The sequence below is a fragment of the Paraferrimonas sedimenticola genome, from assembly GCF_002282855.1.
Lineage (GTDB): Bacteria > Pseudomonadota > Gammaproteobacteria > Enterobacterales > Shewanellaceae > Paraferrimonas > Paraferrimonas sedimenticola.
On sequence record NZ_NRIR01000007.1, the window covers coordinates 1 to 57,671 of the forward strand.

53 protein-coding genes and 2 tRNA genes (1 of these 55 running past the window's edge) are annotated in these 57,671 nt (G+C 51.6%); 27 read left to right on the forward strand and 28 right to left on the reverse strand.

Going from position 1 to position 57,671, the window contains the following annotated elements:
• The 3 genes from CLC93_RS12515 to orn all read right to left on the reverse strand — a co-directional run bounded on the left by CLC93_RS12515 (position 1) and on the right by orn (position 833).
• Positions 1–76: transfer RNA gene (locus CLC93_RS12515), tRNA-Gly, on the reverse strand.
• A 27-nt stretch (positions 77–103) separates the two neighbouring features.
• Positions 104–179, reverse strand: a tRNA-Gly gene (locus tag CLC93_RS12520).
• 108 nt (positions 180–287) lie between these two features.
• Entirely contained in the window at positions 288–833 is a 546-nt protein-coding gene (gene orn / locus CLC93_RS12525) for an oligoribonuclease (protein ID WP_095506320.1), read from the reverse strand.
• 91 nt (positions 834–924) lie between these two features.
• On the opposite strand from orn, the gene rsgA reads away from it, so the two are divergent.
• The 7 genes from rsgA (at position 925) to CLC93_RS17745 (ending at position 9,129) form a co-directional block, all read left to right on the forward strand.
• Positions 925–1,965 carry a small ribosomal subunit biogenesis GTPase RsgA gene (gene rsgA, locus CLC93_RS12530; RefSeq protein WP_095506321.1) on the forward strand — a complete coding sequence of 347 codons (1,041 nt, stop codon included), beginning with the start codon at positions 925–927 and terminating at the stop codon, positions 1,963–1,965.
• Positions 1,966–1,983: 18 nt separating this feature from the next.
• A complete protein-coding gene (gene asd / locus CLC93_RS12535; RefSeq protein WP_095506322.1) occupies positions 1,984–2,892 on the forward strand; it encodes an archaetidylserine decarboxylase in 909 nt (302 codons plus the stop codon).
• Positions 2,870–3,742: a DMT family transporter gene (locus CLC93_RS12540; RefSeq protein WP_095506323.1), complete on the forward strand. Its 873-nt coding sequence runs from the start codon at positions 2,870–2,872 to the stop codon at positions 3,740–3,742. Before asd ends, CLC93_RS12540 begins: the two co-directional genes overlap by 23 nt.
• 112 nt (positions 3,743–3,854) lie before the next feature.
• Positions 3,855–7,052: a mechanosensitive ion channel domain-containing protein gene (locus CLC93_RS12545; protein ID WP_141237397.1), complete on the forward strand. Its 3,198-nt coding sequence runs from the start codon at positions 3,855–3,857 to the stop codon at positions 7,050–7,052.
• Positions 7,053–7,073: 21 nt separating this feature from the next.
• Complete coding sequence (locus CLC93_RS12550) at positions 7,074–7,799, forward strand: glycerophosphodiester phosphodiesterase (protein ID WP_095506325.1); 726 nt, start codon at positions 7,074–7,076, stop codon at positions 7,797–7,799.
• 75 nt (positions 7,800–7,874) lie between these two features.
• A complete protein-coding gene (locus tag CLC93_RS12555) occupies positions 7,875–8,801 on the forward strand; it encodes a D-2-hydroxyacid dehydrogenase (RefSeq protein WP_095506326.1) in 927 nt (308 codons plus the stop codon).
• Positions 8,802–8,955: 154 nt separating this feature from the next.
• Positions 8,956–9,129 carry a hypothetical protein gene (locus CLC93_RS17745; protein ID WP_169903008.1) on the forward strand — a complete coding sequence of 58 codons (174 nt, stop codon included), beginning with the start codon at positions 8,956–8,958 and terminating at the stop codon, positions 9,127–9,129.
• A 244-nt stretch (positions 9,130–9,373) separates the two neighbouring features.
• On the opposite strand, the gene groL is transcribed toward CLC93_RS17745, so the two are convergent.
• A complete protein-coding gene (groL, locus tag CLC93_RS12560) occupies positions 9,374–11,026 on the reverse strand; it encodes a chaperonin GroEL (protein ID WP_095506327.1) in 1,653 nt (550 codons plus the stop codon).
• A 32-nt stretch (positions 11,027–11,058) separates the two neighbouring features.
• The gene (locus tag CLC93_RS12565; protein WP_095506328.1) at positions 11,059–11,349 is read right to left on the reverse strand and encodes a co-chaperone GroES; all 291 of its coding nucleotides are present in this window, start codon (positions 11,347–11,349) and stop codon (positions 11,059–11,061) included.
• A gap of 195 nt (positions 11,350–11,544) precedes the next feature.
• Here CLC93_RS12565 and CLC93_RS12570 point away from each other — a divergent pair, with 195 nt between their 5' ends.
• On the forward strand, positions 11,545–12,870 hold the full coding sequence (locus tag CLC93_RS12570) for an MATE family efflux transporter (protein ID WP_095506329.1): 1,326 nt from the start codon (positions 11,545–11,547) through the stop codon (positions 12,868–12,870).
• On the opposite strand, the gene CLC93_RS12575 is transcribed toward CLC93_RS12570, so the two are convergent.
• Positions 12,867–13,385: an FxsA family protein gene (locus CLC93_RS12575; RefSeq protein ID WP_095506330.1), complete on the reverse strand. Its 519-nt coding sequence runs from the start codon at positions 13,383–13,385 to the stop codon at positions 12,867–12,869. The genes CLC93_RS12570 and CLC93_RS12575 overlap by 4 nt on opposite strands.
• Before the next feature lie 153 nt (positions 13,386–13,538).
• Here CLC93_RS12575 and cutA point away from each other — a divergent pair, with 153 nt between their 5' ends.
• A complete protein-coding gene (gene cutA / locus CLC93_RS12580) occupies positions 13,539–13,862 on the forward strand; it encodes a divalent-cation tolerance protein CutA (protein ID WP_245837159.1) in 324 nt (107 codons plus the stop codon).
• Positions 13,859–15,670, forward strand: a complete 1,812-nt coding sequence (locus tag CLC93_RS12585) for a protein-disulfide reductase DsbD (RefSeq protein ID WP_095506332.1) — start codon at positions 13,859–13,861, stop codon at positions 15,668–15,670. Before cutA ends, CLC93_RS12585 begins: the two co-directional genes overlap by 4 nt.
• Positions 15,671–15,720: 50 nt before the next feature.
• Here CLC93_RS12585 and CLC93_RS12590 read toward each other — a convergent pair whose 3' ends face one another.
• Both CLC93_RS12590 and CLC93_RS12595 read right to left on the reverse strand, forming a co-directional pair.
• Positions 15,721–16,380, reverse strand: a complete 660-nt coding sequence (locus CLC93_RS12590) for a DedA family protein (RefSeq protein ID WP_095506333.1) — start codon at positions 16,378–16,380, stop codon at positions 15,721–15,723.
• A gap of 144 nt (positions 16,381–16,524) precedes the next feature.
• The gene (locus CLC93_RS12595) at positions 16,525–17,892 is read right to left on the reverse strand and encodes a YjiH family protein (protein WP_095506334.1); all 1,368 of its coding nucleotides are present in this window, start codon (positions 17,890–17,892) and stop codon (positions 16,525–16,527) included.
• A gap of 380 nt (positions 17,893–18,272) precedes the next feature.
• On the opposite strand from CLC93_RS12595, the gene CLC93_RS12600 reads away from it, so the two are divergent.
• The gene (locus CLC93_RS12600) at positions 18,273–19,934 is read left to right on the forward strand and encodes a cation:proton antiporter family protein (RefSeq protein WP_095506335.1); all 1,662 of its coding nucleotides are present in this window, start codon (positions 18,273–18,275) and stop codon (positions 19,932–19,934) included.
• Positions 19,935–20,002: 68 nt separating this feature from the next.
• Positions 20,003–21,157, forward strand: a complete 1,155-nt coding sequence (gene galK, locus CLC93_RS12605; RefSeq protein WP_095506336.1) for a galactokinase — start codon at positions 20,003–20,005, stop codon at positions 21,155–21,157.
• A 3-nt stretch (positions 21,158–21,160) separates the two neighbouring features.
• Here galK and CLC93_RS12610 read toward each other — a convergent pair whose 3' ends face one another.
• Together CLC93_RS12610 and CLC93_RS12615 are read right to left on the reverse strand one after the other, a co-directional pair.
• On the reverse strand, positions 21,161–21,730 hold the full coding sequence (locus tag CLC93_RS12610; RefSeq protein ID WP_169903010.1) for an LON peptidase substrate-binding domain-containing protein: 570 nt from the start codon (positions 21,728–21,730) through the stop codon (positions 21,161–21,163).
• Between the two features lie 85 nt (positions 21,731–21,815).
• Positions 21,816–22,862 (reverse strand): patatin-like phospholipase domain-containing protein, encoded by a 1,047-nt coding sequence (locus CLC93_RS12615; RefSeq protein ID WP_095506338.1) that lies wholly within the window; start codon positions 22,860–22,862, stop codon positions 21,816–21,818.
• Between the two features lie 91 nt (positions 22,863–22,953).
• Between CLC93_RS12615 and folE the strand changes: the two genes are divergently transcribed.
• Complete coding sequence (gene folE, locus CLC93_RS12620) at positions 22,954–23,508, forward strand: GTP cyclohydrolase I FolE (RefSeq protein WP_095506339.1); 555 nt, start codon at positions 22,954–22,956, stop codon at positions 23,506–23,508.
• Positions 23,509–23,638: 130 nt separating this feature from the next.
• Positions 23,639–25,237: an ABC-F family ATPase gene (locus tag CLC93_RS12625; protein WP_095506340.1), complete on the forward strand. Its 1,599-nt coding sequence runs from the start codon at positions 23,639–23,641 to the stop codon at positions 25,235–25,237.
• Positions 25,238–25,327: 90 nt separating this feature from the next.
• Here the strand turns inward: CLC93_RS12625 and CLC93_RS12630 are convergent, their stop codons facing one another.
• The gene (locus CLC93_RS12630; protein WP_095506341.1) at positions 25,328–28,186 is read right to left on the reverse strand and encodes a TonB-dependent receptor domain-containing protein; all 2,859 of its coding nucleotides are present in this window, start codon (positions 28,184–28,186) and stop codon (positions 25,328–25,330) included.
• Positions 28,187–28,795: 609 nt separating this feature from the next.
• Positions 28,796–30,184 carry an ammonia-forming nitrite reductase cytochrome c552 subunit gene (gene nrfA / locus CLC93_RS12635; RefSeq protein WP_095506342.1) on the reverse strand — a complete coding sequence of 463 codons (1,389 nt, stop codon included), beginning with the start codon at positions 30,182–30,184 and terminating at the stop codon, positions 28,796–28,798.
• A 254-nt stretch (positions 30,185–30,438) separates the two neighbouring features.
• Here nrfA and narQ point away from each other — a divergent pair, with 254 nt between their 5' ends.
• Together narQ and CLC93_RS12645 are read left to right on the forward strand one after the other, a co-directional pair.
• Positions 30,439–32,142: a nitrate/nitrite two-component system sensor histidine kinase NarQ gene (narQ, locus tag CLC93_RS12640; protein ID WP_169903012.1), complete on the forward strand. Its 1,704-nt coding sequence runs from the start codon at positions 30,439–30,441 to the stop codon at positions 32,140–32,142.
• Positions 32,139–32,768 (forward strand): response regulator, encoded by a 630-nt coding sequence (locus CLC93_RS12645; protein ID WP_095506344.1) that lies wholly within the window; start codon positions 32,139–32,141, stop codon positions 32,766–32,768. The genes narQ and CLC93_RS12645 overlap by 4 nt, the downstream gene beginning before the upstream one ends.
• On the opposite strand, the gene CLC93_RS12650 is transcribed toward CLC93_RS12645, so the two are convergent.
• Both CLC93_RS12650 and fkpA read right to left on the reverse strand, forming a co-directional pair.
• Positions 32,762–33,133, reverse strand: a complete 372-nt coding sequence (locus CLC93_RS12650; protein ID WP_169903014.1) for a YacL family protein — start codon at positions 33,131–33,133, stop codon at positions 32,762–32,764. The two genes, CLC93_RS12645 and CLC93_RS12650, sit on opposite strands and share 7 nt — an antisense overlap.
• 110 nt (positions 33,134–33,243) lie before the next feature.
• Entirely contained in the window at positions 33,244–33,996 is a 753-nt protein-coding gene (fkpA, locus tag CLC93_RS12655; protein WP_095506346.1) for an FKBP-type peptidyl-prolyl cis-trans isomerase, read from the reverse strand.
• 187 nt (positions 33,997–34,183) lie between these two features.
• Here fkpA and CLC93_RS12660 point away from each other — a divergent pair, with 187 nt between their 5' ends.
• From CLC93_RS12660 to lpoB, 3 genes are all read left to right on the forward strand, one after another.
• On the forward strand, positions 34,184–34,402 hold the full coding sequence (locus CLC93_RS12660; protein WP_095506347.1) for a SlyX family protein: 219 nt from the start codon (positions 34,184–34,186) through the stop codon (positions 34,400–34,402).
• Positions 34,403–34,485: 83 nt separating this feature from the next.
• Complete coding sequence (locus CLC93_RS12665; protein ID WP_245837160.1) at positions 34,486–35,760, forward strand: COG3014 family protein; 1,275 nt, start codon at positions 34,486–34,488, stop codon at positions 35,758–35,760.
• Between the two features lie 16 nt (positions 35,761–35,776).
• Positions 35,777–36,370, forward strand: coding sequence for a penicillin-binding protein activator LpoB (gene lpoB / locus CLC93_RS12670; protein ID WP_095506349.1), 594 nt, complete (start codon positions 35,777–35,779; stop codon positions 36,368–36,370).
• A 63-nt stretch (positions 36,371–36,433) separates the two neighbouring features.
• Here the strand turns inward: lpoB and CLC93_RS12675 are convergent, their stop codons facing one another.
• Positions 36,434–36,631 (reverse strand): YheV family putative zinc ribbon protein, encoded by a 198-nt coding sequence (locus CLC93_RS12675; RefSeq protein WP_095506350.1) that lies wholly within the window; start codon positions 36,629–36,631, stop codon positions 36,434–36,436.
• Positions 36,632–36,693: 62 nt separating this feature from the next.
• On the opposite strand from CLC93_RS12675, the gene CLC93_RS12680 reads away from it, so the two are divergent.
• Together CLC93_RS12680 and CLC93_RS12685 are read left to right on the forward strand one after the other, a co-directional pair.
• Positions 36,694–38,586, forward strand: a complete 1,893-nt coding sequence (locus CLC93_RS12680) for an ABC transporter ATP-binding protein (protein WP_095506351.1) — start codon at positions 36,694–36,696, stop codon at positions 38,584–38,586.
• A complete protein-coding gene (locus tag CLC93_RS12685; protein ID WP_095506352.1) occupies positions 38,543–39,049 on the forward strand; it encodes a DUF2390 domain-containing protein in 507 nt (168 codons plus the stop codon). Before CLC93_RS12680 ends, CLC93_RS12685 begins: the two co-directional genes overlap by 44 nt.
• Here the strand turns inward: CLC93_RS12685 and CLC93_RS12690 are convergent.
• The gene (locus CLC93_RS12690) at positions 38,951–40,570 is read right to left on the reverse strand and encodes a GMC family oxidoreductase (RefSeq protein WP_095506353.1); all 1,620 of its coding nucleotides are present in this window, start codon (positions 40,568–40,570) and stop codon (positions 38,951–38,953) included. The genes CLC93_RS12685 and CLC93_RS12690 overlap by 99 nt on opposite strands.
• Positions 40,567–41,079, reverse strand: a complete 513-nt coding sequence (locus tag CLC93_RS12695; RefSeq protein ID WP_095506354.1) for a TAT leader-containing periplasmic protein — start codon at positions 41,077–41,079, stop codon at positions 40,567–40,569. Before CLC93_RS12695 ends, CLC93_RS12690 begins: the two co-directional genes overlap by 4 nt.
• A gap of 126 nt (positions 41,080–41,205) precedes the next feature.
• Between CLC93_RS12695 and CLC93_RS12700 the strand changes: the two genes are divergently transcribed.
• The 5 genes from CLC93_RS12700 to CLC93_RS12720 are packed head-to-tail and all read left to right on the forward strand — an operon-like array spanning position 41,206 to position 43,955.
• A complete protein-coding gene (locus CLC93_RS12700; protein ID WP_095506355.1) occupies positions 41,206–42,180 on the forward strand; it encodes a hydrolase in 975 nt (324 codons plus the stop codon).
• Positions 42,174–42,413 carry a YheU family protein gene (locus tag CLC93_RS12705; RefSeq protein ID WP_095506356.1) on the forward strand — a complete coding sequence of 80 codons (240 nt, stop codon included), beginning with the start codon at positions 42,174–42,176 and terminating at the stop codon, positions 42,411–42,413. Before CLC93_RS12700 ends, CLC93_RS12705 begins: the two co-directional genes overlap by 7 nt.
• A gap of 56 nt (positions 42,414–42,469) precedes the next feature.
• On the forward strand, positions 42,470–43,363 hold the full coding sequence (locus CLC93_RS12710) for a phosphoribulokinase (RefSeq protein ID WP_095506357.1): 894 nt from the start codon (positions 42,470–42,472) through the stop codon (positions 43,361–43,363).
• Positions 43,363–43,584, forward strand: coding sequence for a DUF4177 domain-containing protein (locus CLC93_RS12715; RefSeq protein ID WP_095506358.1), 222 nt, complete (start codon positions 43,363–43,365; stop codon positions 43,582–43,584). Before CLC93_RS12710 ends, CLC93_RS12715 begins: the two co-directional genes overlap by 1 nt.
• On the forward strand, positions 43,584–43,955 hold the full coding sequence (locus CLC93_RS12720) for a TM2 domain-containing protein (RefSeq protein ID WP_095506359.1): 372 nt from the start codon (positions 43,584–43,586) through the stop codon (positions 43,953–43,955). The genes CLC93_RS12715 and CLC93_RS12720 overlap by 1 nt, the downstream gene beginning before the upstream one ends.
• Here the strand turns inward: CLC93_RS12720 and CLC93_RS12725 are convergent.
• Positions 43,952–44,695, reverse strand: a complete 744-nt coding sequence (locus CLC93_RS12725) for a tetratricopeptide repeat protein (RefSeq protein WP_169903016.1) — start codon at positions 44,693–44,695, stop codon at positions 43,952–43,954. The two genes, CLC93_RS12720 and CLC93_RS12725, sit on opposite strands and share 4 nt — an antisense overlap.
• Positions 44,696–45,120: 425 nt before the next feature.
• Between CLC93_RS12725 and crp the strand changes: the two genes are divergently transcribed.
• Positions 45,121–45,756 carry a cAMP-activated global transcriptional regulator CRP gene (crp, locus tag CLC93_RS12730; protein WP_095497088.1) on the forward strand — a complete coding sequence of 212 codons (636 nt, stop codon included), beginning with the start codon at positions 45,121–45,123 and terminating at the stop codon, positions 45,754–45,756.
• A 78-nt stretch (positions 45,757–45,834) separates the two neighbouring features.
• On the opposite strand, the gene CLC93_RS12735 is transcribed toward crp, so the two are convergent.
• The 10 genes from CLC93_RS12735 to CLC93_RS12780 all read right to left on the reverse strand — a co-directional run.
• Positions 45,835–46,632, reverse strand: coding sequence for a DUF1338 domain-containing protein (locus CLC93_RS12735; protein WP_095506361.1), 798 nt, complete (start codon positions 46,630–46,632; stop codon positions 45,835–45,837).
• Between the two features lie 10 nt (positions 46,633–46,642).
• Positions 46,643–48,103: a succinylglutamate-semialdehyde dehydrogenase gene (gene astD, locus CLC93_RS12740; protein WP_095506362.1), complete on the reverse strand. Its 1,461-nt coding sequence runs from the start codon at positions 48,101–48,103 to the stop codon at positions 46,643–46,645.
• A 30-nt stretch (positions 48,104–48,133) separates the two neighbouring features.
• On the reverse strand, positions 48,134–49,153 hold the full coding sequence (gene astA / locus CLC93_RS12745; RefSeq protein WP_095506562.1) for an arginine N-succinyltransferase: 1,020 nt from the start codon (positions 49,151–49,153) through the stop codon (positions 48,134–48,136).
• Positions 49,154–49,165: 12 nt separating this feature from the next.
• Positions 49,166–50,383 (reverse strand): aspartate aminotransferase family protein, encoded by a 1,218-nt coding sequence (locus tag CLC93_RS12750; RefSeq protein WP_095506363.1) that lies wholly within the window; start codon positions 50,381–50,383, stop codon positions 49,166–49,168.
• Positions 50,384–50,704: 321 nt separating this feature from the next.
• Complete coding sequence (locus CLC93_RS12755) at positions 50,705–51,622, reverse strand: alpha/beta hydrolase (protein WP_095506364.1); 918 nt, start codon at positions 51,620–51,622, stop codon at positions 50,705–50,707.
• A gap of 3 nt (positions 51,623–51,625) precedes the next feature.
• Positions 51,626–52,771, reverse strand: a complete 1,146-nt coding sequence (locus CLC93_RS12760) for a hypothetical protein (protein ID WP_095506365.1) — start codon at positions 52,769–52,771, stop codon at positions 51,626–51,628.
• A gap of 12 nt (positions 52,772–52,783) precedes the next feature.
• Entirely contained in the window at positions 52,784–55,264 is a 2,481-nt protein-coding gene (locus CLC93_RS12765) for a S9 family peptidase (RefSeq protein WP_095506366.1), read from the reverse strand.
• A gap of 90 nt (positions 55,265–55,354) precedes the next feature.
• Positions 55,355–55,927, reverse strand: a complete 573-nt coding sequence (locus CLC93_RS12770) for an anthranilate synthase component II (protein ID WP_095506367.1) — start codon at positions 55,925–55,927, stop codon at positions 55,355–55,357.
• A 95-nt stretch (positions 55,928–56,022) separates the two neighbouring features.
• The gene (locus CLC93_RS12775) at positions 56,023–57,528 is read right to left on the reverse strand and encodes a S10 family peptidase (RefSeq protein ID WP_245837161.1); all 1,506 of its coding nucleotides are present in this window, start codon (positions 57,526–57,528) and stop codon (positions 56,023–56,025) included.
• Between the two features lie 81 nt (positions 57,529–57,609).
• Positions 57,610–57,671 carry the 3' end of a M3 family metallopeptidase gene (locus tag CLC93_RS12780; RefSeq protein ID WP_095506369.1) on the reverse strand. 2,104 nt of this gene lie beyond the right edge of the window, so only the last 62 of its 2,166 coding nucleotides appear in the window; its start codon lies off the right edge, out of view; its stop codon occupies positions 57,610–57,612.

Sequence of the window (57,671 nt, forward strand, 5' to 3'; positions counted from 1 at the left end):
TGGAGCGAGTAACGAGGTTCGAACTCGTGACCTCGACCTTGGCAAGGTCGCGCTCTACCAGCTGAGCTATACTCGCATCTCTAATTTTTACCGGTAAGTTGATTGGAGCGAGTAACGAGGTTCGAACTCGTGACCTCGACCTTGGCAAGGTCGCGCTCTACCAGCTGAGCTATACTCGCATCAACTTACTGCTATGGGTGACTCGGTCGCCATCCCTTAGCGAGAGCCGCATTATAGGCAATTTTAGTGACCATGCAACCCCCGATCGCGAATTTTAAATCGTTTGCTCAAATTTTGAATACATGCTCGCGATAGAATTTGAGCTCTTCCACCGACTCTCGAATATCATCCAGCGCCTGGTGAGTATTCTTCTTCTTAAAGTTTTTAAGCACTTGCGGTGCCCAGCGGCGAGTAATCTCTTTTACTGAGCTCACGTCTAGGTTGCGGTAGTGGAAAAAATCTTCCAGCTCCGGCATGTAGGCATTTAGAAAGCGTCGGTCTTGGCCAATGGAGTTGCCACACATGGGCGACTGCCCTTTGGGCACGTATTGCTCCAAGAAGTCGATGGTTTGGCGTATGGCTTTCTCTTCGTCGATATCGCTGGCTTTTACTCGCTCAACCAAGCCCGATTGACCATGGTGCTTTTGATTCCACTCGTCCATCAATGCCAGTTGCTCATCGCTTTGATGAATGGCCAACACAGGCCCCTCGGCAATTAAGGTGAGGTCTTTGTCAGTAACCAAAGTGGCGATTTCAATAATCTTGTCCACCTTTGGGTCCAATCCGGTCATTTCCAGATCCACCCAAATCAGATTTTGCGCGTCTTGCGTCATGTGCGACGGCGCTCCCTTTCTTAGTAACTTGAAACAGAAAGTAGTATGATACGCCCTTGATTTTGAGACAAGCCATCAACGAGCCCCATTTGTGACCAAGCGTAAGAAGTTGAGCAAAGGCCAGCTACGCCGTATTAAAGCCAATCGCTCCAAAAAGCTGCAAGCCCGCGAAGATGCGCCCCTAGTGGACGACGCCAGCTTAGGGCCTGAGCAAGACGCTGTTGTGATTAGCCGCTTTGGTCAGCACGCCGAAGTCGAAACTCAAGACGGTCATAGGGTCAAAGCGCAAATTCGCCGCACCGTGGACTCGTTAGTCAGTGGTGACCAGGTGTTGTTTCGCGCTTCAAAAACCGATGACGGTGGTGTGATTGAAGCGGTTCATCCGCGCCGTAGCATGCTGACTCGCCCAGACTATTACGACGGCGTCAAAGTGGTAGCAGCGAATATTGACCATATTTTTGTGGTGTCCAGTCCACTGCCGGCCTTCTCTAGTCAGATTATCGACCGCTACTTAATTGCCGCCGAAGACACAGGCATTGAAGTCAGTATTGTGCTCAATAAAACCGACTTAATGACTGATGAACTTCGAGACGAACTCGACCAGGCCTTGGAAATCTATCGCCAATTAGGTTATCGAGTGATCCTCGCCAGTGCCAAATCTGCCGAGGGCGTGGCTGAACTTGGCGAGTGCATGGCGGACCAGGTCAACATTCTGGTAGGGCAATCGGGTGTGGGCAAATCCTCGTTAGTAAACGCGCTTTTACCTCAGGCTGAGTTGCTCGAAGGTGCCGTGTCCGATAACTCGGGATTGGGCCAGCACACCACCACAGCCGCTAAATTACTCAAGTTGGACAAAGGCGGCGCCTTAATCGACTCGCCGGGCGTTCGCGAGTTTGGCTTGTGGCACATGGATCCGGAGCGAGTGACTTGGTGCTATCGAGAATTTCGAGACTTAATAGGGACTTGTAAATTTCGCGACTGTAAACATAATGATGACCCGGGCTGCGCAATTACCGAAGCGCTGGCAAATGGAGACATCGACGAAATGCGCTACTTCAACTATTTGCGCATTATAGAAAGCATGGCCGAGCAAAAGGACTCGCGTCATATCAAACAAAAGCCGCTGGATTAGCCAGCTAGGAAACATACATTGGACAAGTTTTTCATCTTTCTACAATACGTCATGCCTAAGCATGCCCTGTCGCGCTTGGTAGGTTGGCTGGCGGCTAAGCCTCGTGGCATTGTGACTCGAACCTTCATCAACTGGTTTGCCGATAAGTATCGGGTCAACATGGACGAAGCGGCTGAGCCAGATACCTCTAAGTACGCCAGCTTCAACGACTTTTTCACTCGAGCTCTGAAAGACGGTGCTCGCCCGATTGTGGCCGATGACAAGGTGCTAGCGCACCCGGTAGATGGCGCGGTCAGCCAGTGTGGTCCCATCGAGTCTGGCCGAATTTTTCAGGCCAAAGGTCATGACTTTACCGCCCAAGAACTGCTTGGCGGTGATAGCCGTGACTCCGACGTGTATAACAATGGTCAGTTCGCCACCATCTATCTGTCACCGCGCGACTACCACAGAATCCATATGCCAATTAAAGGCACCCTGCGCAAGATGACCTATGTGCCGGGCGATTTGTTTTCAGTAAACCCGCTAACCGCGCAAAATGTGCCGCGCCTGTTCGCTCGCAACGAGCGCGTCGTAGCGATTTTTGACACGGAAATTGGCCCTATGGCCATGGTGCTCGTAGGTGCCACCATTGTGGCGAGCATCGAAACTGTATGGGCTGGTACCGTCACTCCACCAGCGGGTAAACAGGTCTTTAGTTGGGATTACGACCAGCTCGCCGAGCCTATTGTGTTGGACAAGGGCGAAGAAATGGGCCGCTTCAAGCTGGGTAGCACTGTGGTCTTGTTGTTTGGCGAAAACGCCATTGAGTCGTTTGCTGAGGGTGTTGAGCCACAAGCGCCAACCGTCATGGGGACTCCGTTTGCGCACATTGCCAATGGCGATGTTGAGCAAAATGTCGAACAAGATGCTGAGCAGACTGAGCAATAGCCCCCTCACCCAATTACACACAGCGGTGCTGCTTTTTGGCGGCACCGCCCTTTTCTCTAAGCTAGTCCCCCTACCTGCACTCGATATCACCTTCTGGCGCTGCGCCATGGCGGCTATTGCCATCGCTTTGATCATTCGCCTCTCGGGTCAAAAACTTCGACTGCAAGCTACCAAGGATTACGGCTGGGCGTTTGTGCTGGGCACCCTAGTCTGTTTGCACTGGGTGACCTATTTCGCCTCCATGCAAATGTCCACCGTCGCCATTGGGGTTATTGCCTTCTTCAGCTATCCGGTGATGGTGGTGCTGATGGAACCCTACTTCACAGGCAACAAACTGGCACCGGTGGACTTACTGGCAGCCATTTTAGTGTTCAGCGGTATCGCCTTGATGATGCCGGACTTTGATTTGAGCAATGAGATCACTCAGGGCGTACTGCTTGGGGTATTGTCGGCGGCCTTGTTTAGCGTTCGCAACCTGCTCTACAAGAGGCACTTTTCTCAGTACTCAGGCCAGCAGGCGATGATGTACCAAAGCCTGGTGGCAGTTCTAATATTGGCGCCTTTTGTGGGCGAGCAGCATCTTGAGATGGCATTTGACGACTGGGGGTTGTTGGCCATGCTAGCCCTGCTATTTACCGCTTTGCCACACTCCATGTTCAACGCCGCATTGTCCCAACTACCCGCCAAAACCGTAGGCTTGATCAATTGCCTACAGCCTTTGTACGCCACCGCTCTCGCCCTGATAGTTTTGGCCGAAGTGCCAAGCGTGACTACGCTGCTAGGCGGCGCACTTGTAGTAAGCACCGCCATGTACGAAACTCAAAAGACCCGTAAAACTCGCAGAAAATAAATGGCTTGCTGGACAATTGCTATATTAGGCAGATAATGGGCGCCTGCGCTCTTTTGCTTTGAGCATCGTAATATTGGTTAATCGTTTCATTTTCATTTTGTGCGTGTTGTGCATGACTTTGGTCAGCTCGGCAGCGCTCGCTAACAATCCTTTCTCTCCACAACGCATGGGGTTGGGTAACAGCGCCCTAAGCGCCAGCGCCAAAGACGTAGACGCTCAAATTTCCGAGCTCAACTTAGCCATAGAGCAAATCAAGCAACGGGAAGCCGAACTTCGCCAGCAAGTCAGCAATTACTCCGAGCGGGAAAAGGGCCTGCAGCACCAAATTGAGCAAGCCAAACAGCACCTATACCCCAATCAGCAAGCGCTAACCAATCAATTGGAAAACGCGCATCGTCGTTTAACTCAACTCAAGCAAGCCGAAGCCCAACTGGCCTTGGAGCTCAGCCAATACGGCCAGCGTCAGCGCGAACTTCCCAGCCTGATTCGACAGGCCAAGCAAGCGCTTGCACAGCAAATTGAAAGTCAAGACGAAGCACCACAAGACGCCAAACTGGCTCGCCTGCAACGGCTACGAGAAACCTATTTGCGTCATTCCTTGCAAGTATTAGAAGCTGAACAGGAATTGGCCTCACCGCTGCAAACCCTCAAACAGTTGCGACTGGAGCACAAACGCGCCCAGATCATTACTCAAGACGATCTGTTAGAGCAGCTCAATTTAATGAGCCAGCAGGCACGCAGCACCAACGCCGAACGCGCGCTGGAACTAACCCAAGGTCAGCTCGAACAGGTCAAGAACCCGTTATTGCGCCCCATTCTCGAGCAAAACTTGACCTTGGCCAATGCCTTACAAGAATTGGCGGAAGCCACCGACGCGGCGCAATTAGAGCAGCAACAACTTGAAGTCTTGTATCAAAAACAGTCGCTGCAACTGTCTCAGCTCAACCAACAGCTGCAATTGATGGAAATCAGCGCGGCCTATGGCGACAACTTACTCCAGCATCTATGGCAGCTCAAAGCGCCACCATCGGCCAGTCAGCTGGAGTCCAAGCTAAACGATGCGCGCTTGTATCAATTCCAATACCAACAGCAACAAGGGCAACTGCAACGACAGCTTCCACAAGATCGCGCCCCAAAAAACGAACGCGAACAACTCTTGTTGTTCCAATTGCAGTTGCTCGATGAGTTAGTGGAGCAGTTTGGCGAGCATGTGACCGAACTGACTCGATTACGGGTGGTATACGAGCAATTGTCTCAGCAATACTCCAGTATCGAGGGACTGCTGAACGAACACTTGTTTTGGGTGCCCAATGCGGTGCCAATTAACAGCTTTTGGCTGGGTAATCTGGGCAACTCGCTGATATGGATGCTGGGCAGTAGCGAGTGGCAAAGCTTGTACGACGCCAACGAAGAGCTGTCCCATCTTTGGGCTTGGTGGCTAATCCTGCTGGTATTGTTTTTGGTGGTGCACGACATTGTCAGCCGACCTTACCAAACCCTGCTGAAAGAACAGGTGCAGTACGTTGGTAAAGTAACCCAAGATGGCTTTAGCCACACCCTGACCATTTTGGCAGCCTCTATTGGCTATGCTGCCTTGCTGGCCATTCCAGTGATTTTGGCGGGCTTTATCTACCTGGCCAGTGACGTTACTTTTGTGCGCGCGGTTGGGGTGGGGATTGCTTCGGTGGGCAGCCTGTTTTTCTTGTACCGGCTAGCGGTGCAGCTGGCCCATCCACACGGTGTACTGATAGGTCACTTCCGCCGTAAACCCGAAATGGTCAACGACGCGCTCAAGCTATTCTTTCGCTTCAGTTTAATCAGCCTGCCCTTGGTCGGCTTACTGGGCTTTAGTGAGTTTCTGGACAACTCACTGTTTCGCAACAGCATTGGCCGTGGCGTGTTCATTCTTTTCGCCTTGGTGCTTTGGTATTTCTACCTGCGTCTCAACCGCCTATTGCGCGGTTATCGCATGCTAAAAAACCCCGACAAGAACCAGCAGTTGCTAGAGCGCGGCCTGTGGTTGGTGTTGCTGATATTCCCATTGGCTTGCGCGGGTTTGGCAATTAAGGGCTATTTCTACACAGCTTCGCAATTGCTGACCCAATTGCAGCTGTCGGTGCTGCTGGGGTTGACCTTCCAGTTGGCCTACATGATGGTCAAGCGCTGGATGCTGATCGAGCAGCGACGCATCGCGTTTGAGCGCGCTAAGGCTCGCCGCGCCGAGCAGTTAGCCCAGCGTGAAAGCTCCAGTGAGCCAAGCCAAGATCCCATTGTCGAGGCAATAGCCGAAAACGCCGATGACCAGATGCTCGACCTGGACACGATTCAGACCCAGTCCTTGGGACTAATGCGAACTCTGTTTATTCTGGGCTTTCTGTTAAGTTTGGTTGGCCTTTGGACGCAAACCCAAACCGCCTTCCTGTCGATGCTCGATGGGGTGACCCTGTGGAACACCATCAGTCAGGTTAATGGCATTGAGCAAGCGGTTCCCATTACGCTTAAATCTGTGTTGGCGGCGGTGATTATCGTCGGTGTGGCCTGGGTGATTGCCTCAAATCTACCCGGTTTGTTAGAGCTGGTGATCTTGCAACGACTCGAGCTCACCCCGGGCACAGGCTTTGCAATTGCCACTGTCAGTCGCTACCTAGTGGTTATGCTCGGTCTGTTCATCGCCTTTGGCTCAATCGGGGTCGAGTGGTCCAAATTACAATGGTTAATCGCCGCACTATCGGTTGGTTTAGGCTTTGGTCTGCAAGAGATTTTCGCCAACTTTATCTCAGGTCTTATCATTCTCATGGAAAAACCGGTTCGGATTGGCGATACGGTCACCATTCGCGACCTGACCGGCACCGTGTCCAAGATTCAAATTCGGGCCACCACCATCATGGATTGGGACCGCAAAGAAATCATTGTGCCCAACAAGGCCTTCATTACCGAGCAGCTGATCAACTGGTCGCTATCAGACCCAATCACGCGAGTCATCATCAAAGTCAGCGTGGCGCGAGATTCTGACCCCAGTTTGGTAGAAGCGCTGCTGCACCAATCGGTGAAAGAATCAGAGTTTGCGCTGGATTTACCTGAGCCAGAGGTTTGGTTCGCTGGATTTGGCCAGCACACTCAAGATTACGAAGTGCGCGCTTACGCCAAAGAGATGGCCGCTCGCTGGCCACTGAAGCACGACTTGCACAAGAAAATCAGCGCTCGCCTGAAGGACAATGGCGTGGACTTGGCTTATCCGCAGCTTGAGATCCACATGTCCGGGAAAGGGGGGACAAACCTCGGTGACGGTGGCAGTATACTCAAGTCCTAACAGCTAAGTGGTTGCAGAGCCATGAAAATCATTGCCCATCGCGGCGCCAGCGGACTGGCCCCAGAAAACACGTTAAAGGCCGTGGACCAGGCCTTAAAGAGCGAAGCTTGTGCCATTGAAGTGGACGTTTATCGCAGCGGCGATCGCTTAATGGTGATTCACGACCGCTGGCTGCATCGACGTACCAATGGCACCGGACAAATCACTCGTACTTCGCTGCAACAACTCGAAGCCCTGGATGCCGGCGAGGGCGAGAAGATCCCCTCGTTGCGACAAGTGCTAGAACGAGTGGCTGGGCGCTGTGACATCAATGTCGAGCTTAAGGGGGACGACACCCTTGAATTGGCCCACCAAGTGATTGACTACGCTTGCGAGCACTATGGCTTTAGCACCGACCAATTCTTATTGTCTTCATTTAATCATCACCTATTGGCCCAAAGTCGCCAGCTCAGGCCAGACCTGAAGCTAGGGGCCCTCACCGCTTGCCTGCCTGTGGATTTGGCCGCTTTTGCTCAGCAGCTGGGCGCATACTCAATCAACTGCGACGTGGACTTTACCAATCAAGCACTGGTCGAAGACGCGCATCAACGCGGACTAAAGGTGTTTGTCTACACGGTCGATGAGGAAGAAGACATAGAAATGTTGAGCCAGTGGAAAGTGGATGGCATTTTTAGCAATTTCCCATGCCGAGCCCGAGCAAAAACTGGCTCTAAGGTCAGCGCAGCGAAACAAGTCTGGGCAGATTAGCCGAATCCTAATCCTTTGACTACACTAGTGAAAACAGACAAGAAACCAACTCGGCGCTGCCGCTAAAGAGACACCATGAGCCACAAACTGCTGGTATTAACCCGCGATAACCAAGCCTATTATGACGCCCTGGCTAAGCACGACTTACCACAGTTGACAGTGCTCGATGACAGCCCCAATTCGGTTTTCGAAGCAAACATCTGGTTGGCTGAACCCAAATTAGCCGCGCCATTGCTGGCTCACGCCAGCAAGTTGGTGTGGATGCAGTCAACCTTCGCTGGCGTTGACGCTCTGATGAACCACAGACGCCACACAGGTTACCAACTCACCAATATCAAGAACTTGTTTGGCCCTATGATGAGTGAGTACGTGTTTGGGCACGTATTGGCTTTGTATCGCCACCACACTAAGTACTCGCAGTTGCAGCGCAACAGTCATTGGCAGGCTCTGCCGCTCAACCAGTTGCGTGGTAAGCGCTTGGTGCTCTTGGGTACCGGCGACATCGGCCAGCACCTGTGCAACACCGCTCATCAGTTCGGCGTAGAAGTGGTCGGGGTTAATCGAACCGGCCGAGCGCAAGCGCCATTTGACGTCACTCTGTCGATTGAACAATTGGATACAGTGTTACCCAGTGCCGACCTGGTGGTATGCGTGTTGCCATCCACTGATGAAACGGTCAATTTGTTCAACAAACACCGTCTGCAACTACTCAAACCCGGTGCCATCTTTGTTAATGTCGGTCGCGGTGATTTGGTTGACGAGCAGGCTTTGATTTTACATTTATCACTCAATCCCACCAGCCATGCGATATTGGATGTATTCAAGCAAGAGCCACTGCCAGAGGATAACCCACTGTGGAAGTGCCAAAACGCCATTCTGACACCGCACGTGGCGGCGCCGAGTACCACCGAAGATGTGGTGCAGCAATTTGTTGATAACTATCACAGATTTATCTCTGAACAGCCATTGAGCAATCGCGTATCCTTTGCGCTTGGCTACTAAAAAACAGGGCTTTCTGCAGGGTGTCTCACAGTTTGAAAGCTGAATTGAGGCTCCCTTAACGCTCGTTCAGCTTAGGTTCATTTGTTCCGGTCTAATCTTGTTCGCATAAACAAAAAACAGACCAGGCGTTAACACGCCGAAGGACAATAATCGAATGTACTCAGATAATTTCCATAAGTGGACCTACCGCCTAGGTACTTTGATCATGCTATCTCTATTGGCTTTCGCTTTGTTCTCTAGTCCATCACAAGCGCCCTTAGCGCCATCACTAGATCTTAATTTTATTGAAGGCTGCGCTGCCGAGCTGCTACCGACGCCTTGCCACTAAGGCCTCAATTGCTCTGCGAAACCGACGCCAAACTCGCTTGAGACAAGCCGTCGGCGCTAATCGCCGTGGTCAGCATCACTGACACAAGGGCAATACCCCATTGGCATTTGAATCCAGACGGTTGCCGAGCAAATACTGCGCCGCCAAAGCGCGCAATCGAATATCAAACAATAAAAAACCCGGGAGCCTGTGGCTTCCGGGTTTTTTGTGGACTTTGCTGAAATCGCAAAGGCGTTGAGCAAGCTTACATCATGCCGCCCATACCGCCCATGCCACCCATACCGCCCATGCCACCCATGTCTGGGCCTGCAGCAGGTGCTTCAACAGGGATTTCAGTCACCATGGCTTCGGTGGTGATCATAAGACCAGCGACAGAAGCGGCGAACTGCAGGGCAGAGCGAGTCACTTTAGTCGGATCCAAAATACCCATTTCTAGCATGTCACCGTAGGTGTCATTGCCCGCGTTGTAACCGTAGTGACCAGTGCCTTGCTTAACGCTGTTAGCAACCACAGAGGCTTCTTCACCGGCGTTGGTGGCGATTTGACGCAGTGGCGCTTCCATCGCACGCAGGGCGATTTTCACACCGTGGGCTTGGTCTTCGTTGATGGTTTCAACGTCTAGTTTGGCAGCTGCGCGAACAAGAGCGACACCACCACCAGCAACTACACCTTCTTCAACCGCAGCGCGAGTCGCGTGTAGCGCATCTTCAACGCGGTCTTTCTTCTCTTTCATTTCAACTTCGGTAGCAGCACCGACTTTGATAACCGCAACACCGCCGGCTAGCTTGGCCATGCGCTCTTGCAGCTTCTCACGGTCATAATCAGAAGAAGTTTCAGCAATCTGCTGTTTAATCTGAGTCACACGACCTTCAATGTTGGCCGCTTCGCCAACGCCATCGATGATGGTGCTGTTGTCTTTGGTGATGATAACGCGCTTAGCAGAACCCAGGTTCTCTAAGGTCGCTTTCTCAAGCTCAAGACCAATCTCTTCAGAGATAACGTCACCACCGGTCAAAATCGCGATGTCCTGCAGCATAGCTTTGCGACGGTCGCCAAAACCAGGCGCTTTCACTGCGGCTACTTTTACGATTCCGCGCATATTGTTAACCACCAAGGTGGCCAAGGCTTCGCCTTCAACGTCTTCAGCTACGATGAACAGCGGCTTACCGGTTTTCGCCAAACCTTCAAGGATAGGCAGAAGCTCGCGGATGTTAGAGATCTTCTTGTCAACCAACAGGATGAAGGGGTTTTCTAGTTCAACGCTGCCGTTGTCTTGGTTGTTGATGAAGTAAGGAGACAGGTAACCGCGGTCAAACTGCATACCTTCAACCACGTCTAGCTCGTTTTCTAGCGCCTGGCCTTCTTCAACTGTGATTACACCTTCTTTGCCAACGCGATCCATAGCGGTGGCAATAATCTCACCCACTGACTCGTCAGAGTTAGCAGAAATAGTACCTACCTGAGCAATAGCTTTGCTGTCATCGCATGGTTGAGACAGAGACTTAAGCTCGCTCACCGCAGCAGTTACGGCTTTGTCGATACCGCGCTTAAGGTCCATTGGGTTCATGCCCGCAGCTACCGCTTTTAGGCCTTCGGTCACAATCGCTTGTGCCAAAACTGTTGCGGTTGTAGTACCGTCACCGGCGGCGTCGTTGGCTTTAGAGGCAACCTCTTTCACCATTTGCGCGCCCATGTTCTCAAAGTTGTCTTCTAGTTCGATTTCTTTAGCAACTGACACACCGTCTTTGGTGATGACAGGAGCGCCAAAGCTCTTGTCCAGAACCACGTTACGGCCTTTAGGGCCAAGAGTGGTTTTAACGGCGTTTGCCAAAACGTTCACGCCCGCTAGCATTTTTACACGTGCGTCATTACCAAATTTTACTTCTTTTGCAGCCATCTGCGTTTTCCTTCTAAAAGCGTTTCGTCAACTTATTCCACAACAGCCATGATGTCGGCTTCAGACATGATTAGGTACTCATCGCCGTCAATCTTTTCAGATTTAACGCCGTAGCCTTCGTTAAAGATAACCGTATCGCCAACTTTAACGTCCAATGCCATAACTGAGCCGTTTTCCATAATGCGACCCTTGCCGACGGCAACCACTTCACCACGGGTAGACTTTTCCGCAGCCGAACCGGTCAAAACGATGCCGCCCGCTGAGGTTGATTCAACTTCAGTGCGCTTAACAATAACGCGGTCATGAAGAGGACGAATGTTCATTTAAGAATCTCCTTTAGATGCTTACGCAAAATCAATCACATAATAGTGTAGCCGGTTTGAAACCGACCCATGTCTCTAAATATGGGGGCACTCGATTCGGTTTAAAGGGCTAATTCAAATTTTTTTTAATTTTTTCTCGGGGCGAAAGGCATGCCTGTTAGTATGTTGGTATAAATAGAAAGAACTAAGCGCCACATGCTACAGACTCGGGCCCTTACTCAAGCCCCCATCATTAAAACTCTCACCCTCACCAGTTTGCCCAATATTGTCGGGCTACTGGCGCTTATCGGTTCGGCGCTAATCGACACCTTATTTGTCAGTTGGATCTCGACTCAGGCGCTTACCGCTGTCAGCTATACCTTTGTGCTGGTGCTTTTCGTAGGAGCGATAGCCAAAGGGCTTGGTACTGCATTATCCGCCCATTACGGCCGCGCCATCGGCAAGCAAAACACAACCCAAGCGCGACGTTTGTTTGATAATGCGATTTTAATGACTTGGCTGATAAGCTCATTGGTCGCAGTCGCTGGTTTGTGGAGCATTGCGCCGCTGTTTGGTTTTCTTGGAGCCTCTAGCGATGTGCTGCCGCTGATTCGAGACTACATGATGTATTGGTACCTGGGCGTGCCGCTACTGATGTTAATCATGGTGGGCAACAAGGGCCTGAGGTGCTTGGGCGATGCCAAAACGCCGGCAAAAGTCATGCTTGCCGCCGCTGCCATCAACACCATACTTGACCCTATCTTAATTTTTGGACTCGGCCCGGCGCCTGAACTGGGTATCGCCGGCGCGTCGATTGCCACTACAATCAGTTGGGCGGCTGCCTTGGCTTGGTCAGCTATCCACTGGCGCAAAGACGCTCAATGGCTTGAACCCTGCAATAACTCATGGCGCAAGCTGTGCCTAGACTGGCGTCGATTCATTGCCATTGCTCAGCCGTCGAGCCTAACGGCCTTATTACAGCCAGCGGTGAACACTGGCATCATCGCGGTACTGGCACGTTTAGATGAGAGTGCGGTGGCCGCGTTTGGCGTGGCAGTGCGCATCGAGTCTTTCTTGCTAATTGGTGTCAATGGACTCGCTACAGCGTTAGCGCCATTTATTGCCGCCAATTTGGGCGCAGGACAAAAACTGCGAGCCCACAGTGCTTTGATGCAAAGTCTATTTGGTTGCTTGGCGATTCAGGCTTTGGTGGTGTTGCCTGTGGTGCTGTTTGCCACTCCAATCGCTCGCGTCTTTAGCGATGACCCACAAGTGGTGCATTGGCTGAGTTTTTACCTAAAACTGGTGCCTTTAGCCTATGGATTTTTGGGGGTGGTGATCCTGTTTGCTCAGGCGTTAAACGCCTACCGCAAGCCCTTACAGGCATTGACGCTGAACTTGAGCCGCACTTTGCTGATCATGATTCCGCTGATGATCATAGGACAATCGATGTACGGCGTAGCAGGGCTGTTGCTGGCGTTACCGCTGGCCAATGCGCTGGCTGGCGGGGTTAGCCTATTTCTCGCTTGGCGAATGCGCTAGTCCTTGCGCTGATACTCGCCTTCAAACGTATCGCCATTGGATTTCGGCGTTTGCTGTTGAAAGCCACTGTTTTGCTCGAAGCCTCGGGGCTGCTCAAAACCGCCGTTCTGGCCGAAATCGTTAGGTTGTCGAGCAAAACCGTGCACAGAGGCGCTGACTTGTCCCTGCATTCGAGTAAGCAGTCGATTGGCTAGCGCTTGTCGAAGCGCAGGAACTAAAATCAAGAAACCGGCGATATCGGTAACAAATCCCGGCGTCACCAAAAGTACACCGGTGACCGCTAACAACACCCCTTCAACGAGTTGAGTGCCTGGAAGCTCTCCTTGCGCCATACGGCTTTGCAAATTAAACAGTGTGCGCAAGCCTTGTTCTCGCACCAAAGCAGCACCTATGATGGCGGTAATCACCATGATGGCAATCGTGGTTAGCGCGCCGAGAAAGCTCCCGACCTGAATGATGACGGCAATTTCAATAATAGGAATAAAAATAAAGGCCAAAACTAAAGCGGGAAACATAGCTACCTCGAATCGATGCTGATATCTGAGATATAAGGACGAGCAAACGGCTTTTCAAGCCTAGCTCAAGGTATTGAACGACAAATGCTGCGTTGGGCTGACAAACAAGCTAGAGTAACTCAATTATAGTTAGCCTTAGTTGCGAGGGTGGTTGTGAACCCCTATCCAGTGATGGTGCTGTGCGCCTGTCCTGATGCGAAGACAGCCAACGACTTGGCAGAAGCACTGGTGCAAGCCAAGCTTGTCGCTTGCGCGCAGGTGTTACCCAGCATGACATCCACTTACCTTTGGCAAGGTGAGCTGTGTCAGGAAAACGAAGTTCAGCTGCAACTAAAATCGCTCAACTCGGGTCTTACCCAAATAGAAACCTTGATTACTCAGATGCACCCTTACCAAGTGCCTGAAATTATTAGCTTTAAGATGGAATCTTGTAACCCAGCCTATCTAGAATGGCTGAGGTCCAATGTAACACTATGAAACGATTGATGTTCGCCTTGTTGGCGATTAGCCTGAGCTTTAGTGGCGCAAGCCAAGCAGAAGGCCTGTTTTCGGGCAAAAAGTTTGGTTTTTTGCAATCCGAACCTGAGTTAATGCCGGTTCACGAAGCCTTTGTCCACGATTTTGTTCAACAAGACGGTCGCTTAGCGGTTCGTTTTAGTATTGCCGATGGCTACTACTTGTATCGCGACAAATTGGTCTTTGACGGAGTGGATGCCGAGTTAGGACAGCCTTTGTTGCCTCAAGGCAAAGACCATTTTGATGAGTACTTTGGCGAGCAGGTGGTTTACTACAATCAAGCCGAGCTGCTGATTCCGATTCAACAAGCCGGCGACGCCGCTGAGTTGGCACTGACTTTCATGGGATGCGCCGAAGGTAAACTGTGCTTTCCACCCACCAAAATCGACATTCCTCTAAGCCCAGTAAGCGTCGAGCAAGGCATTGCCACCATTAGCGATTCTGCCGCGCCCAGCGTGGGCGAGGTCAAAACCCAGCAAGCCGGTCTAGCGGCTATGCTCGAAGGCGATAGCTTGTGGTTGACCCTACTGGTGTTCTTTGGCCTAGGTATCGGCTTAGCGCTGACGCCCTGCGTATTTCCTATGTACCCGATTCTATCTGGGATTATCGTTGGCCAAGGCAAGCAATTGTCGATGGGCCGAGCCTTCGCCCTGTCAATGGCTTACGTGCAGGGTATGGCGGTTACCTACTCGCTATTGGGCCTGATAGTTGCCAGTGCTGGCATGAAGTACCAAGCCGCGTTACAACACCCAGCGGTACTGGTCACCATCGCCGCCTTCTTCGTATTGTTGAGCTTGTCCATGTTTGGCTTGTACGAGCTGCAATTGCCAAGCAAATGGCAAGAAAAGCTCAACGGTATCAGCAATCGGCAAAAAGGCGGCACCATGTTGGGTGTGGTGATGATGGGCGTGCTTTCGGGTTTGGTGGCCTCTCCTTGTACCACGGCTCCCTTGTCAGGCGCGCTGATCTATGTGGCTCAAAGTGGCGACTTGGGGCTGGGCTTTTTGGCCTTGTACGCCCTGAGTATGGGTATGGGTGTACCTCTGCTGATCATGGGCACCACAGGCGGTAAATTGCTGCCTCGCGCTGGCGCTTGGATGAACGTGATTAAAACCGTGTTTGGCTTCCTGCTCATCGCCGTGGCGATCATTATGCTTGAGCGCGTATGGCCAGGATTGTGGATGGAGTTGTTGTGGTCGGTTTGGGGCGTCGCCTTCGTTGGCTACCTGCTGCACCAAAACAAGTTGACCCAGTTGAGCTGGCAGCAAAGCGCCCGCTCTGTGGTGTTGTTTATCATGCTAATGGCCAGCTTCTCTTACGGTATGCATCACGTAATGGCGGAGTTGAAACCCGCGCCAGTGGTTGCTCAGACCGGTGAGCAAACACAAGCTCACAGCAACCAGTTCATCAAGGTGAAATCTGTGGCTGACATCGAGCAAGCCGTAGCTGACGCCGCTGCCCAGGGCAAACCTGTGATGCTAGACCTCTACGCCGACTGGTGTGTGGCCTGTAAGGAGTTTGAACACAAGACCTTTGTGGCGAGCGAAGTTCAGGCTCGTTTAGGCCAAATGGTCATGCTGCAAGCCGACGTTACCGCCGGTGATGACTTGGACAATGAGTTATTGGATCACTTTGGCGTATTAGGACTGCCGACCATTCTGTTCTTTGACGCTCAGGGGCAACTGCAAGAGCCGCTGACCATCACAGGATTTATGGCCGCGGGTCCCTTTGCCCAACACTTGGACAACCTGTTGCCACCTTCGGCATAAGCTCAAGTGTGACCCATCAAAAAAGCGCCTGATCTAGGCGCTTTTTTTGGTTAGGCGGGCGTTTTCTCCTGCGTCTGATTGTCAGCCCGCGCTCGTTTGTAGTCGAGCCCCAAGGCCACCACTAGCCATACTAGAATGAGCCCCAGCAGCATGTAAGTGTTCTCCGCCAAGCGTCCGACCTGTTCGCTCATTAAACTGGTGGCGGCTATCAGTGCCAAGTAGTAAGGCAAATTAAGTAGACCTGCTAACAACACCACTTTGGGGTTGGCGCGATTGACACCGCGATTGAGCATGAAAAACGCTAGCGCGTTAATGTGGATCATGGCCAACAACAGATGTCTTAGCTTGGTCTGAGGCTGTTCGGGACTCGATGCACGGCCCAACCGATAGCCGATGCCGTAGTTGATGCATGAGCCTATGGTGGCCGCCGCGACCATTGCTAAGGTCAGCGCAGCCACTCCGCCAGCACCGGGCTGCATTGCAATCACCAGCAGAACTGCGAAGAACTGTCCCGGAAAGTAAAAGCCCACATAAACAATGCTCTCAAGCAAAATGATCAGAAAAGCGAACCAGTAGAGATACGAGCCCATACCCTGCTGCGCTGTTTGCAGTAGCTGGTCGGCAGGTGGCAACCACCCAAAGTAGATGGCCGCTTGAATTGAGCAGAAAGCCACAAGGGCGGTAAGCGGTAAAGTGCTGGCACGTTGCATGGGAAACTCCTTGTATTAGATAAGATTACGCAGCGCGACTGTGTGCCGATCAATTGGCCAAGAGTTTCCAAGCTAAAGCATAGTGACACCCAAAAGCAAAAAACGGGACCTAAGGTCCCGTTTTTGTTGACTAAACACTGAAGATTAAAACAGCATATGCGCCATCAGTACGATCACAGGTAAAGTCACCAAAGTGCGCAGCAGGAATACCACTAGCAGCTGCCAGAAGGTCACTGGGATCTTAGAGCCCAACAACAAGGCACCCACTTCCGACATGAAGATCAACTGGGTCACCGACAAGGTCGCCACAATAAAGCGAGTCATGTCCGATTCGATGCTCGCGGCTAGAATCGACGGTACAAACATATCGGTAAAGCCAACCACCATGGTTTTTGAAGCGGCTACCGCTTCAGGCACTTGCATCAGCTCAAGTAGTGGCACAAACGGCGCGCCCAACCAGTTGAAGATAGGCGTGTACTCGGCCACCATGGTCGCCAAAGTACCTACTGCCATCACCACAGGCACAATCGCAAACACCATCTCTACTGCGTTCTTAAGGCCATCTTTGAGCAAGTTAAGCGCGGATGGTGCTTTGGCTGCACGGCCCATCGCCGCATCTAGACCGTGGCCCAACAGAGACTTACCAGCCGGAATACTCTCCACATCCTGAGTCGGCTCAGTGCCATCGATGTAGGTGTTTGGAATATTGCGCAGCGGTGGCAAGCGAGGAACGATAATCGCCGCCACAATACCAGCGATACACACTGTCAGATAAAAGGCAGCAAACATGTGCTCTAGGCGAACCTGAGAGATGATCACCAGGGTGAAGGTAATCGACACTAAAGAGAAGTTGGTACCAATGATGGCCGCTTCGCGCTTGGTGAAGATTTTGTCTTCGTATTGTTTGCTGGTCATTAGAATACCGACGCTGCCATCGCCCAACCAAGAGGCAATGCTGCTCACTGCACTGCGGCCCGGCAAGTTAAACAATGGACGCATGACCTTGGTTAGCATCACGCCAATGAACTCCAGCAGGCCAAAGTTCAATAGCAAAGGCATCAGCAAGCCCGCCAGAATGAATACCGCAAACAAGGTGGGTAGCAAGTCAAAGAATACCAAACCGCCGGTGGCCTCACCCCAAGCTTGTTCTGGGCCAAACTGGTAAAAGGCCATAGTGGCAAACACTGCACCCAGCACACGAGTAATGAACCAACCTGGAGTCACTAGTAGCAACTCGCTTAAAAATTTGGAATCTTCCACCATTTGCGGGCGAATCACTTTGGCGAGAATAGTCAGTAGCGCTGTCAGCCAGGTCACTGCCAGAATAATAGAGAAGATATTGTCGCCAAGGGTGCTTTTAATCAGCCCCGCCATCGCAGCAACGGGAATGGTCATGCCATCGCCCACGGCGATAGGCGTCATGAAAAGCAATACGCCAACCAGTGAAGGCAGTAAGAACATCAGAAATAGCTTGATGTTAAATGGCTTACTTGGGTTCGATTGAGTTTGCATAAGGGTCCTATGTAGTTCGAGTTCTTAGCGCCGCCAATAGGCTGTTTTGACGCCTCAAGTGCAAGCTTTACGGTTGATTTGAGCGCCAGACTACTCTGTTTAGACAAACAAGTAAATTAGCGAATCGGAGCTCGATCACAATATAACCATTCAATTCTCGTGAATATCTATTCACTTAAGGCTAAGCCACTGATTTACTCTGATTTGTACAATTATTGTTCCTTAAACAACCGGTGAACTATGCTAGGACGAATGTAACCTAGGTTTTACTAAGTTTTAATATTCGTTTTAAGTTTGCCTAAATACCCACATCAAGATAAAGTCTGCGACAAACTTAAGCGTCTATAAAACCTTACCTTTTTGGCTTGAATTGGAAATCTATGGAACCGAGTATCCTAGTCATCGCCCTAGTTTGTGGCTTTTTGTGCAGTCGAGTAGGACTACCTTCTCTGATTGGTTATTTGGCGGCGGGCTTCGCTTTATATGCATTGGGCTTTGCCGATAGCCAGTTACCGCTGTTAAAACAGCTTTCCGACTTAGGCGTCCTCTTACTGCTATTTGCCATCGGTCTAAAACTCGACCTTAGAAGCCTAGCCAAAGCTCAGGTTTGGGGTGGTGCTAGCGCGCACTTGCTCATTAGCTTGCTGGTATTCGTGCCCTTTCTAAAGATCCTTGGCTATCTAGGTTTATCCCAGCTCGCAGCGTTAGAGACATGGCAAATGCTACTACTAGCCTTTGCGCTCGGATTTTCAAGTACGGTATTCGCGGTCAAGATTCTGGAAGACAAAGGCGAAATGGGCTCTTTGTACGGCCAAATCGCCATTGGTGTTTTGGTGATGCAAGACGTATTTGCCGTGGTGTTCATGACGATTTCGAAAGGCGAATGGCCTTCGGTATGGGCCCTAGCGCTATTCTTGATTCCACTGTGTAAGCCTTTGATATACCGCTTACTGGATCACATGGAGCGCGGTGACCTACTCGTACTATTCGGGTTGGTGATGGCGCTGGTGTTAGGCGCTAATCTGTTCGAGGCTGTTGGCATCAAACCCGACTTAGGCGCTCTACTAATGGGAGTTTTGCTAGCCAACCACCCGCGCTCATCCGAGCTAGCCAAGTCTCTGTTTGAGCTCAAAGAATTGTTGTTAGTAGCCTTTTTCCTAACCGTTGGCCTCAACGGCCTGCCGAGTTCGCAAGATTTGACCTTGTCTGTACTGCTGTTGTTGCTGCTGCCGTTTAAAACCCTGCTGTTTTTCTGGCTGTTTACCCGCTTTAAGCTGCGCGCACGAACGTCGTTATTGGCTTCACTAAGTCTTACCAATTTCAGTGAATTCGGTTTGATTGTCGCCTCAGTCGCTACCTACAAAGGCTGGTTACCGCCCGAGTTTGTGGTGGTGTTGGCAATAGCCCTATCGATGAGCTTTTTAATTGCCGCGCCTTTGAATCGTTATTCGGAAGTCATGTATCAAGTATGGCAGCCGATTTGGCATCGCTGGCAGTCCAGCGAATTGTCGCGCGACGACCAGCCTATCGACTTAGGCAAACCTAAATTCATCATCTTGGGGATGGGCCGCATCGGTGGCGGTGCATACGACGAGTTGGTGCAAAGGTACGGCGAGTGCGTAGTGGGCATCGACCACAAACCCGAGTTAGTACAAATGCACCGCGACTTGGGCCGCAACGTCATTCAAGGGGACGCGGTAGACACCGACTTCTGGCACAAGATTACTCCTCACAGTGCTACCGAGTTAGTGTTATTGGCGATGCCACATCACCATGGTAATCTCACCGCATTGGATCAGCTCAAGCAAAGCAGTTACACAGGTAAAGTCGCCGCCATTGTGCAGTACGAAAGCGAGGTAGAGCCGCTAAAGGAGCAAGGTGTCGAAGCGATTTACAACGTCTTCGAGGCCGCTGGTGCGGGTTTTGCCGAACACGTTGCCTACGAGCTAATGCCTGAACACAGAACTCAAGACTATGTTTGCCCAAGCCAGACCAATTTGTGCGACGATTCAAACGACAAAGTTGAAAGCGCCAAAAGTTAACTCCCGAGTGCGCTTGTGGTAGTTTAGCTAGAGTTAACGCCTACTATAACGGCACATGGAGTATTAGCATGCCGACCACCGCTCAGGCGGCCAAAACGCTGTTTAAAGACACCTTTGGGGAAGCGCCGAGTGCGCTCTTCCAGGCCCCCGGTCGCGTCAACCTTATTGGTGGACACACAGATTATAACGAAGGCTTAGTACTGCCTGCAGCAATCAACTTTCATACTGTGATTGCTGTAAGTCCAGCAGAGGACGATTGCATACACGCCGTCAGCGCTCGCTTTAACGACAAATTGCAGTCCTGGCCAATCGGCACTGACGACTCTAGCTGTAGCGATTGGTTTCACTACCTGACCGGCGTTTGCCGCTCGTTTAGCCAAAGCGGCCTAACCTTTAAAGGCATGAAAATCGCCATTGCCTCAAATGTGCCTATCAACACAGGCCTGGCTTCGTCAGCAGCGCTTGAGATTGCCTTTGCAATGGCTCTCAATGAACTCAATCAGTTAAGTCTATCTCCGTTAGCCCTGGCTCAATTGGCTCAACGCGGCGAGTATCAGTACGTCGGCTTTGAGTGCGGACTGATGGACCACGTTACCTCAGCCTGCGCTCAAGATGGCCACGCGCTTTTGATCGATTGTATGGACATGGACCCAGAGCCGGTGGCCATCCCAGACAATTTAAGCCTGATGATTATCAAGCCAAATCAGGCGCTTAAACGTTCCTCCGCGGAATACAGCCAGCGCCGGCAACAATGCCAGCAAGCCGCAGAGTACTTCGGTCTTGCAAGCCTTCGCGAGTTGTTGTTAGAAGAACTCGAAGCCGCTAAAGGCGATATGCCAGTGGTATTGTACAAACGTGCCTTACATGTGCTCAAAGAAAACGACCGCGTCTATCAAGCCAGTAAAGCACTGAATCGCGGCCAATTAGCTAAGTTCAGCCAAATCATGGCCGAGTCCCACGCCTCTATGCGAGATTTATTTGAGTTAAGCGTACCGGAAATCGATGTGCTGGTTGAAACCATGCAACAAGCCTTAGGTGAGCACGGTGGCGTTCGCATCACAGGCGGTGGTGTTGGCGGTTGTGTGGTGGCCTTGGTGGATCACGATTACACCGACGCGGTGTTTGACGCCATTGAAACCCAATTTAGTCCGATTACTGGCGTCGATGTAACTACCTATCTGTGTCACCCATCGGCAGGGGCACACCCGCTGGCGCTGGACTAGGGCTTACTGGATCTGCTGCTCAATGATCATTTTGAGCACAAAACTCATTGCTTCTGAGCAGTCCGGCTGGTTAACTAAGTGCAACTTATCTTGGTCTATGATGGGAAGCACTTCGAGCCAGCGCTGACTGACCCAATTGGCGTCTTCCAAGTGAACATGGCTGTATAACTCGGAAATGTCTGGGTTGGTCTGGTAAAAATACTCTAACGCCCGCGACAGTACTTTGAATTCCTTCTCTAGGCCTTGCTCAGGCCAGTCGGGCAGGCGTCGAACTTTTGCCTGCCACAAGCTCTCAGACACAGGATGGGTCTCGCAAACTTTTAGTCGTTGTACTCCTTCAAACACGAACGACAAGCTCTCGTCATCCAGTTGAAAAAAGTCGACGACTTGCACGTCAACCGCATGGCGCATGCAAGGCAAAAAGCTACCTTCAGAGCTTTGTACCCCTAAGGCGATTCGCTCTCCGTGTTTGAAATGACGGGCAATTAGTTGCAACACTTCGGTCTGAGTAATGCGCAGCTCTAGCCGCCCCTTGGGGAGCAGCCAGTTCTCTAGAATGATCAAATTTGTCATCTCGGTACGCATGATTTGGTCTCACTATCGACACCTGCTTTCAGTGTAGCAGCTATCTATTGAGACCGAGTCCAAGCTGTTAAAATTACACCAGTTTGACCACGGGAGTGCGCTTTCCCTCAACCAGTTCACGCCACTCCAAAGCCAGTGCAGTACTGGCTTCAACCGCCTGCTGCCAACGCTTTCGACGCTCGTCATTAGACAATCGGGCAAAGTCGTTGCGGTCGGGAATTTTGTGGCCAGGCAATGCTGCAACAAAAGAGTCGGAGGGGACCAACATCAAGGTGCGGCTGAAGTTTTGCGGGCGCTTGCGTCGTTTAAAGAATTTGTCAAACCAACCGGCGTAAGCGCCGTCCAAAAAGTGAGGGAACAAAGTAAAGCCGTCGCCACTAACACTCTGGTCAAAGTGATAGTCGGAAATGCCACCGTCGAAGTAATGGCCCGCGGGTATTTCAGCCATTGCCGTGACCGGTGCCGACAATAGTGGAATCGAACCGGTTGCTAGCAGCACCTCTTCTAGGTTGTCCAGAGTCAACGGCGCCTGCTCTGTGGGCATGTCGCTCAAGCCTCCCCAAGGGCTATTGGCTTCGGGGCTCACCACCACTCGTCGAAAATGCCAGTCTAAACTGCGTCGAGCGAAGGCATTGGTTAGCATCGCCGCCGCCAAGCCAAGACCCACTCTGGTCTTGTTGCCACTCGCCGACAGCGCCCTGGCGCGCGACACTACCACACTTAAATGCCAGTCTAAACCGCGGCACAACTTGTCTCTTTGATTGCTGTCCAGAGCTTTGCTAAGCAGAGCGCGAATTTGCGCTTCAATATCAGCATAGCTAGGACGCTGATTGGCAGTGAAACCGATATAGGCGTTTTGCAGGCGCTCGTGTGCCTTGTCGCCTCCGCTGGCCAGCGCCGACATTCGCCACGCCCCGCTAGAAGACCCAACCGCTGACATTGGCAGGCACCCGGCTGCGTGCCATTGCCGCCAAATCTCACGATCAAGCTCAGCTATCGCCAGCCATTTCGGGCCACCAGAGGCCGCTTGGATCCGAGTAAACATCGCCATCGACAAACCGTATTGGTCGATGTGCGCTTTTGCTTCGAACCCAGCGATTAGTTGCAAATTTGCCTGCATTGGCCGACTAAAACCTCGATTGTTATCTGCTTGATATTTATTAACCAATTAATCACACTTAAAGCGACTAACTGATAAGAACGAGATAGCTTTGAATACAAAACTGACTGAATTATATCAACAAATCCTGCTGGATATCGGTGAAGATCCCCAGCGCAACGGTTTGTTGGACACCCCTCAGCGCGCCGCTAAGGCGATGCGATTCTTAACCCAAGGCTATGAGCAGCAATTGGACGATATCGTCAATGACGCTGTGTTCGACTCAGACACCGACGAGATGGTGATAGTGCAGAATATTGAGCTGTACTCCATGTGCGAGCACCATATGCTGCCCTTTATCGGTCAGTGCCACATCGCCTATCTGCCTCGCGGCAAAGTGCTAGGGCTATCTAAGTTCGCTCGTATTGTTGATATGTACGCACGCCGACTGCAGATTCAAGAAAACCTCACCAAACAAATCGCCGAAGCGGTGCAGCAAGTCACAGGCGCTGCAGGGGTGGCAGTTATCGTAGAGGCTAAGCACATGTGCATGATGATGCGCGGTGTCGAAAAGCAAAACTCGAAAATGAAATCGTCAGTGATGCTGGGTACCTTCCGCAAAGACGTCAAAACGCGCAACGAGTTTTTGATGCTGTTAGGGCGCTAATCCCTATTACTTGCTAAAAAAGCACAAATAAAGTGCAAAATACCCTCGCTCACTAGCCACTATTTCCCTATAGTGGCTGGCTTTATTTGTAAGGCCATTGTCGAGCCTTAGCCCAGTGAGAGAGTAAACCATGATTACTGCTGCCAGTGTCACCATGCAATTTGGTGCCAAACCCCTGTTTGAAAACATATCCGTCAAGTTTGGAAACGGCAATCGCTATGGCCTTATCGGCGCTAATGGCTGCGGTAAATCGACTTTCATGAAAATCCTCGACGGCTCTTTGGCACCAAGCGCAGGCTCTGTGTCGATTACCCCTAACGAGCGCGTGGGCAAGCTTCACCAAGACCAGTTCGCCTTTGAAGAGTACACAGTGGTGGATACTGTGATCATGGGCCACAAAGAGCTATGGGAAGTGAAGCAAGAGCGCGATCGCATCTATTCGCTACCAGAAATGAGCGAAGAAGAAGGCATGCGCGTCGCCGACCTTGAGGTTCAATTTGCCGAGATGGACGGCTACAGCGCCGAGTCTCGCGCTGGCGAAATCCTATTAGCTGCCGGTATCGAAGAGTCTTATCACTTTGGCCTGATGAGCGAAGTGGCACCAGGTTGGAAATTAAGGGTGTTGCTAGCGCAAGCCTTGTTCTCAGACCCAGATATTTTGTTGCTGGACGAGCCAACCAACAACTTGGACATCGACACCATTCGCTGGCTGGAAGAAGTGCTTAACACTCGCCGAAGCACCATGATTATCATCTCGCACGACCGTCACTTCTTAAACTCAGTGTGCACTCATATGGCCGACATTGATTACGGCGAGCTCAGAGTGTACCCAGGTAACTACGACGACTTTATGTTTGCCTCGACTCAAGCGCGCGAGCGTCTACAGGCCGAAAACGCTAAAAAGTCCGCCCAGATTGCCGAGTTGCAACAGTTCGTTAGTCGCTTCTCAGCCAACGCGTCTAAGGCCAAGCAGGCCACCAGTCGCGCCAAGCAAATCGAAAAAATTAAGCTAGACGACATTAAGGCTTCAAGCCGTGTTAGCCCCTTCATTCGCTTTAACCAAGAGAAGAAGCTACACCGCAACGCCCTAGTACTTGAAAACATCGGCCACGGCTTTGATGGCGAGAGTCTGTTTAGCGACGGTGAGCTCATTCTAGAAGCCGGCACTCGACTGGCTGTGCTAGGCGAAAACGGTGTTGGTAAAACCACGCTTTTACGCTGTTTGATGGGCGAACTCACGCCAAATCAGGGCGAGATCCAATGGTCAGAAAACGCCAGTATTGGTTATTGCCCACAGGACACCAATGCTGAATTCCAACAGGACTTGAACCTGTTTGACTGGATGAGCCAATGGCGCAAAGAAGGCCACGACGACCAAATCGTGCGCAGCACTCTGGGTCGTATGTTGTTCTCCGCCCACGACTTTACTAAGAAGGTCGCTGTGTGCTCTGGAGGTGAGAAAAACCGCTTGTTGTTTGGCAAGCTGATCATGCAATCACCTAACGTACTGATTCTTGATGAGCCTACTAACCACTTGGACATGGAATCCATTGAGGCCCTTAACCTAGCGCTGGAAAACTACGAAGGGACTCTGATTTTCGTCAGTCACGACCGTGAATTCGTGTCTTCATTGGCTACTCGAATCGTGGAAATCAAAGGCGAGAAGCTCGTGGACTTCCAAGGCACTTATGAAGAGTTGCTAGCTAAGCAGCTATCCGAAAGCGCATAAGCCTTAATAAAAGACGACCAAAACAAAAGGCCCGGTGCAATGCACCGGGCCTGTTTTTATCTGATATGTATCAGACTGAGTAACGTTAACTTAGAAAGTCAAAGTTACGCGAGCGTGTAGGAAACGACCCAAAGTGTCGTAGAAGCTCGCAACGGCGTTTGCGTTAGTCGATAGAGTGTTACCAACCAGTGGCGGCTCTTTATCGAATAGGTTGTTAACACCAAGTTGGAAGGTCACGTTTTCACCAGCGTAGAACTGACCGACTAAGTCAAAGTAGTTCTGCGCTTTGATGCCACCCTCTGCCAATTTATCGGTTCCACCTTCGTAATTAACTTTACCGTAGTGACGCCACTTACCAGTAACGGCCCACCAGCTATCGCGGTCGTAGCTAACTTGCAAAGTGTGACGCCATTTAGGCTGAGCAAAACAGCTCTCGCTGATCTTACCTGAACAGTCGTAGTTGAACTCAGGTAGGTCAGAGATTGGCTCGTACTCTTTCTTCATATTAGTTACGCCGTTAAGCGCTGCAGAAATAGTACCACCGCCAACTTCAACGCTGTAGTTAGCGCTGATATCTACACCACGCCAGTGACGGCCACCTAGGTTGTCGGTCAAGTTAATAACGTAGCCTTCTTCACCAATCCACAATGAACCAGCGGCGTTGCGGTTTACGTTACCACAGAAAGACGCGTTACCAGACTTGGCACAGTTCTCAAGAATCAGCGACGAGCCGGCGGTGCCGATCACGTTGCTCATCTGAATGTCCCAGTAGTCAACTGCGAAGTTGAAACCTTCGAACGGGTTAGCAACCAAACCAACAGTCAGGGTGTCCGCTTTCTCAGGTTGTAGGTTTAGGTTACCACCAGATAGCTGGTTGTACTGACCTGCAGGCGAGGCAGATACTTTGCCGTACTGTTCAGCTGTCATACCAGTGTTGGCACACTGTGCTTGAGTGGCAATTGGCTCAGCACCGGCACATGGATCGGTACCAGACCACAGACCAATGTTCTGAGAGGTAAACAACTCGGTTACGTTTGGCGCACGGCTGGCGCGGTTGTAACTAGCACGTAGCATCCAGTTTTCGATTGGCGCCCACTCAACACCAACTTTGTAAGTTGGATCTGAACCTGTGGTGTTGTAGTCAGAGTAACGACCACCCAAGTCCAACAATAGAGAGTGTGCAGCAACAGCGTCATTGATTAGTGGTACTTGCAATTCGGCAAATACTTCATTGACGTTGTAGCCACCGCTGATGCTTGGAGTCGCACCACCTTGACCTAGCAACAGACCTTTTTCGAATACTTCGTCTGAAATTGCAGTGTATTGCAGTTCACGACGCTCGAAACCCAATACCGCAGCAACATTGCTTGAAGCTGATGGGATTGCCCAGTCGAATTCACCGCTAACAAAGCCGTTGTAGACTTTCTGAGTAGTCAGACCCGCACGAATACCAACACCAGTTAGGTTACTAGCCATTTCTGGAGTAACGCCTTGGTACTTGAATACTTCGTATGGAATACAGTCAGCGCCACAACCGTTACCGTTCTTGTCAAATACTGCATCTTGAATCTTTGGACTAAAGAAGTCATTGATGTAAGTTTCGGTAGAGTCAGTTTGACCGTGCTGGTAGCTAAAGTCATAGCTCCAGAAGTCGTTGATCATACCTTCAGCACCAGCAACGATACGGAATGAGTTGTGCTGTAGCAAAGAAGCACGAGGGCCACCCTCTACGTTACGCTTACCAATGTAAGCAACAAACTCATCGTCCATCGACGTATGACCGAACTGCTCTTGCAATTGCTTGACTTGAGCATCGCTTAGCAGTGGGTTGTTATAGTCAAACAAGTATTCGGTATTGAAGAAAGTACCTGACTCGGCAATCTGTGCTGCAGTATTGTCGTTCATGTAGTTAACTTCAAGGTACGGACGGAAGTGCTCGTTCACTTCGTAGTTGGTGAAGGCACCAATACTGTAGCGCTCGTTTGGACGCTGGAAGTGGTTAATTGGCGCGTAGTTGTAACGGTTAGTACCGTCATCTGGAGTAAAGGTACCCTGTGGGTTTAGACCCCAAAATACTTCTTCGCCGTAGTCTACTTCGCCGTCAAATACTGGCGAGAAGAAGAAGTTTGGTACGATTGCGTTCGCAGAACCACCACAGCCAGTACCCTCGTCATCTAGGGCACAAGAAGAGTAGTCGCGCGAGCCTTGAAGTAGCTCATCGGCTTTCTTCCAAGTTGCGTATGCAGTGGCGTGGCCTTTGCCGTTGCCGTACTCGCCACCCAAAACCACATCGATAGAGTAAGTCTTACCGTCGATGCCAGAGTTGCCTGTTGGATAGTCGAAGTTACGCTTATCCATTAGGCCTTGAATGTACTTGTTGCGGTTATCGTGTTGGTAACCAGTCGCGCCTGCGCTGATCTGGAAACCTTCAAAGTCATCGTTCATCACGAAGTTAACAACACCCGCTACGGCGTCAGCACCATAGGTAGAAGAACCACCACCGGTCATCACTTCAACGCGCTTAATCAGCGCTGCTGGAATTTGGTTGACGTCAGCAGCTTCTGAGTTAAGACCACCAGGCTGTAGACGACGGCCGTTGATCAAAACCAAAGTACGGTTAGGACCCAGACCACGCAAGTCAAGAGATGCGTTACCAGTTGCACCGTTTGAAATTTGCGAGGTTTGCGCTGCTTCGATTTGAGGTAGGTTGTTCAGAACATCTTCGATGTTGGTAAAACCAGACAGCTTGATGTCTTCAGCAGTAGTAACTGTAATCGGGCTAGCGGTTTCTAGGTCGGTACGCTTAATACGAGAACCGGTTACCGAAATGCGCTCTACTGAAGCTTCTTCTTCAGCGGCGATTGCCGTAGTGGCTGAGAAACCACCTGCTGACAAGCCCAAGATCAGAGCTGAACGCACTGATTTTGCCAAAATGCTATTGGAATGCATTGTTTATCTCTCCCATTAGATTTTTATAAACCGCTTCGACGGCAGTTTTTTTGTAAACGCTTTATCACCATGCAAACAAGTTGTTACAAAGGTGTAAAGGTTGCAACAATAGAACCACACCAAAAGATAAAACGCAACATATTCGTAAAGCACTTGTATCAAAGGCAGAATAAACCCTAGCAAGCCAATATAAAACCATTCAAAAACAGTAACTTACAACCGTCCGTCAATCATTTAAAAACCATTTTTTGAGCTTTATATGTTATTTTTATGTAAATTTTAAGCAGCTCAGTGACTAAATATTCACCGATTAACGGATATGCATTCAAAAATTTGACTAAATAAGACGCATTTTCGTGCCAAATCAGAACCGTCTGATTTAGATATGTATTAACAAGAAACCAACAACATCAGTCGTTTCTGGCACTTTTTGTGTAAGGCAGTTATCTATCAAAGCGAGACGAATCGAATTTGGCGCGAAAACCAAATTTGGAAGGAAATACAGGATAAGAGTTGAAGCGCTTGTTGTTATCACCTTTAGACAGGCTTTACAGCAAGCTCACAAAAAAGGCCTTGCAATGCAAGGCCTTTTAGATGCGGTTAAATTCGCTATTTCATTTTAGCTTCGCGTTCTGCCGCTTTCGCTTCCCACTGTGGAATCACAGTTTTGAGGAACTTCTCTTTGTCGGCTTCCATTTTCTTCATGTCCATGCCAAGCGCTGCTTGCGCTTTCGCCTTGGTTGAGATGTCAGGAATTGCCACAGGACCGGCGTGCCCTTTAGACGCTAACAGTTGTGCAAGCTTCACTCGAGCATCAGCTGCTTTGCTAACCGCAGTGCCTAAAACACGCAGCGCTTCGTCAGGGGCGTGTGCCGCGACACCGTGTGAGGCGATAGCGTAGTCCCAGCGCCACTGTGAATGACGGATGTCAGTCAGAATATCCTTCATTTCAGCGTCGGTAGCACCAAGCTTCCAAGCCTCAGCGGCTTCAAAGTGGGCTGCCACTAGCTGCTCTTCGGCGCGCAGTTTAATCTCGGCCACCGCTTCTTGGCGTTGCTTAGTCACGGCTTGCAGCATTTCTTTGCTCTGCTCGTGACACTTACCACAAGTGAACTCAAAGCGGTCAAACGGGTTGCCGACTTTGTGGTCAGTAAACTTCTTGCCGTTCTCTTCCACTCGAGGCATGTGACAGTCACTACACGACACATCGTTCTTGCCGTGGATACCCATACGCCAGGTTTCAAAGCCAGGGTGCTGAGCTTTCAACATCGGCGCTTTCGACAAACCGTGCTCCCAGTCGGCAAACTGGATAGCGTCAAAGTAGGCCTCCATCGCTTCGACATTAGTACCGCCGTCCCATGGGAATTTAACAAAGCCTTTGCGACCTTCTGTTTTTTCAAAGTAGTACTCAACGTGACACTGAGCGCAGACCAAAGTTTGTTTGTCTTTGCGAGACGCTTTATCAAATGGCATGCCTGCCGCTTCAAAACCGCGGGCAGCAAACGGACGGGACACGCGCAATTTAGGTGAACCTTTGTCGTGACAATCGCCACAACCAATAGTGTTGTTCATCTCATGACCTTGGCTGGCCCAAGTACCTTTAAAGTAACCGGCCTCACCTTTCTCTTCGATGACACGAGCCACATCGGGGCTTTTACAGCTCCAGCAAGCCATTGGCATTGGGCCTTCGTCTGGCGACATTGGCGCACCGGTGCGCAAAGTTTGACGAACATCGGTCAAGGCATACATGTGGCCACGAGCTTTGTTGTAGTCTTTGGCGAAACCATAGCCGGCCCACAGGATCACCAGATTGGGGTCCCCCTCAAGCGCGTCTTCGATTTCGGAACTGGATTCGGTGGCTTTCCAACTGTTGTACTGCTTAGAGAATTTCTCAGCGTAGACTTCGTTGCGGGGGTCGGTGCCTGGCTTTGCCTGCACCAAGGCCGCACAGAGCGTCGCAGCGATGGCGACGGAAAGTGTTACCTGCATTGCTTTCATAGGTTTCTTCTCACTACCTTTTATCGTTCCACATTTAAGCTTACGACAAGCCCACCTTGTGCACATTTGGCGAGCCTACATCGGTCGATAGCAAACCATTTAGCTAAACGGTTGCATCTCACATTTCGAAATTACCTATGTCGACAACCAGTTAGCTCTAGCGCATGCTTGCAAACAGGAAGCCTTGGTTTAGGCTAAACGAGAGACACAAACCAACACTAACTATAGGTGTATTTGACGATAGTGCGAACCCTATGCAAGTAAAATTAACCTCCACTCTACTGCGTTTAATGCTGATTTTCTTGGTGATAAGCGCCAGCCTGTCTGTGTTTTCGATTGCCAACTTAGCCTTTAGTCTAGGTGATGCAAGAGCCATTAATGCCAGTGGTTCTTTGCGCATGCAAAGCTATCGATTGATGTTTTATGCCAATTCGGGTTCAGAGCAGGCACTGGAGAAAATTCAAGAATTTGAGGTCACCCTTCATTCCAAAGAACTCCAACACAACTTAGGTTGGTACAGTCCCGACAGCCTGCTAAACCAATACCAGCAAGTGGTCGATCAATGGCAGCAGATGAAGCAGTTCATTTTATTGGAGGACTCTCGCTCCTATGCCGCTCAACTGATTCCTTTTGTGGCGACCGTCGACGAGTTAGTGTCCGAGATGGAAAACTTCGCCAAACTCAAACTCATCTATTTGGTGGTCAGTTTGGGGATAGGTTTACTTATCATGATAGCCATGGTGCTTTACGCCATGCGCTTTACTCAACGCCACCTCATCGGTCCTATCAATCAACTGGTTGGCGCCTCCCAAAACATGCAGCGCAAAGAGTTCGATTTGCAACTTGGGCACTATCGCTTTGAGGAAATGGCTGTGCTTGGCGAAGCTCTAGATGTTTCCGCCAAAGAGCTCGACACCCTGTATAAGGATCTGCAAAAACGAGTAGACGATCAAACCCAAGCGCTATCACGCGCCAACCGCGAGCTGACCTTGCTCAATAGTATTCTGACTCAGTTGCGCGGCTCAGACCCGGTTAACCTAAGAATGCAAAGAGGTCTGAACGACTTGGTGAATTCGGGCGTGGTTGGGTTTGCCAGACTGCGTTTTGACGCCCAACCGGAAAACGACTTAGTCGCTCACTCGGGCTGGCCAACAGAGGCCGAGCACGTGCTCGAGTTACCCGTGATGTTCAACGAAGAGTACTTGGGAGTACTCCAGTTCGCCGACTATCGAGAAGACTACAAAAGATTTTTTGAGCAAGTGGCTGTGATGGTCTCACGTACCATGGTAATTCAGCAGGCCTTTGACGAACGCGAGCAATACGCTCTGATTGACGAGCGTGCCACTATTGCCCGCGAGTTGCACGACTCTCTGGGGCAAGTGCTGGCTTTCTTAAAAATTCAAAGCAAGTTGTTGCGCCGCGCTCTGCCCAGTGAAGGCTTGCCTGCTAAAGCCCGAGAACCGCTGCAAGCCATCGATGACGGTGTTGTCACCGCCTATACCCAGTTGCGCGAGCTGCTCACCACCTTCCGCCTGACCATTCGCGAGCCAGACTTCCAGCAAGCGCTGCAAACCATGGTTGAACAGTTGCAAACGGATTCTGATGTGCCCATCGAACTCAACAACCGAATACCGCCTGGATGTTTATTGCCAGCCCAATTGATACATGTGCTACAGGTGGCTCGTGAGGCTTGTATTAACTCCCTCAAGCACGCCAATGCCAACCGCATTATCATTAATGCACAAATGCTTACCAACAACCGCGCCAGTGTGGTGGTTAGCGACGACGGCTTGGGGATGGAAGCGGTGAGCGAAAAATCTGGCCATTTCGGCATGAGCATCATGCAAGAGCGAGCCAGTCGCTTAAATGGCAAAATATCGATAGACAGCGAGCCACAACAAGGCACAATAGTGAGCCTAGAATTTCCCGTGAACCAGTCCGAGCAGGAGACAGCATGAGCCTAAGTTATTCCGTATTGGTAGTGGATGATCACCCATTACTGAGAAAAGGGATTTGCCAATTGATCGAAGCCGAAGACGAATTCGAGTTATTTGGCGAAGTCGGCTCTGGTTTGGATGCCTTGGCTAGCATGCGCGATGACGAACCTGACTTGGTGGTACTGGATCTCAACATGAAAGGCATGAGCGGCTTAGATACCCTAAACGCCATTCGCGCTGACGGTATTACCAGTAAGGTCGCGATACTGACCGTATCGGACAACAAACAAGACGTGTTGCGTTTGATGCGTGCCGGTGCCGACGGCTACCTGCTGAAAGACAGCGATCCTGACGACCTAATCGATAGCTTAAAACAGGTCATGCTAGGCAAGCAGGTACTGAGCGAGCAAGTGAGCGCTTACCTGACCGAGCAAGGACAAGGCAAAGGTGAGCCAAATTGGATCATGTCGCTGACGCCGCGAGAGCTGCAGATTTTGCAATTGGTGGCAGAGGGAATGAGTAACCGGCTGATTTCAGAAAATCTTCATATCAGCGAAGGTACGGTGAAAGTTCACATTAAGAATTTATTGCGCAAGGCTGACGCTAAGTCGCGCACCGAAATGGCGGTGCGCTTTCTCAATCAGTAACCGCGTTTAAAGTCGAGCCAGGCGCTCAGCGCCTGCTCGAAATCTTCCACGCCCAAACTGGCACTGGCTTGGGCGTCTTCCATTTGCATACCTAATTCGAGCTCAGCGTCGGACTCGTGGTCTTTGACGTTTAGCCACAAGCTCACTTCACCGCCATCGATAACGATGCTGATTTCGCGTCCAATTGCCTGCCATTGTTTAAGTTCAGTTAGGCTACCGTCGCTCAAAAATTGACGAAGGGCCAGTTGTAGCTTGGGGCTGTCGTGCAACTCATCGTCAAACCAATTGCCAAGTAGTGCTTGCTCCATCGAAAAGCGACTGATGACTTTTCCTGTGCTTGGGTCTTGGCGGAACTCGTAATCCACTGTTGTTATTCCTTTCTTGCTCTCATTGAGTGTAGGTTTAAGCGCGCCGCTTTTACAAACTCAACAAAAAAGAGCCGCGAATGCGGCTCTTTTTCAATGGCGCTTATCGCTTATTGAGCTGCTTCTTCGGCTTTCTCAATGGCGATTAGTTCCACTTCGAATACCAGAGTCGAGTGGGCTGGAATGGTACCAGTATCGCGCTCGCCGTAGGCCAGTTCAGATGGAATCACAAAGCGGTACTTAGAACCCACAGGCATCAGCTGAACACCTTCGGTCCAACCAGGGATCACGCGGTTTAGCGGGAACTTGGCAGTCTGGTTGCGCGAATACGAGCTGTCGAACTCGGTGCCGTCAATCAGAGTACCGCGGTAGTGCACTTCTACTGTGTCTTCTGCGCTTGGCTTATCGCCTTCCGCAGCGGTGATCACTTCGTACTGCAGTCCCGACTCGGTTACAGTCACGCCTTCTTTGGCTTTGTTCTGCTCTAGGTAGTCAACGCCTTCTTGCTTAGCTTCAGCGGCAATCGCTTCGGCTTTTTGGGTTTGAATTTCGGTGACCTTGGTAGAAAACTCGCGCATCACAGTTTCTAGCTCTTCTTCGGTCAACTTAGCTGAGCCGTTTAGGGTCTCTTCAAAGCCCTTCATAACTAGCGCTTGGTCGATTTCGATGCCCATTTCTTTCAGCTCTGATAGGGCCATTTGCTGACCCATCACCATACCCAGTGCATAAGATTCTTTTTGGGCCGGGGTCTCTAGTTTCACTTCGGCTTGTGGAGCTGGCGCTTGTGTTTTCGCTTCTTGGTTACAGGCCGACACACCTGCAACGGCCATAGCCAGCAGTGATACTTTCAATACGGATTTCATGGAGATTCCTTTAGCAATTGGATGGTTACAGCACGCGCTGTTTTAGATAAGTGAGTTGAACTTACTCTAACCTATGTAAGATAAAACACAAAACTCTAACGCAAGCTGAACAAATCGCAGTGTATTCTTTGTTGTGGGTGCCAAACTGGATACAATATGCGCCTCTGATGATTTAAGGTGGCTCACAATGGACCTCGAACAAATGCAGCAATGGTTGGAACGCTTAGAAAGCCGGCAGGCTTTTCAAGATGAGCTTATCGAGTCGCTTAACCAAACCATTATCAAACTCAACGACCAGGTGGATCGCCAGCAGGCGCAAATAGAATACCTGGGTAAACGAGTCGCCGCTCAGGCACCGTCGAATTTGGCCCACGAAAGCGAAGAAACACCACCACCCCATTACTAATGAGATCTTTCCTCCGCTCGGCCCGATTTGCGTTACTGCTAACACTGACTTTGTTGAGTGGGTGCGCGGCTACCAGCGTGTTTATGCCCTACCCAGCCCAATTGCAGCCCTACCAAAGCCAGCTAAACGCCAGCGATCCGGTGTCGGTTACAGATCTCGAATCTAAAGTTAACGGCGAAGATGGCATTCTCTACGCTCAAGAAGCGGGCCGTATCGCTCAGCTCAATGGCGACTTTGCGCTAAGCCAAAAGCTCTATGCCCATGCTATCGCTCGCTACGACAAAGCGGATTTTGACCCTACCATCAGCGTCAGCAACCTCGGCGCCAACGCCACTAGTGTGCTGCTTAACGACAATGTGATTCCCTATCGAGGCCCGGGCTTTGAGCGCATCATGTTGCACCAGTATCAGGCGCTCAACTACCTGATGCAGGGCGACAGTGAGGGCGCTTTAGTAGAGGTACGCCGAGCCAACGAGCTACAAACACTAGAACAAGAGCGCTATCGCAAGAGCCTGAGTGACTCCAACGCCATCGAAAACGGTACGGTGCAAACCGAGATCAATCGCCTCAAAGGCAGCTCCAAGGCCAGCAGCTCGTTTTTGAACGCCTACAGTTACTACGTCACGGGTTTGCTGTATCAAATGGCGGGCGAGCCCAACGACGCCTTTATCGATTATCGCAAAGCGGCCCAGTTGCATCAGGGCAACCCTTATCTCGAGCAAGAACTGGTGCGTTTAGCCAAAGGCTTGCAGATGCCCCAGTATCAAGAGTTCAAAGACAAATGGGGCGATGCTCAGCCGATAACTCCCGACCAAGGGCGCTTAGTCGTGATTTACGAAACCGGCTTTAGTCCAGCCAAGCAGGCGTTTTCGGTGCCGTTTCGAGTCAATCGTCGCTGGCAATCTGTGTCACTGCCAACCTACTTGGGGCAACGCCCAAGCTATGCCGCCGCTTACATCAAACTGGGTAACGACGCTCGAATTCAGGCGGCCACCATCAGTGACATCGACGATTTAGCCACCACGGCACTAGCCGAAGAGCTGCCGCTGATCCTAGTTCGCCAAGCGGCGCGTGTGTATGCCAAAGCGGAAGCCAACCAATGGGCGCGCGAGCGTGACGATTGGGGGGGCGTGGCGATGGAAGTGTTTAACTTAATTAGCGAGCAAGCGGATCTGCGCAGCTGGCTAACCTTGCCAAGCGAGGCGCAGATAGCGCACCAAAACTTAACGGCCGGCAGTTACCCATTGCAAATCAATGCTAAACTGGCGGAAACTATTGAAATCAAACCGGGTCAAACCACACTAGTTTGGGCCATTCAAACCGGCGGGCACTTGCGCCTATTTAGCCAAATCTTCTAATTATTACAGGTAGCTTATGAAACAGATGAAGTACGCATTGTTGGTATTGCTAGGGTTAACCTTGGCAGGCTGTCAATCTAAGGTCGAGTACGGCGATGCCACCGAAGTAGAAACCGTAAACGAAAGCTTTGGCTCTACCGATTTGCAGGCCATTGCCGCCAAGATGGTCGACAGCATGCTGACCTTCCCACCGGTAATGGAAATGACCGCCTCAGACCGTCCCATCATCTTTGTGGATCGCATCAAGAACAAAACCTCTGAGCACATTGATACCGAGTCTATCACTGACAGCATCAGCACCAAGCTGCTGCGCTCGGGCAAGTTCCGCTTTGTGGACATGACCAAAGTCGATTCGGTTCGCAAGCAATTGGACTATCAAAACAGCTCTGGCATGGTTGACCCATCGACCGCCATTAGCTTTGGTCGCCAAGTGGGTGCCCAATACATGCTGTACGGCAACCTATCGAGCATCGTTAAGCAAAAGAGCTCAACTAAAGACGTGTATTACAAGATGACTATGCGTTTGATGGACCTAGAAACGGGTCTGATTGAGTGGCAAGACGAGAAAGAGATTCGCAAGACAAAAGATAAGTCTTTCCTAGGATTGTAGAAAACAGTTTTGTAATCCTGCAGAATTGAAAGAGCCGGCCTATGCCGGCTTTTTTATTGAGCGTTACTCGGGCTTAAACACTCCAATCAGATCGCCACCAGCGCTTTTTTGCTGAGCGTCGCTACCTTGAGTTTGAGTGTGACCACAATCGCTGCACTCAATGGTTTCCACACCGTTTTGCATGAAAAGCATAATACTGTCTTGGGCATTGCACTTAGGGCAGCGAGCGCCTGCAATGAATCGTTTTTTTAGTTTCGTCATGATTATTCCCGGGCAGTGAACTTTGCTATGATTGCACTCCCCTAGCTTGTATTGAAGTCCCTATGATAACCCTAAACCAGGCTCAGCTCATCCGTGGCACCCGCGTGCTGCTGGAAGACGCCAACTTTACCATTTACCCGGGCCACAAAGTCGGCCTAGTTGGCGCTAATGGCGCGGGCAAGTCCAGCTTGTTTGCCCTGCTAAAAGGCGAGATAGCTCTGGATAAAGGCGAGTGCTCGGTGCCGGCGGGTTGGCGCTTGGCTAGCGTGGCTCAAGAAACACCGGAGCTGGAGAAAAGCGCGCTGGAGTACGTTATCGATGGCGATGTGGAGTACCGTCAGCTAGAAGCCGAGTTAGCCGAGGCTCAAGAAGCCCATGAAGGCGAGAAAATCGCGCTGCTGCACGGCAAGCTCGACGCCATTGGCGGCTATTCGATTCGCGCCCGTGCCGCTGAGCTGCTGGCGGGCCTGGGTTTTAGCCAAGACAAGCAAAGCCACCGTGTGTCGCAATTTTCCGGGGGCTGGCGAATGCGTCTGAATCTGGCTCAAGCCCTGTTGTGCCGCTCGGAATTACTGCTGTTGGACGAACCCACCAACCACTTGGACTTAGACACCCTGTATTGGCTGGAGTCTTGGCTCAAGCAGTATCAAGGCACCCTGGTACTCATTAGTCACGACCGCGACTTTCTCGACAACATAGTCACCGAAGTCATCCACATTGAGCGCCAAAGCTGCGAAACCTATGCGGGTAACTATTCGCGCTTTGAACGCACCCGTGCCGAGCGCATGGCGCAACAAACCGCGCAATATGAAAAGCAGCAAAAACAAAAAGCCCACATGCAGGCTTATGTGGACCGCTTTCGCTACAAGGCGTCCAAAGCTCGCCAGGCGCAAAGTCGCTTAAAAGCATTAGAAAAGATGGCGGACTTGGCCCCAGCACAAGCGAACAATCCGTTTAAAATGCAGTTTCTAAAACCCGATGCCCTGCCTAATCCGCTAGTGACCATGGAAAAGCTGCAGGTGGGTTATGACCAGACACCAATACTCAACGAGGTGAAGCTCAACCTGGTGGCAGGTACTCGCATTGGTCTGTTGGGGCGCAATGGTGCCGGTAAATCCACCCTAATTAAACTGCTAAGCGGTGAGCTAACCCCGATGGCCGGTGACTATCAAACCAGTCAGGGGTTGAGCATTGGCTACTTTGCTCAGCATCAGTTAGAAGCACTGTCGCTGGATGACTCGCCAATCGCTCATCTGGCGCGATTAGCGCCCAATCACACCGAGCAGCAATTGCGCGATTACTTGGGCAGCTTTGGCTTTAGTGGCGATAAGGCCTTTAGCCCAGTGCGCCCTTTCTCCGGTGGTGAAAAAGCCCGCTTGGTGCTGTCTCTATTGGTTTGGCAAAAACCCAACCTGTTACTAATGGACGAACCCACCAACCATCTGGATTTGGATATGCGCCACGCTCTGACCATGGCGTTGCAAGCCTTTGAAGGTGCAATGATTTTAGTGTCGCACGACCGTCACCTCTTGAGTGCCTGTTGCAGCGAATACTACTTGGTGGACGCTGGCCAGGTTCAGCCTTTTAACGGCGATCTCGACGACTACCACCAGTGGCTGCTCGACCAGCAACGCGCGCTCAATGAGCCAAAAACCGATAAGCCTAAAACCGATCGCAAGGCGCAAAAACGCGCCGAAGCCGAGCTCAGACAAAAGCTATCGCCACTGACTAAGCAACTGGCTAAACTGGAAAAACAGCAAGCCAGCTTGCAACAAGAATTGGCTGATATCGATGAGCAACTAGCCAACAGCGACCTTTACGAAGCCGCTAACAAGGACAAGCTTACCGACTTACTCAAGTCCCAGGGCGAGCTCAAAGGACGTCTCGAAGACAGCGAAATGGAATGGTTCGATGTGCAACAACAAGTGGAAGACATACAGGCATCAGCCGGTTAACTGGCCGGTTGTTGAAGCTGGCTATGGGGTAGACGGGGTTGCCGAGCGCTTGCACCAGCTGCAAGACAAGCTAGGTCTGGACGTCAATTTGTGCCTGCTGGCGCTGAGTCTGGATTGCGGGCGCTCAGCCAACCGCCCGGTTCCATGGCAAGACTTGGTTAACGCTGCCTCAGGCTGGCGTGATTTGCTCGGGCCAATCCGCCAGCATCGTCAGTTGGCCAAGGCAGGTCCAAAAGCCCAATACCAAAGGCTAAAAGCCATCGAGCTGGAATATGAGCGCTTAGCGCAACGCCGCTACAGCGCCATCATCAATCAAAGCCAAACACCAACCCAAGGCGCCAATCAAACCCACTGCCAACATCTGCTAGCTAGTTTGCACCTGCCTGATGTCGACTCTGAGCTGGCCCTTGAGTTTTTGAATCAATGCCTCGACTTGATAACCCACAACCCCATAGATACTTAGCTGGGGATTAGCACCTAACGAAGTGGGAAACAGCGAACCATCGAACACATTCAGGTTGTTGTAGTAGTGACTCTCACCCAGGCTATTCACCCATCCAAGGTTTGGGTCCTCACTCATAGGACAGCCGCCCATCACGTGGGCTGACGCCACCTGAGTGTGCAAGGCTTGCAGTTCGGTGGACTGTATGACTCGCCGCGCCTCACTCCAAGAATTCAACATAGGCATGCCATCGTGGATGGGTAAAACCTGCTTGGCACCGCCAGCAAACTGCAATTCCGCCATCGCCAAAAACGCCCGTTTTGCTGCGTCCCAAAAATTCGGGTTAAGCGGATAGTCCAGGTGTGGCTGGCCAAATTCATCCAAACGAACCTGACCGCTGGGCGTATCAGCTCCAAAGCCATCGCGAACCAGCGCAATACAAGCTTGCAACTGATTAAAGCGCTTCATCAAATCGGCGTGAAACTGGCCAAAGCCAAAGCTCTTTGAAGCCAGTAACACAGGGTGCAAAGGCGCAGCTTCCAGTTTGAAGCCCAACTGCTGAGGGTCCTCAGGCCATAAAAATTGGTCTGAGTAGATGCTTTGCGGCGCACCGGCGTGGGCCTTAATCGGCTCGTCAAAAATGGCGGCGCTGATTAAGCTGGGATGCAGACAGGTGCCCTTGCCCAGTATGGCGTGTGGGTCCTCAAGTTCGCTGCGCAACAACAGCGCCGGAGTGTTAATCGCGCCGCCCGCCAGCACAAAGTGCTGAGCTTTAAGGGTTAAGCGCTTGCCGCTATCCCGCCGAGCCGAATTCATCACCCGCACGCTCAAGCTGGTGATCACACCGTCTTTGGCCTTTAACTGCCAGGCTTCGGCCTGTGACAGCAAGCGCGCGCCATTGTCCAGCGCTGCCGGAATACTGGTGAGCAGCATTGACTGTTTGGCATTCACCGGGCAACCCAGGCCGCAGTAGCCTAAGTTCCAACAGCCTTTGACATTGCGCGAAATCACAGTGGTTTGCCAACCTAACTGCTGACAGCCATCGCGCAATACTCGATTGTTTGGGTTGGGTGGCACAGGCCAAGGTTTGATGCTTAAACGAGCCTCTGCCGCTTCGAAATAAGGGGTTAGGGTTTGCGGTGACAAGCCTTTCACCTTGTGGTGCTCAGCCCAGTAATCCAAGGTCGCTGTTGGGGTTCGAATCGAGGTGGTCCAATTGACTGTGGTGGAGCCGCCTACCGAGCGCCCCTGCATAATGCCAACGCTTTGCTGGCGATTGGTCATAGCGGCGCTTTGTTGGTAGAGGTCTGGGTAGGCTTGGCGCTCTTCTAGCTGAAAATCCTCTGAGCGCTTAAGCCCACCAGCTTCTACTATCAGCACATCGAAACCCGCCTCGGATAGCGCCTGCGCGGCACTCGCGCCACCCGCGCCACTGCCAATCACTACCACCTCGGCGGTCAGTTGGGTTTTATCGGCAAGGGTGTCGGCGTTGATGCACTGCCAGCCGGACTCGATTCCTGCAAGATAAGGATCTGGGATCATACATTTCTCCCCGGCAACTGAGGCTTGGAATACCCCAACACACTCCAATGCTCAGGTGATGCATAGTAACTGGCGAGTATCAGGTTTCTCAGCCCCAGATAAGCCCGTCGCACCAAATCTAGATAGGAGTCACGCCACTTTTGTAGCAGCGCGCTTAACTGTTGGGGCGATTGCAGCGCGATGGGGGTCAAACTGCCTGCGAGCAACAAATTACCCAACTGGCCTTCAAGGGAATCCAGCAGTTGCTCGAGCTCAAGACGCTGATGCTCGGGCAAAGCTTCTATAGTGGCCAGGGTGGCATCAATACAACGCTCAATCGCCGCCGCTCTGGGTTGCGCTACTTGAGGTAAAACGCCATCCAGCAAAGGAGGAATCAGGGCGCCCAGTAACAAACGATATTTGGGTGCTTGCTGGTAATCAAAATCTTGCTGATGCGCGTACCAATTAACACCCAAGGCAAGCGCAGCAGTACCCGATAGGGCGAGCGTTAAAAAAGACCGTCGCTGCATCTGGTACCACCTTGGGGTTTTCCGCTACTCTATTAACAGCAATCTAACCTGCGCCAACTAGTCTATGCAAGAACAACTCTAAGCAAGATCAATGCGATAGCAGTTGAGCGCGTGCAAGGGCCATCAATGAAGCCTTCGTTCAAAGCCCCTTGGTGGGCACGCAGCCCCCACACTCAAACCATAGTTCCGCTGCTGGCACAGCCGAATGAGCAGCCATTGCAGTGGCAACGTCTCGACACGCCTGATGGCGATTTTATCGATCTCGCCTGGCTGGATTACCCAAGACCCGAGCAACCGATAGTGCTCATTCTTCACGGGTTAGAGGGCAGTGCTAATAGTCACTACGCTAAGCGCATTTTGGCCAATGCCAAATCTCAGGGCTTAGCGCCAGTGGTTCACCACCACCGTAACTGTTCCGAGCAACCCAATCGGCTGGCGCGCAGTTATCACAGTGGCGATACGCAAGACATCGCACTGACCTTAGCGCACTTGCAAGCTGAGTATCCCGACAGCCCAATTTGGGCGGTGGGTTATAGCCTAGGTGGCAACGTGCTGACCAAATACCTCGGCGAACAGGGCGACAATAGCGCCATTCAACGGGCGGTCGTCGTATCGGCCCCCTTGCAGCTTTCTGCGTGCGCCAAACGCTTAGAGAAGGGCTTCTCCAAAGTGTACCAAAGCTATTTAATCAAACAGCTGCAAGCGCGGGTACTGCACAAGTTGGCCCAGCCAGAGCTGGCGGCGCAAATGCCTTTGGCCAACGATCAGGTCAGTCAGCTAACCACCTTTTACCAATTTGACGATAAGGTCACCGCACCACTGCACGGCTTTAACGGCGTCGACCACTACTATCAGCAGGCCTCCGGCTTGCCCTACTTAAAATCCATTACCACCCCGACTTTGGTGTTGCACGCCGCCGATGACCCCTTTATGACCGACGCGGTGATCCCCACGCCAGCTCAGTTATCTGAATCGGTAGAGTACGAGTTGTGCCAAGGTGGTGGTCATGTTGGCTTTATTGAGGGTGGAACGCCCTGGAAGCCGAGATTTTATTTAGAGCGGCGCATTTTGAGCTTTTTAACAGGAGAGTCTCAGTGTTAATCCCCTACCAATCCCTGCAAGAGTTGCCTGTGGAAACCCTGGACGCGCTGATCATGGATTACCTGTATCAACAGGTGGAAGACGGCAATCTGGCCAATTTAGACTCGGACAGCAAAGCCGCCGCCCGCAGCAAGGTAAAAGCCTTATTAAAGCGCGGAGAGCTAGTGGTTGAGTACGCCGAAGAGAGCGAATCCATCGCCATAAAAGCCCCCTCAGATTTGCTTGGTTCTTGACCCGAGACCAATAGCCACATATAAAAAAGAGTTGGAATAGCAAGGAATTATCGGCGATGTCGATCAAACACCCAATTATTGCGGTCACAGGATCGTCCGGTGCTGGCACCACTACCACGACCAATGCGTTTAAGCACATGTTTCGCCAACTCGGGGTTAAAGCCGCTGTGGTCGAGGGCGACAGTTTTCATTCGCACACCCGTGCTGAAATGGAAATGGTGATACGCAAGGCCAAGGAATCAGGACGCAACATCAGTTACTTTGGCCCAGAGGCCAACGACTTCAAACGCCTGGAGAGCTTTTTCTCTGAGTACGGCAGTAAAGGCACAGGTGAAATCCGCAAGTACCTGCACACCTTTGACGATGCGGTGCCTTACAACCAAATGCCAGGGACCTTCACTCCGTGGGAGCCGCTCGCAAGCGACACCGACCTACTCTATTACGAAGGCCTGCACGGCGGCGCGGTCACCCCAGAGGTGGATATCGCCAGCCATGTTGATTTACTGATCGGCATGGTCCCGATTGTGAACCTTGAATGGATCCAGAAAATCATTCGCGACACGGCTGATAGAGGCCACAGTCGCGAAAAAGTCATGAGTTCAATTGTGCGTTCGATGGACGACTATGTGAATCACATGACGCCACAGTTTTCTCGTACCCACATCAACTTTCAGCGGGTGCCCACGGTAGACACTTCCAATCCCTTTAGCGCCAAAGACATTCCATCCCACGACGAGAGCTTTGTGGTGATCCGTTTTCGCGGCATGAAACAAGTGGACTTTACCTACTACCTCAACATGATTCAGGGTAGCTTTATGTCCAGGCGCAACACCCTGGTGGTGCCCGGCGGTAAGATGGGACTGGCGATGGAACTGCTACTCACCCCATTAATTCAAGATCTTATCGATCGCAAGCGCCAGCACATAGCGCAATCTCAACAGGAGTCCTAATGAGCACTCAATATCGTCAATACAAGGTTATGCAGGTCGCCGAAGGTGCCCTTGGCACTTTATTTCTTGGTGCATCAGGTATGCCACTAGAAAAGCTTGAGGCCACACTCAACGAGCAAGCAGCTGAGGGCTGGCAGTTGGTATTCCAAGTCATTGAAAAACGTCGCTTCTGGCTATTCTGGAGCCGTGAAACCGTGCTTATCACTTTAGGTCGTCCCTAATGCTGACCCTAGAGCAAGTGGAAGCCGAAAAGAACGCGCTAGAGCGTGAGGTTAACCAGCTCACCGACGAAACTCGCGCGCGCTACTACAAACAGCTCAAAGACCAAATCAAAGACCCCGACACTTATGCGGTGCTCAATTATCTGTTTATCGCTGGTCTGCATCACTTTTACTTGGGCAAACTCAACCGCGGCTTTATCAACCTGTGTTGTTTTTTGTTGGGGGCGGTGTGGTTAGTCATGGGGCTGTGGTGGGGCTTGATCCCCATAGGTATCATCACTGTTATCGAGCTCAAGGCGCTGTTTCAGTCACAGCGAGTAGTAGCCAACCACAATCTCAGAGTGATGAAGCGCCTGTTGGGAGTGGATTAATCCAGATCCGGTGCTAGGTCGCGAAATGGACGCTCGCTCAGATAAGCGTCCAAGCGCGACTCAAACTCTGCCAAGTATTGAGTGTTCTGCTCTAGCAATAATTGGCGAATTGCCTTTTTCTGCGTCTCGACCGCCACTTCAAATCGACCCAGTTCGGCGTAGGCCGCCGCTAGGTTATCCAACAAGGTCGATGAGCTTCCCTCGGTTTCGATTAAAGACAAACCCAAATCTAAGGCACGCTGCCCATCCCTGTGTTGCGAATCAGGACAGGTGGCAAGCACCCACACCAGATTAGCCTGTGCACGCAGATCCGAAACACGCTCAAAGTGGTCGATGGCCTTGCCGCAATCGCGCACTATCCCAGGTGCACCCACCGCATAGATAAAGCCCAAGCGAAATCTTGCCCAACCTTCGTTTACTGGGATCAATTGACGGTACCAATGGGCAGCTTCCAATAAGTCTCTGGGCGCTAACTTACCTTCGTATAGCACGTCGGCCAGAGTCTGCACCGACTCGCCATAATCCAGCTCAGCAGCAATTCGCAAATGACTGAGGCCGGCGTCTACATCCACTGGCATGTAACGGCCGCTAAGCTTCATCACGCCAATCAAGAAATGCGCTTGAGGGTCATCGTCCTCCAGCTGATACTCCAGCAGTGCCAAACGGGATGCCACCACTTCGGCTTTGGGCTGAGGAATAGAAAAAGCGAATGCGGAAGAACTGAGCAGCGCGGATGTCAACAGGGATGCCAGCAGCCCAAAAACCCAAACTATTGGTCTGTTCACTCGCTGCATAGCCCTACCTCGATTCAATATTCGCCTACTTTGAGTAAAAGTCAGACAATCTGTTTTGTCTAGTTAGGGCCGAAAAAATCGAGTGTTTCCCCTCTCCCTTTAGGGCTATAATGCAAAACTATTTTGCCCATTTTGAGGTAAAACTGAGTTGGCAAAATTGCAGAAATTGTGAACTATAAGACAGACTTGAACAATAGCTCCGGTTAACACAGCGTGAAATTTGACATACTTTAGCGATTCACGTAAATAAAGCAGCATGAGCTGAGTCACGCGAACCACTTCACCTGAAACAAGGGATTTTTCAACGGTCGCGACGCACGCCCCAGAATACTTTTTAGAATTTTAATTTTTGAGAACACAAGGACCCTGACATGGCCCTAATCGGTAAACCAAAACCTGATCCAACGTTGGAATGGTTTCTTTCACATTGCCACATTCACAAGTACCCAGCGAAGAGCACTCTGATCCACGCTGGCGAAGAGTCTGACACGCTTTACTACATAGTTAAGGGTTCAGTTGCGGTACTGATCAAAGATGAAGAAGGCAAGGAGATGATCCTGTCTTACCTAAACCAAGGTGACTTCATCGGCGAATTAGGCCTGTTCGAAGATCAATCTGAGCGTACCGCTTGGGTTCGCGCCAAAGCCCCTTGTGAAATTGCCGAGATTTCTTACAAGAAGTTCATGCAGTTGATTCAGGTTAACCCTGACATTCTGATGAAGCTGTCTGCACAAATGGCGCACCGCCTGCAAAGCACCAGCCAAAAAGTGGGCGATTTGGCCTTCTTGGATGTTGCTGGTCGCATCGCACAGACTCTGTTGCACTTGGCCAAACAGCCAGATGCCATGACTCACCCAGACGGCATGCAAATCAAGATCACTCGCCAGGAAATCGGTCAAATCGTTGGCTGTTCTCGCGAAACCGTTGGTCGTATCTTGAAGATGCTTGAAGAGCAAAACCTGATTCAGGCGCACGGTAAGACTATAGTGGTTTACGGCACTCGCTAATCCGAGTCGCTAAACGCACAAAAGCCAGCTAACGCTGGCTTTTTTTGGTTTTAAGGTCCGCTGAGTTTTTAGCGACAGTTAGTTCTGCGCGGTAGACTCAAAAATCTTGTCAGCAGAAGCCGCCACAAACCCCGAGTAGAGCTCGCCATCAGCCTGCGGATAGCGCAAGGCAAACTCGTAGAAGCAACTAGGAATGGTCAACTCACCATCGCTAAACTTAACCACACCTTTGTCCGCCATGGTCGATGACTGCTCGAGTAACACTTCAGGCGAGCCTTTAATTTCACCGCCCGAGCTATTGAGCACGTGACCGGCATCTTTGAGTGCTTGATTGACCGCTTCTAGGGTGTCAAAACCAGCTAGGTGATTCACCGACACGGTGAAGTGGTTGGCGCGATAACCCCAAGCGGCAGTCCAGCTCGCGTATTCGCTGTGCTTCGCCAGCGTTTGATAGTCGGCTAGCGACAATTGCCATGGGCGATTGCCAATCAAAAAATCAGCTGCGCTAACGGCTTTCGGGTCAACCTGAGCCACTAGCTTTTTGATAATGGTCTGAACCTCTTCAGGCATCTCTTCCACCAACAACTCTGAGATAAATACCTTAGGTGCGGTTGGGTCTGGATGCTCAAAGTGCTTGGCCTTTAGCTTTTTCGCTTCAAACGCGTATTGGCCCGCTTCCACATAGCCGATGGCTTTAAAGTGCTCCGCCAGCGCATCCACAGTCACAGGCGCCAAGTTAAAGGTGCGCAGTGCAATGTGGTCGTTGACGATATCGGCACCCTTGCCCAACAACTGATGGATTGGCTTCGCCGATGGGGTATGAGCTAGGTAGTCGCTCCAAAGGCGTCCGAATAATTCTGATACAGCTTGAGTCATGACGAACTCCTTATAATTCAATGCCAGGACTTAGCTTGGCGGGTAAAGACAAACCTTGCGACTCTACCGAAGCTACCGGATAAGCACAGTAGTCCGCCGCGTAGTAAGCGCTCGCTCTGTGGTTGCCCGAAGCACCCACGCCACCAAACGGCGCTGAGCCCGCGGCACCTGTGGTTTGCTTGTTCCAGTTAACAATTCCAGCGCGAATGCGCGCCAAGAAGTAGTGATAGTCGTCTTCGCTATCGGCCAGCAGACCCGCAGATAGGCCATAGCGAGTGGCATTAGCAAGCTCAATCGCTTGGTCAAAATCCGTGTAACGAATCACAGACAGTAAAGGCCCAAAGTACTCTTCATCGGCCAGCTCGCTAACATTAGTCACATCGATAAGTCCTGGAGTGATAAGGCCTGTGTTCTCTTGCAATAGCCGCATTTCCACCAGCGATTGGCCACCGGCGACTTGCAAACGCTGCTGCACCCCTAGCATGCCTGCGGCGGCTTGGTGAGAAATCATAGAACCGTTAAACGGTTGTGGCTCAGCGTTCCAAGGCCCCACTTTAATCTCTTTGACCGCAGCGGTTAGCGCTTCGATTAGCGCATCACCCTGCTCACCTTGTTGGACGTACAAACGACGGGCGCAGGTACATCGTTGGCCGGTAGAGATGTAGGCCGACTGAATTATCTCGTAAACCGCTGCCTTGATGTCAGTGATGTCTTTGACAATCAATGGGTTATTACCGCCCATTTCCAGTGCCAGAATCTTGCCTGGGTCGCCGGCGAATTGCTGGTGCAACAGGTGGCCAGTTTTTGAGGAGCCGGTAAAGAACAAGCCGTCGATTTCATGGGAGCTAGCTAGGGCTTTACCGGTTTCTACCATACCTTGGACTAGGTTGATGACACCGTTTGGCAAACCGGCTTTCAGCCACAGCTTCAACATGAACTCAGCCACTAGCGGAGTCAATTCTGATGGTTTGAATACCACAGTATTACCCGCTAGCAGAGCGGGTACAATATGGCCGTTAGGCAGGTGGCCCGGAAAGTTGTAGGGGCCAAAGACGGCAACCACACCGTGTGGCTTGTGGCGCAATACCGCTTGTCCGGCAGGCAAGTCGCTGCGCTTCTCGCCAGTACGCTCGTGATAGGCTTTCACCGACAGGCCGATTTTACCCATCATGGCAGCGGCTTCGGTGGCGGTTTCCCACAGCGGCTTGCCAGTCTCTTCGGCAATCAAGCGCGCCATTTCAGTTTTGTTGGCTTCTAGCTGCTCACGGTAGGCTTCGACAATCGCCAAACGGGCTTCAAAGCCCATCATGAACCAATCGAACTGAGCGGCACGAGCGGCCTTTAGCGCCTGTTCTACTTGCTGTGGAGAGGCCGACTTGCCCGACCATAATAATTCGTTATTTGCAGGGTTGTGAGACGCCATCGCCTCGCCAGTGCCTTCTAGCCACTGGCCATTAATCAACTGAGTCATGAAATTGCTTTCCTTTGACTGGGTATAAGTCTAACTAATTAAGAGTCTTAGCGGCTCGCCAGCTTCGACTTTGAGCGCTTGTGCCTGAGCTTCGCTAAGCCACACTGCGGTTTCGCCGTCGTCTAGGCCCACTTCCAAATTGGCAGCGCGATAGTCCACCAGCTTGGTGTTAGCGGCAATCGCTTGTACCCGATCAATCACTGGCTCGCCGATTTGCACCGTGTACAGTTGGCTATTTCGCACCGAGACGATATCGGTTAGCTGGCACTCAACCGTCGGGCCGGCGTCAAAGATGTCGACGTAACCACGGTAGCGCAGGCCTTCGGCCTCAAGCAGCTTGAGCGCTGGACGAGTATTAGGGTGAACTCGAGAGATCACCTCTTGCGCCTCGGGCGACAACAAACAGGTATAGATAGGGTTACGCGGCATCAACTCAGCCATGAAGGACTTCTCGCCCATACCTGAGAGATAGTCGGCGTAAGGGAAGTCGATGCTGAAGAAGTGCTTTTGCAACCAATCGTAGAATGGCGATTGACCGTGCTCATCGCACACACCGCGCATCTCAGCGATCACTCGCTCGCCAAAGCGGTGAGGGTGTTGCGCCAAGAACAAAAATCTGTGCTTTGACAACAAACGACCATTGCCTGAGTGACGATAGTTCTTGTCTAAGAACAGTGTGCACAGCTCGGCAGCGCCGGTGTAATCGTGACACATGGTCAGGGTTTCAACTTCGTTGCGAACCCCGAGCTTTTCCGAGTGGTACACTTCCGTGCCCACTCGGTAATGATAGAAAGCATCCACCAGCCCAACGGCGGCTTCAATGGCACTGGTTCCCACCACCTCACCGGTTTCGGTGTCTTCCATAACCATCAGGTACCCCTCGTCGTGAGGGCCTGCAACTTCCGTGCTGAACGAAGCCTCTGAGCGGCGAATCTTTCTCTCTAGCAATTCGCGGTTCAGCGGCAATGAGGTAAAGCCGTGGCCAGAGGCCTCGGCAATGCGCATCAGGGCATCAAGGTCCTGACTGCAAATGGGTCGAATGACTATCATCATCAGCTCCTGTTAGCCTTGGGCCACAGACGCTACGGCTTTTTCAAATCGAGCCAGACCTTCAACAATGTCTGAATCTGGGATGACTAGGCTTGGGGTGAAGCGCACTACGCTGGCACCAGCCACCAAACACATCAGGCCTTGCTCTACCGCAGCAACCATCACGTCGCGAGCCTTGCCTTGGTAATCGCTGTTAAGCACAGCTCCTAGTAGCAGACCTTCGCCGCGTACGGTTTCAAAGATGGGGTACTTGGCATTGATGGCATTCAAACCGTCTACAAACAGCTGGTGTTTGTGCTTAACCCCATCCAGTACTTGGCGATCGTTAACCACGTCCATTACCGCTTCGCCAACCGCACAGGCTAGAGGGTTACCGCCGTAGGTAGAGCCATGCGTGCCGATTTTCAAACTCTTGGCGATCGCATCCGTGGTCAACATAGCGGCAATTGGGAAACCACCGCCAAGGGCTTTGGCCGTGGTCAGGATGTCTGGCGTTACGTCAGTGCCCATGTAGGCGTATAGCTCACCGGTGCGGCCCATGCCGGTTTGTACTTCGTCAAAGATAAGCAGCGCATTGTGCTTGTCACACAACTCACGCACCTTGTTCAGGAATGCAGGATCGGCCTTGATGATGCCGCCCTCGCCTTGAATTGGCTCCATCATTACCGCACAGGTGTTATCGCTAATAAGCGCTTCAAGGGCCGCAACATCGTTATAGGCGATGTGGTCTACTGCACCAGGCTTAGGACCGAAGCCGTCTGAGTAAGCCGCTTGACCACCGACTGTCACGGTGAAGAAAGTACGGCCGTGGAAACCTTGCTTGAAAGCAATGATTTGGTCTTTTTGCTCGCCGTAATGGTCAAGCGCGTAACGACGGGCAAGCTTAAGCGCAGCTTCGTTGGCTTCGGCACCTGAGTTGGCGAAATACACTTTATCGGCGAAGGTGGCGTCTACCAGTTTTTGACCAAGACGCAGAGCTGGCTCATTGGTCATCACGTTGGACAGGTGCCATAACTTTTGGCCTTGCTCGGTAAGCGCCTTTACTAAGGCTGGGTGACAATGGCCCAAACAGTTCACCGCGATCCCACCAGCGAAGTCGATAAACTCACGACCTTCTTGGTCCCACACTCGGCTGCCTTCACCTTTTACTGGGACGACTTTGGCGGGTGCATAATTAGGTACCATGACTTGGTCAAAAGTTTCGCGACTTACAGGGTTGTGCTGAGTCATTTATTCCATCCTTTCGATTGTTGTATGTGAGGCTTGGACGATGTTGAGACACCGATAATAGAGGGTATTGGCAGGCTCGCTGGCCAATGGGAATGACAAGCCCCTTATTAAAATTTAGCCCATTAATAGCCTATTCATTACGCAAATACCAGTTTTGTGTAACCTATGTCACAAAATAAGCCCACAATTATGCATAAAAATTGGAAAATACTGCTAATCGGTGCAGCTACAGGCGGGTAAAGAGCAATAAATAATCAAAAAAATAATAGCTAGGCGACAAATTACGACAATAATGCACAAAAAATGCATAATTATTTATTGTCAAAAGCGCTTATTTAGCCAATCAACACACCAATCGATGGCCTTTTCGGACTCGGGTAACCAGTCAAACAAAGGGAACACGTGGGGCATTGCAGGCCACAATCGAAAATCGATATCCCTCTGAAATTGAGTCATTTTTTCAGCTAATCGTTGCGCGTCATCGCGCAACAACTCGCGCTCGCCAGCCATTAGCAAGGTGGCTGGAAACTGGGATAAGTCACCAAACAGAGGCGATAACAGCGGAAGGCTGGGGTTTTGTCCCTGAATATAAGCGCTTCGCAGCCTGAGCAGACCTTCTAGAGTAAAGAAAGGGTCGTCCACGTCCAAAATAGCTTCAGCGTCCCCTGTCATGGCTAAGTCGGTCACCGGTGAGATCAACAGCAAGCCCGCCGGCATGGGCAGATGTTGCTTTTGACAGGCCAACAAAGTCGCTAGGGCTAACTGACCACCCGCGGAATCACCACCAATAATGATTTGGTGTGCTTCTATGCCTCGCTCTAATAAATATTTGTAAGCATCAACGCAGTCTTGTAACCCGGCGGGAAACGGGTGCTCTGGCGCCAAACGATAATCGGGTACCCAAGCTTGTAAATTGGCGCGTTTGCAAAAGTGGCGCAACAAACGCGCATGGGTGTTAGGAGTGCGAAAACAAAAGCCACCACCGCGGAAGTACAGCAAGTGCCTTTCACCGCCGGAGTGGGGGTGCTGATAGCGCCACATGCGGCAGTGTTCTAGGTCATAGCCTTGTATGTGAAGAGATTTCGGCGTGTCGACAAAGCGTTGGTCTAACGCCTGCAGTTTTTTGCGAATATCGCTCAGCGAAGCGGTCAAACGGCCGTTGGGGCCGAGTTGACTCATACCCGGTCGAGCAAAGTGGGTCATGATGCTATTCAAAACCTGGCTTTGCCAACTGGCCATGGCTTAACTCCTTATCGATGCACCATCGATAGCGTGGAAGTTGGCCCGCGCCAAGCGCTCCATCGCCTGATGATTGAATTGCCAATACTGGTGCCATTGGCGAGAGACCGCCGGCGCCAAACTGCCCCACTGGCCTAACAGCTTGCTCTTAGCAAAGCCGTCCGACTGCAATAGGCATCGGCTCAAAGGAGATAGCTCTGACAAGGCTTCGGCACCGCAATCAAAGCGGATGGCCTCAATCAAAGTGTGCTCTTCGAGCTTAAAGTTGTCCCATAACTGGGTCCAAATGGCGCCTTGATGTCGCTCAAAGGCCGCCTGTAATCCACTCATTTCAATCTGCGCCACTTGTACGGACTCGTACAATACGCGGTCGCGCTCTCGAGCCGCCGCCATTGCAAACTCGCCCCAGAGCTGGTCGCTAAGGCGACCGCCGCTCCACAGGCAAGCCAGTCGTGGCAGGCCCATCAGCCAGCTTAGCACATAGGGTTTTAACCCTTGTTTACTAAGCTCTCCCAACTGTCGAGCGGCAATCGCACGCACCAGTTGGTAGCGCCACAACTTGCGCATCGGCCAAATCAGGCGAGCTTGTGCCACTGGCAGCCAGTGCCGCGCACAAAAGTATGGCACCCATAAACGCAGGCGCTCAATGCCCAAATAGTTAACCACCAGCTTGGGATTTTTTACGTCGACTTCGGTGCGGCTGTTGAGCTGATCGGAGCGCATCAAACCAGCCAAGTCTCTAGCCAACCAAGGCAGCGACAGAATCAAAGGACGCAGGCGATGAATGTCGGCATCGTCATCCGCCAGCATCAGCAACAGATCTAGCTGTGTCTGACACAGTGGAATGCCACTCTCTTCAAGGTTTAGCTCCAGCAGCGCGTTATCCAGCTTTGTGGATAAGCTGTCGCTCAGTTGCTTTTGCACCGCTTCAACGGTTTCGCGCTGCTTTTGCAGTTGCTTAAGGCGACGCAACAGCGCCGCTCGCTCAACCGCCAGCTTGTGTGCCAGCGATTCAGCGGCGTCATCTTCGCGCAGGCGCGCCATCGCGGCGGCAGAGTTGGTGTCTTTACTACCCACCCAGAGTTGGCGCTCGAACTCTTGTTCGAGCTTGACCAAACTGTCGGGCTTAAGCTCACCCACTTGCTGCATGCTCACCTCGAATTACTTGAGTTCGCGTTCGAACAACTTGAAGATACGACGGTATTCGTCCAGCCAACTGGAAGGCTGGCGGAAACCGTGCGGCTCTACTGGGTAGATGGCGGTTTCAAAGTCGGTTTTCTCAAGTTCGATTAGACGCTGCACCAGACGCACACTGTCTTGGAAGAACACATTGTCATCCAGTACACCGGCTTGAATCAGCAGCGAACCTTTGAGGCCTTCGGCAAACTCAATCGGGCTTGAGCGATTGTAGGCAATAGGGTCTACGTCTGGCGTGTTGAGAATGTTAGAAGTGTACGGCGCGTTGTAGTGTGCCCAATCAGTCACTGGACGCAACGCAGCACCAGCTTGGAATAGTTCCGGTTCGGTGAACAGTGCCATGAAGGTCAAGAAGCCACCGTAAGAGCCACCATAGGTGCCCACGCGTTGAGGGTCGATACTGGCGTTGGTTTGCATCCACTTAATCGCATCGCCCATGTCTTGGACTTCTGAATGGCCCATGTTGCGATATACAGCGGTACGCCAATCGCGACCATAGCCCTTAGAGCCACGGTAATCTATGTCTAGCACCACATAGCCGTTTTGGGCGAGCAAGTTGTGGAACATGAACTCGCGGAAGTAGCTCGACCAGCCGTAGTGAGCGTTTTGCAGATAACCCGCACCGTGAGTGAAGATAACCGCTGGGTACTGCTTTGACTCGTCGTAGCCTTCAGGTAAGTACACGCGAGCGTATACCGGCTTGTCTTGATGGCTCGATGGAATTGCCACCACTTGGCCGCCTTGCCACGGGTAATCGGCAAAAGCTTTTGAGGCGCTCTCGGTTAACTGCGTAGCATCACCTTGTACGTCTTGCACGTACAGCTCAGGTAGCTCAGTACGGCTAGACACTGTTAGCAGTAATTTGTCGCCAGCTGGGCTGAGTTTGTAATCCGTGTTGCCTTCAAACTGGGTCAAACGCTCGCTGTCACCACCAGCCACAGGCACGCGGTAAATGTCGTACTTGCCTGGATGGCGCGGGTTGGCGCGGTAGTACAGGTACTGATTATCCGGCGACAGTGTCACCTCGTTTACCACGAACTCGCCTTGAGTCAGAGGCTTAGACTTGCCGCCAAGCGCTTGAGTATAAAGGTGCGAATAGCCGCTTTGTTCAGATAGGAAGAAGAACTGGTCGCTATTGCCAATCCAACCAAACTGATTATGGGTGTAGTTGATCCAAGCATCGTCGTGCAGACGATGCTGAGTCACAAACTTGGCTTTGTCCAAATCGACCGACGCAATCCAGCGGTCTTTATTGTCGGTGGCTTCAACCATCACCAACAACTTGTCCTGGCTTGGGTGCCATTGAATTGGGCTTTGGCTCCAAGTCCAGTCCAACATCAGGCGAATGTCGCGAACTTGCTTCTCGCTCTTGTAAGTCTCACCCTTGGCTTTGGCGTTTTCAGCCTTTACCGACGCCAGCACGTCTTCGTCAAAGCCCTCTAAGCCCTCGATGGTGATGTCTTTTTGAGTGCCCGTTTGCAGGTCTAACAGTACAAAGCGATGGGGTACCGGCTTGTCTTCCGCAACTCGTGCACGGGCGTTCACTGCGTCCACATAGCCGTCTTTGCCAATGTAGTTTGGCATAATGTCGTGCTCGGCACGCCACTGGTAACTCTTATCCTGACCAACCACTAACAAATAGCGACCGCTCGCCGACAACGCGATGCGGTTGAGGCGTTCTTTCTCACCCAAGAAAAAAGGTTGCTGAGCATAGGTTTTGTCCAAACGTTGCAAATCTTGTTTGCGCTGCTGTTTGACCTTGGCGTTGTCGTGCTCTTTAGCCACCCACTGAATCAAACGATGCTGCTGCTCGGCCAAGAAGCCCTCTGGCTCTTTAACGCCTTTTGGCTTGTTCTCAAAACGCACATCCGCCAACTGCTCTGTGATACCAGTGTTCAAGTCCAGTGCGTACACCTGACCGTCTTGCCAGTATGCCACGCGACCGTCGCTTAGAAACTGAGCGCCGTCCATCGCGGTGTTAAAGCGAGTGTACTGAGTGACCTTACCGCTGCTGAGCTCTTTGACGAATAGGTTGCCCTGGTACAAGTACACTTTGCGCTGCTTGTCGGCGCTTAGCTCGCCGCCGCGCTGGTCTAGGGCGTGATAGTCTTCAATCGCCACCTCTTTGGCTTGGCCGTCGGCCAAGTTCAACTGGTAGCGAGTCGCCAATGGTTCCAAAAAGCCTTTGCGATCAAAAATGACTTGCTCGCCGTTGTCACTCCAATAAGCGTTACTCGGTGACACTCCCATCCAGATTGGGTCGGCCATGATCTGATTCAAGGTCAATGGCTGGTCAGCTTGGGGCTGGCCTGCTGTGTCTAACTGTGAAGCGGCAACCGGCGTTACCTGAGGATTAGTTGGCGTTGGTGCTTGGGTATTGGCACAGGCGCTCAGAAGCGCCAGCGACAAAGCCGTCGCGCTGGCCTTAATGGTCCAATGGGTCATTGTGGAAGTCTCGTTATTTTTTTACTGTGACTCGAGGTTTGTTGGTCAACTGTTATACCAAAAAAGCCCAGGCTAATACACTGTCCAGTATCAGCTCATGGCCAGAAAATTCGCAAGCATTTGATGACCTTGCTGAGTCAGTACCGACTCGGGGTGAAATTGTACGCTGTGCAGCTTTAATTCTGGGTTGGCCATCGCCATGATCAATCGTCCTTGTTCGGGTTCGTCTATCCAGGCGGTTAGCTCAAAACCGGCGGGAATTCGCTCCACCAACAGCGAGTGATAGCGAGTCACTTGCAGCGGGTTGTCCAGACCGGCGAACAGACCGCTGTTCGAGTGGGTGATCAGGCTGGTTTTACCATGCATCACCTTGGGCGCTCGCACCACGGCTTCACCAAAGACTTGAGCAATACACTGGTGTCCAAGGCACACGCCAAGAATTGGAATAGTACCGGCGAAGTGGCGAATCACTTGCATCGACACCCCTGCTTGGTCCGGATTGCCCGGTCCAGGTGATATCACCAAACGTTCGGGCTTGAGCGCTTTAATTTGCTCCAAGGTCAGTTGGTCGTTTCGAATAACCATTACCTCGCACCCCAACTGCTGGAAGTATTGCACCAGGTTGAAGGTAAAGGAGTCGTAGTTATCCAGCATTAACAGCATGATTTGGCTCGAGTCATTGAAAACAGGGGCTATTGTAGCGGTTTCCAAAAAAAAGGCGACGCAAGCGTCACCTTTTCCTGATTGGCATGGCGCAACTACTGGTTGTAGAAAGCGCGCATGTCCTTAACCATTTGCTCAAGCGAGCCTGGTTCCACATACATCATGTGGCCCGCGGGATAGTAGTGCATGCTGACGCGATCCGCGTCGATGCCATTGTCGGCAATGGTGTTCTCGGTGGCAAAGAACGGCGTTGCAAAGTCAAAGTAACCGTTAGCAACGTACACCTTAAAGCCTGAGTTTTCACGCATCGCACGACCAATATATGGTGCTACGTTGACAAAGTGCATCTGACGGCCCGACACGTGCCAGTTCCAGTTGCCAAACACTTCACCCGACAGCACTTGGAATTTGCGCTTAGTATCGACTTTTAGCTCGCGGAACAGGTAATCCTGAATGGCTGCAGTGTAGGCACCCGAGATACCGTAACCGGATGGGTCATTGTCCATGCGCTCGCCGCCGCTGTCGTAGTCCTTGCCGATGTAACGGCTGTCCAAACGACCCACAGTCTTATCTTGGTCGCGAAGCAGCTGCTTGGTGTAGCGATGGGCTGACACTCGCAAGTTAACGCGATCCAAATAGTCTTCGGTCAGACCGGTAAATCGAGCTAGCTCGGTACGGATTTGAGCGTACTTGCTGTCCGACAAGCGACTGCCTTGTAGCAAGGCGCTGGCGTAGTCACCTAGCGCGAACTGACGAGACTGCTCAACGAACTCTTCCAAGCTTAAGGCTTTGTCTGCCGCCGATACTTTACCGTGGTAGTGGGCGGTGGCGGCCATGGTCGGCAAGAAACCGATGTACGGCTGATGGTTACCCGGCTGGTAGCGCGCGTGGCTAAAGTCCAGAATCGATGAAATCAGTAGCACACCGTTGAGCGACACATTGGTCCATCCGCCTTGTAGCTCTTGAGTCACGGCTGCGGCACGAGTGGTACCATAGCTCTCACCGGCTAGGTACTTTGCCGAGTTCCAACGACCGTGCTCGGTCAACCAGCGACGAATGAATTCGGCAATCGACTGAGCGTCTTCTTTAACGCCCCAAAAATCTTTGCCCTTGCTCTCACCCAAAGGACGGCTCAAACCGGTACCCACAGGGTCGATAAACACCAAGTCGGTTTGGTCTAGCATGGAGTACTGGTTGTCCACCAATTCATACGGTGGCGCACCGTCGTCTTTGCCGTCACCAGGCACCACAACGCGTTTAGGCCCAAATACACCAAGATGCAACCAAATGGAGGCTGAACCTGGACCACCGTTAAACACAAAGGTCACCGGACGGGTCGGGTCAGACTTGATATCGGTGCGAAAGTAGCTCACTGAGTAAATGCTAGCGGTGGGTTGACCGTCAGCGTCTTCCAAGAAAGTCTCAGCGGCGATGGCTTTGTATTTGATTTTTTCGCCATCAATCCGTACCTGATGATTGGTCTCGGACACTTGTGGGGTTTCGCTGACCGGCTTGGCGGCCGGAGTTTCTGCTTGCGCTAGTGGGCTTAGAGCCAACACAGACGCTAACAGGCTAACGCGAAAGGTTTGAGTTAGTTTCACCTGTTCCTCCTGATTGTAAATTGCAGCCTGGCTGCAAAAAAAGTCAGGCCGGGTAAACCCGGCCTGAAATTCCCTAAAGGTTTACTTGATACCGCGACGCTCTAACAGCGCGTCGGTGGTCGGTGCCTTACCTCGGTATCCTT

Excerpts from the sequence above, each read along its gene's own strand:
- CLC93_RS12555 (WP_095506326.1), top strand. The coding sequence starts at position 7,875 with ATGAGCCACAAACTGCTGGTATTAACCCGCGATAACCAAGCCTATTAT.
- lpoB (WP_095506349.1), top strand. The coding sequence starts at position 35,777 with ATGAAACAGATGAAGTACGCATTGTTGGTATTGCTAGGGTTAACCTTG.
- narQ (WP_169903012.1), top strand. The coding sequence starts at position 30,439 with ATGCAAGTAAAATTAACCTCCACTCTACTGCGTTTAATGCTGATTTTC.
- CLC93_RS12660 (WP_095506347.1), top strand. The coding sequence starts at position 34,184 with ATGGACCTCGAACAAATGCAGCAATGGTTGGAACGCTTAGAAAGCCGG.
- CLC93_RS12625 (WP_095506340.1), top strand. The coding sequence starts at position 23,639 with ATGATTACTGCTGCCAGTGTCACCATGCAATTTGGTGCCAAACCCCTG.
- CLC93_RS12540 (WP_095506323.1), top strand. The coding sequence starts at position 2,870 with ATGCTGAGCAGACTGAGCAATAGCCCCCTCACCCAATTACACACAGCG.
- CLC93_RS12765 (WP_095506366.1), bottom strand. The coding sequence starts at position 55,264 with ATGACCCATTGGACCATTAAGGCCAGCGCGACGGCTTTGTCGCTGGCG.
- CLC93_RS12630 (WP_095506341.1), bottom strand. The coding sequence starts at position 28,186 with ATGCATTCCAATAGCATTTTGGCAAAATCAGTGCGTTCAGCTCTGATC.
- CLC93_RS12575 (WP_095506330.1), bottom strand. The coding sequence starts at position 13,385 with ATGTTTCCCGCTTTAGTTTTGGCCTTTATTTTTATTCCTATTATTGAA.
- CLC93_RS12710 (WP_095506357.1), top strand. The coding sequence starts at position 42,470 with ATGTCGATCAAACACCCAATTATTGCGGTCACAGGATCGTCCGGTGCT.
- CLC93_RS12550 (WP_095506325.1), top strand. The coding sequence starts at position 7,074 with ATGAAAATCATTGCCCATCGCGGCGCCAGCGGACTGGCCCCAGAAAAC.
- CLC93_RS12665 (WP_245837160.1), top strand. The coding sequence starts at position 34,486 with ATGCCCTACCCAGCCCAATTGCAGCCCTACCAAAGCCAGCTAAACGCC.
- CLC93_RS12695 (WP_095506354.1), bottom strand. The coding sequence starts at position 41,079 with ATGCAGCGACGGTCTTTTTTAACGCTCGCCCTATCGGGTACTGCTGCG.
- CLC93_RS12715 (WP_095506358.1), top strand. The coding sequence starts at position 43,363 with ATGAGCACTCAATATCGTCAATACAAGGTTATGCAGGTCGCCGAAGGT.
- CLC93_RS12755 (WP_095506364.1), bottom strand. The coding sequence starts at position 51,622 with ATGGCCAGTTGGCAAAGCCAGGTTTTGAATAGCATCATGACCCACTTT.
- astA (WP_095506562.1), bottom strand. The coding sequence starts at position 49,153 with ATGATAGTCATTCGACCCATTTGCAGTCAGGACCTTGATGCCCTGATG.
- astD (WP_095506362.1), bottom strand. The coding sequence starts at position 48,103 with ATGACTCAGTTGATTAATGGCCAGTGGCTAGAAGGCACTGGCGAGGCG.
- CLC93_RS12610 (WP_169903010.1), bottom strand. The coding sequence starts at position 21,730 with ATGACAAATTTGATCATTCTAGAGAACTGGCTGCTCCCCAAGGGGCGG.
- CLC93_RS12700 (WP_095506355.1), top strand. The coding sequence starts at position 41,206 with ATGAAGCCTTCGTTCAAAGCCCCTTGGTGGGCACGCAGCCCCCACACT.
- CLC93_RS12545 (WP_141237397.1), top strand. The coding sequence starts at position 3,855 with ATGACTTTGGTCAGCTCGGCAGCGCTCGCTAACAATCCTTTCTCTCCA.
- CLC93_RS12680 (WP_095506351.1), top strand. The coding sequence starts at position 36,694 with ATGATAACCCTAAACCAGGCTCAGCTCATCCGTGGCACCCGCGTGCTG.
- nrfA (WP_095506342.1), bottom strand. The coding sequence starts at position 30,184 with ATGAAAGCAATGCAGGTAACACTTTCCGTCGCCATCGCTGCGACGCTC.
- CLC93_RS12675 (WP_095506350.1), bottom strand. The coding sequence starts at position 36,631 with ATGACGAAACTAAAAAAACGATTCATTGCAGGCGCTCGCTGCCCTAAG.
- CLC93_RS12615 (WP_095506338.1), bottom strand. The coding sequence starts at position 22,862 with ATGCAGGCAAATTTGCAACTAATCGCTGGGTTCGAAGCAAAAGCGCAC.
- CLC93_RS12590 (WP_095506333.1), bottom strand. The coding sequence starts at position 16,380 with ATGCAACGTGCCAGCACTTTACCGCTTACCGCCCTTGTGGCTTTCTGC.
- CLC93_RS12585 (WP_095506332.1), top strand. The coding sequence starts at position 13,859 with ATGAAACGATTGATGTTCGCCTTGTTGGCGATTAGCCTGAGCTTTAGT.
- CLC93_RS12570 (WP_095506329.1), top strand. The coding sequence starts at position 11,545 with ATGCTACAGACTCGGGCCCTTACTCAAGCCCCCATCATTAAAACTCTC.
- fkpA (WP_095506346.1), bottom strand. The coding sequence starts at position 33,996 with ATGAAATCCGTATTGAAAGTATCACTGCTGGCTATGGCCGTTGCAGGT.
- CLC93_RS12735 (WP_095506361.1), bottom strand. The coding sequence starts at position 46,632 with ATGACTCAAGCTGTATCAGAATTATTCGGACGCCTTTGGAGCGACTAC.
- CLC93_RS12760 (WP_095506365.1), bottom strand. The coding sequence starts at position 52,771 with ATGCAGCAAGTGGGTGAGCTTAAGCCCGACAGTTTGGTCAAGCTCGAA.
- CLC93_RS12600 (WP_095506335.1), top strand. The coding sequence starts at position 18,273 with ATGGAACCGAGTATCCTAGTCATCGCCCTAGTTTGTGGCTTTTTGTGC.
- CLC93_RS12690 (WP_095506353.1), bottom strand. The coding sequence starts at position 40,570 with ATGATCCCAGATCCTTATCTTGCAGGAATCGAGTCCGGCTGGCAGTGC.
- CLC93_RS12720 (WP_095506359.1), top strand. The coding sequence starts at position 43,584 with ATGCTGACCCTAGAGCAAGTGGAAGCCGAAAAGAACGCGCTAGAGCGT.
- crp (WP_095497088.1), top strand. The coding sequence starts at position 45,121 with ATGGCCCTAATCGGTAAACCAAAACCTGATCCAACGTTGGAATGGTTT.
- CLC93_RS12645 (WP_095506344.1), top strand. The coding sequence starts at position 32,139 with ATGAGCCTAAGTTATTCCGTATTGGTAGTGGATGATCACCCATTACTG.
- CLC93_RS12685 (WP_095506352.1), top strand. The coding sequence starts at position 38,543 with ATGTGCAACAACAAGTGGAAGACATACAGGCATCAGCCGGTTAACTGG.
- CLC93_RS12565 (WP_095506328.1), bottom strand. The coding sequence starts at position 11,349 with ATGAACATTCGTCCTCTTCATGACCGCGTTATTGTTAAGCGCACTGAA.
- CLC93_RS17745 (WP_169903008.1), top strand. The coding sequence starts at position 8,956 with ATGTACTCAGATAATTTCCATAAGTGGACCTACCGCCTAGGTACTTTG.
- CLC93_RS12750 (WP_095506363.1), bottom strand. The coding sequence starts at position 50,383 with ATGACTCAGCACAACCCTGTAAGTCGCGAAACTTTTGACCAAGTCATG.
- galK (WP_095506336.1), top strand. The coding sequence starts at position 20,003 with ATGCCGACCACCGCTCAGGCGGCCAAAACGCTGTTTAAAGACACCTTT.
- CLC93_RS12595 (WP_095506334.1), bottom strand. The coding sequence starts at position 17,892 with ATGCAAACTCAATCGAACCCAAGTAAGCCATTTAACATCAAGCTATTT.
- CLC93_RS12770 (WP_095506367.1), bottom strand. The coding sequence starts at position 55,927 with ATGCTGTTAATGCTGGATAACTACGACTCCTTTACCTTCAACCTGGTG.
- groL (WP_095506327.1), bottom strand. The coding sequence starts at position 11,026 with ATGGCTGCAAAAGAAGTAAAATTTGGTAATGACGCACGTGTAAAAATG.
- orn (WP_095506320.1), bottom strand. The coding sequence starts at position 833 with ATGACGCAAGACGCGCAAAATCTGATTTGGGTGGATCTGGAAATGACC.